49 protein-coding genes and 1 pseudogene (2 of these 50 only partly in view) are annotated in these 57671 nt (G+C 69.6%); 17 read left to right on the forward strand and 33 right to left on the reverse strand.

Translation table 11 applies throughout. From position 1 onward, the window contains the following. The 3 genes from serB to larE form a co-directional block, all read right to left on the reverse strand. On the reverse strand, nucleotides 1–31 hold the 5' end (the start) of the coding sequence (serB, locus tag ABNG04_RS16065) for a phosphoserine phosphatase SerB (protein WP_371163380.1). Its footprint begins 620 nt before the window's first position; the window shows 31 of its 651 coding nt (coding positions 1–31); it begins with the start codon at nucleotides 29–31; the stop codon falls past the left edge of the window. A gap of 46 nt (nucleotides 32–77) precedes the next feature. Continuing rightward, complete coding sequence (locus tag ABNG04_RS16070; RefSeq protein ID WP_371163381.1) at nucleotides 78–281, reverse strand: hypothetical protein; 204 nt, start codon at nucleotides 279–281, stop codon at nucleotides 78–80. 128 nt (nucleotides 282–409) lie between these two features. Beyond that, on the reverse strand, nucleotides 410–1375 hold the full coding sequence (larE, locus tag ABNG04_RS16075; protein WP_371163382.1) for an ATP-dependent sacrificial sulfur transferase LarE: 966 nt from the start codon (nucleotides 1373–1375) through the stop codon (nucleotides 410–412). A gap of 131 nt (nucleotides 1376–1506) precedes the next feature. On the opposite strand from larE, the gene ABNG04_RS16080 reads away from it, so the two are divergent. After that, complete coding sequence (locus tag ABNG04_RS16080; RefSeq protein ID WP_371163383.1) at nucleotides 1507–3519, forward strand: MutS-related protein; 2013 nt, start codon at nucleotides 1507–1509, stop codon at nucleotides 3517–3519. A 32-nt stretch (nucleotides 3520–3551) separates the two neighbouring features. On the opposite strand, the pseudogene ABNG04_RS16085 reads toward ABNG04_RS16080, so the two are convergent. The 5 genes and pseudogenes from ABNG04_RS16085 to tatC (ABNG04_RS16105) form a co-directional block, all read right to left on the reverse strand. Then, nucleotides 3552–3965: pseudogene (locus tag ABNG04_RS16085) on the reverse strand (PIN domain-containing protein). Continuing rightward, a complete protein-coding gene (locus ABNG04_RS16090; protein ID WP_371163384.1) occupies nucleotides 3965–4207 on the reverse strand; it encodes an antitoxin VapB family protein in 243 nt (80 codons plus the stop codon). Before ABNG04_RS16090 ends, ABNG04_RS16085 begins: the two are co-directional and overlap by 1 nt. Before the next feature lie 333 nt (nucleotides 4208–4540). After that, nucleotides 4541–5794 carry a twin-arginine translocation signal domain-containing protein gene (locus ABNG04_RS16095; protein ID WP_371163385.1) on the reverse strand — a complete coding sequence of 418 codons (1254 nt, stop codon included), beginning with the start codon at nucleotides 5792–5794 and terminating at the stop codon, nucleotides 4541–4543. A 71-nt stretch (nucleotides 5795–5865) separates the two neighbouring features. Further along, entirely contained in the window at nucleotides 5866–8817 is a 2952-nt protein-coding gene (gene uvrA, locus ABNG04_RS16100) for an excinuclease ABC subunit UvrA (protein ID WP_371163386.1), read from the reverse strand. Between the two features lie 95 nt (nucleotides 8818–8912). Then, nucleotides 8913–11114 (reverse strand): twin-arginine translocase subunit TatC, encoded by a 2202-nt coding sequence (gene tatC, locus ABNG04_RS16105; RefSeq protein ID WP_371163387.1) that lies wholly within the window; start codon nucleotides 11112–11114, stop codon nucleotides 8913–8915. Between the two features lie 157 nt (nucleotides 11115–11271). Between tatC (ABNG04_RS16105) and tatC (ABNG04_RS16110) the strand changes: the two genes are divergently transcribed. Next, complete coding sequence (gene tatC / locus ABNG04_RS16110; RefSeq protein WP_371163388.1) at nucleotides 11272–12501, forward strand: twin-arginine translocase subunit TatC; 1230 nt, start codon at nucleotides 11272–11274, stop codon at nucleotides 12499–12501. 200 nt (nucleotides 12502–12701) lie between these two features. After that, nucleotides 12702–13610 (forward strand): GRP family sugar transporter, encoded by a 909-nt coding sequence (locus ABNG04_RS16115; protein ID WP_371163389.1) that lies wholly within the window; start codon nucleotides 12702–12704, stop codon nucleotides 13608–13610. 88 nt (nucleotides 13611–13698) lie between these two features. Here the strand turns inward: ABNG04_RS16115 and argF are convergent, their stop codons facing one another. The 14 genes from argF to ABNG04_RS16185 all read right to left on the reverse strand — a co-directional run bounded on the left by argF (nucleotide 13699) and on the right by ABNG04_RS16185 (nucleotide 29427). After that, on the reverse strand, nucleotides 13699–14598 hold the full coding sequence (gene argF, locus ABNG04_RS16120) for an ornithine carbamoyltransferase (protein ID WP_371163390.1): 900 nt from the start codon (nucleotides 14596–14598) through the stop codon (nucleotides 13699–13701). 54 nt (nucleotides 14599–14652) lie between these two features. Further along, nucleotides 14653–15834, reverse strand: coding sequence for a [LysW]-lysine hydrolase (locus ABNG04_RS16125; protein ID WP_371163391.1), 1182 nt, complete (start codon nucleotides 15832–15834; stop codon nucleotides 14653–14655). Further along, complete coding sequence (locus ABNG04_RS16130; protein WP_371163392.1) at nucleotides 15834–16961, reverse strand: aspartate aminotransferase family protein; 1128 nt, start codon at nucleotides 16959–16961, stop codon at nucleotides 15834–15836. The genes ABNG04_RS16125 and ABNG04_RS16130 overlap by 1 nt, the downstream gene beginning before the upstream one ends. Beyond that, nucleotides 16958–17893 (reverse strand): acetylglutamate/acetylaminoadipate kinase, encoded by a 936-nt coding sequence (locus tag ABNG04_RS16135; RefSeq protein ID WP_371163393.1) that lies wholly within the window; start codon nucleotides 17891–17893, stop codon nucleotides 16958–16960. Before ABNG04_RS16135 ends, ABNG04_RS16130 begins: the two co-directional genes overlap by 4 nt. Further along, a complete protein-coding gene (gene argC / locus ABNG04_RS16140) occupies nucleotides 17890–18960 on the reverse strand; it encodes an N-acetyl-gamma-glutamyl-phosphate reductase (protein ID WP_371163394.1) in 1071 nt (356 codons plus the stop codon). The genes ABNG04_RS16135 and argC overlap by 4 nt, the downstream gene beginning before the upstream one ends. Then, entirely contained in the window at nucleotides 18957–19877 is a 921-nt protein-coding gene (lysX, locus tag ABNG04_RS16145) for a lysine biosynthesis protein LysX (protein WP_371163395.1), read from the reverse strand. Before lysX ends, argC begins: the two co-directional genes overlap by 4 nt. A gap of 100 nt (nucleotides 19878–19977) precedes the next feature. Continuing rightward, nucleotides 19978–20166: a lysine biosynthesis protein LysW gene (gene lysW / locus ABNG04_RS16150; protein ID WP_006114043.1), complete on the reverse strand. Its 189-nt coding sequence runs from the start codon at nucleotides 20164–20166 to the stop codon at nucleotides 19978–19980. A 293-nt stretch (nucleotides 20167–20459) separates the two neighbouring features. Next, entirely contained in the window at nucleotides 20460–21947 is a 1488-nt protein-coding gene (gene argH / locus ABNG04_RS16155; RefSeq protein ID WP_371163396.1) for an argininosuccinate lyase, read from the reverse strand. Further along, nucleotides 21948–23189 carry an argininosuccinate synthase gene (locus ABNG04_RS16160; protein ID WP_371163397.1) on the reverse strand — a complete coding sequence of 414 codons (1242 nt, stop codon included), beginning with the start codon at nucleotides 23187–23189 and terminating at the stop codon, nucleotides 21948–21950. 354 nt (nucleotides 23190–23543) lie between these two features. Further along, nucleotides 23544–24881 (reverse strand): glutamate-1-semialdehyde 2,1-aminomutase, encoded by a 1338-nt coding sequence (gene hemL / locus ABNG04_RS16165; RefSeq protein ID WP_371163398.1) that lies wholly within the window; start codon nucleotides 24879–24881, stop codon nucleotides 23544–23546. Nucleotides 24882–24991: 110 nt separating this feature from the next. Next, a complete protein-coding gene (locus ABNG04_RS16170) occupies nucleotides 24992–26671 on the reverse strand; it encodes an ammonium transporter (RefSeq protein ID WP_371163399.1) in 1680 nt (559 codons plus the stop codon). A gap of 496 nt (nucleotides 26672–27167) precedes the next feature. Further along, on the reverse strand, nucleotides 27168–28199 hold the full coding sequence (radA, locus tag ABNG04_RS16175; RefSeq protein WP_343778401.1) for a DNA repair and recombination protein RadA: 1032 nt from the start codon (nucleotides 28197–28199) through the stop codon (nucleotides 27168–27170). A 183-nt stretch (nucleotides 28200–28382) separates the two neighbouring features. After that, the gene (gene trpY / locus ABNG04_RS16180) at nucleotides 28383–28883 is read right to left on the reverse strand and encodes a TrpY family transcription regulator (protein ID WP_371163400.1); all 501 of its coding nucleotides are present in this window, start codon (nucleotides 28881–28883) and stop codon (nucleotides 28383–28385) included. Between the two features lie 64 nt (nucleotides 28884–28947). Further along, nucleotides 28948–29427, reverse strand: coding sequence for a histidine kinase (locus ABNG04_RS16185; protein WP_371163401.1), 480 nt, complete (start codon nucleotides 29425–29427; stop codon nucleotides 28948–28950). 172 nt (nucleotides 29428–29599) lie between these two features. On the opposite strand from ABNG04_RS16185, the gene ABNG04_RS16190 reads away from it, so the two are divergent. Next, nucleotides 29600–31816, forward strand: coding sequence for an ATP-dependent DNA helicase (locus ABNG04_RS16190; RefSeq protein ID WP_371163402.1), 2217 nt, complete (start codon nucleotides 29600–29602; stop codon nucleotides 31814–31816). Nucleotides 31817–31846: 30 nt separating this feature from the next. On the opposite strand, the gene ABNG04_RS16195 is transcribed toward ABNG04_RS16190, so the two are convergent. Further along, nucleotides 31847–32206: a DUF7473 family protein gene (locus tag ABNG04_RS16195; RefSeq protein WP_371163403.1), complete on the reverse strand. Its 360-nt coding sequence runs from the start codon at nucleotides 32204–32206 to the stop codon at nucleotides 31847–31849. A gap of 78 nt (nucleotides 32207–32284) precedes the next feature. After that, nucleotides 32285–32845 carry a TATA-box-binding protein gene (locus ABNG04_RS16200; RefSeq protein WP_371163404.1) on the reverse strand — a complete coding sequence of 187 codons (561 nt, stop codon included), beginning with the start codon at nucleotides 32843–32845 and terminating at the stop codon, nucleotides 32285–32287. Between the two features lie 84 nt (nucleotides 32846–32929). On the opposite strand from ABNG04_RS16200, the gene ABNG04_RS16205 reads away from it, so the two are divergent. From ABNG04_RS16205 to rpiA, 3 genes are all read left to right on the forward strand, one after another. Next, nucleotides 32930–34060, forward strand: coding sequence for a class I SAM-dependent methyltransferase (locus tag ABNG04_RS16205; RefSeq protein WP_371163405.1), 1131 nt, complete (start codon nucleotides 32930–32932; stop codon nucleotides 34058–34060). Nucleotides 34061–34165: 105 nt separating this feature from the next. Continuing rightward, a complete protein-coding gene (locus ABNG04_RS16210; protein ID WP_371163406.1) occupies nucleotides 34166–35290 on the forward strand; it encodes an ORC1-type DNA replication protein in 1125 nt (374 codons plus the stop codon). Between the two features lie 43 nt (nucleotides 35291–35333). Further along, nucleotides 35334–36068 carry a ribose-5-phosphate isomerase RpiA gene (rpiA, locus tag ABNG04_RS16215; protein ID WP_371163407.1) on the forward strand — a complete coding sequence of 245 codons (735 nt, stop codon included), beginning with the start codon at nucleotides 35334–35336 and terminating at the stop codon, nucleotides 36066–36068. An 83-nt stretch (nucleotides 36069–36151) separates the two neighbouring features. Here rpiA and ABNG04_RS16220 read toward each other — a convergent pair whose 3' ends face one another. Continuing rightward, nucleotides 36152–36319: a DUF1931 family protein gene (locus ABNG04_RS16220; RefSeq protein ID WP_004047560.1), complete on the reverse strand. Its 168-nt coding sequence runs from the start codon at nucleotides 36317–36319 to the stop codon at nucleotides 36152–36154. A 303-nt stretch (nucleotides 36320–36622) separates the two neighbouring features. Between ABNG04_RS16220 and larB the strand changes: the two genes are divergently transcribed. The 3 genes from larB (at nucleotide 36623) to ABNG04_RS16235 (ending at nucleotide 38049) form a co-directional block, all read left to right on the forward strand. Continuing rightward, nucleotides 36623–37390, forward strand: coding sequence for a nickel pincer cofactor biosynthesis protein LarB (larB, locus tag ABNG04_RS16225; protein WP_371163408.1), 768 nt, complete (start codon nucleotides 36623–36625; stop codon nucleotides 37388–37390). A 133-nt stretch (nucleotides 37391–37523) separates the two neighbouring features. Next, entirely contained in the window at nucleotides 37524–37676 is a 153-nt protein-coding gene (locus ABNG04_RS16230; protein ID WP_297885050.1) for a DUF7563 family protein, read from the forward strand. A gap of 106 nt (nucleotides 37677–37782) precedes the next feature. Beyond that, nucleotides 37783–38049 carry a GIY-YIG nuclease family protein gene (locus ABNG04_RS16235; RefSeq protein ID WP_371163409.1) on the forward strand — a complete coding sequence of 89 codons (267 nt, stop codon included), beginning with the start codon at nucleotides 37783–37785 and terminating at the stop codon, nucleotides 38047–38049. A gap of 18 nt (nucleotides 38050–38067) precedes the next feature. Here the strand turns inward: ABNG04_RS16235 and hisG are convergent, their stop codons facing one another. Next, entirely contained in the window at nucleotides 38068–38958 is an 891-nt protein-coding gene (gene hisG / locus ABNG04_RS16240; RefSeq protein WP_371163410.1) for an ATP phosphoribosyltransferase, read from the reverse strand. Between the two features lie 558 nt (nucleotides 38959–39516). Between hisG and uvrB the strand changes: the two genes are divergently transcribed. From uvrB to ABNG04_RS16265, 5 genes are all read left to right on the forward strand, one after another. Further along, nucleotides 39517–41571, forward strand: coding sequence for an excinuclease ABC subunit UvrB (gene uvrB / locus ABNG04_RS16245; RefSeq protein ID WP_371163411.1), 2055 nt, complete (start codon nucleotides 39517–39519; stop codon nucleotides 41569–41571). 94 nt (nucleotides 41572–41665) lie between these two features. Beyond that, entirely contained in the window at nucleotides 41666–42196 is a 531-nt protein-coding gene (locus tag ABNG04_RS16250) for a hypothetical protein (RefSeq protein ID WP_371163412.1), read from the forward strand. Between the two features lie 76 nt (nucleotides 42197–42272). Next, a complete protein-coding gene (locus tag ABNG04_RS16255; protein ID WP_371163413.1) occupies nucleotides 42273–42863 on the forward strand; it encodes a hypothetical protein in 591 nt (196 codons plus the stop codon). Between the two features lie 415 nt (nucleotides 42864–43278). Continuing rightward, nucleotides 43279–44307 carry a ribonucleotide-diphosphate reductase subunit beta gene (locus tag ABNG04_RS16260; RefSeq protein WP_371163414.1) on the forward strand — a complete coding sequence of 343 codons (1029 nt, stop codon included), beginning with the start codon at nucleotides 43279–43281 and terminating at the stop codon, nucleotides 44305–44307. A gap of 2 nt (nucleotides 44308–44309) precedes the next feature. Then, nucleotides 44310–45998 carry a ribonucleoside-diphosphate reductase subunit alpha gene (locus ABNG04_RS16265; RefSeq protein WP_371163415.1) on the forward strand — a complete coding sequence of 563 codons (1689 nt, stop codon included), beginning with the start codon at nucleotides 44310–44312 and terminating at the stop codon, nucleotides 45996–45998. A 176-nt stretch (nucleotides 45999–46174) separates the two neighbouring features. Here the strand turns inward: ABNG04_RS16265 and ABNG04_RS16270 are convergent, their stop codons facing one another. Further along, nucleotides 46175–47404, reverse strand: a complete 1230-nt coding sequence (locus ABNG04_RS16270) for an SPFH domain-containing protein (RefSeq protein WP_371163416.1) — start codon at nucleotides 47402–47404, stop codon at nucleotides 46175–46177. A 159-nt stretch (nucleotides 47405–47563) separates the two neighbouring features. On the opposite strand from ABNG04_RS16270, the gene ABNG04_RS16275 reads away from it, so the two are divergent. Continuing rightward, nucleotides 47564–48868 (forward strand): O-acetylhomoserine aminocarboxypropyltransferase/cysteine synthase family protein, encoded by a 1305-nt coding sequence (locus ABNG04_RS16275; RefSeq protein ID WP_371163417.1) that lies wholly within the window; start codon nucleotides 47564–47566, stop codon nucleotides 48866–48868. Between the two features lie 54 nt (nucleotides 48869–48922). Here ABNG04_RS16275 and ABNG04_RS16280 read toward each other — a convergent pair whose 3' ends face one another. From ABNG04_RS16280 to ABNG04_RS16305, 6 genes are all read right to left on the reverse strand, one after another. Then, a complete protein-coding gene (locus tag ABNG04_RS16280; RefSeq protein WP_371163418.1) occupies nucleotides 48923–50068 on the reverse strand; it encodes an aminopeptidase in 1146 nt (381 codons plus the stop codon). Between the two features lie 419 nt (nucleotides 50069–50487). Then, the gene (locus tag ABNG04_RS16285) at nucleotides 50488–50964 is read right to left on the reverse strand and encodes a hypothetical protein (RefSeq protein ID WP_371163419.1); all 477 of its coding nucleotides are present in this window, start codon (nucleotides 50962–50964) and stop codon (nucleotides 50488–50490) included. 114 nt (nucleotides 50965–51078) lie between these two features. Continuing rightward, complete coding sequence (pepF, locus tag ABNG04_RS16290; protein ID WP_371163420.1) at nucleotides 51079–52878, reverse strand: oligoendopeptidase F; 1800 nt, start codon at nucleotides 52876–52878, stop codon at nucleotides 51079–51081. 84 nt (nucleotides 52879–52962) lie between these two features. Further along, on the reverse strand, nucleotides 52963–53475 hold the full coding sequence (gene rimI, locus ABNG04_RS16295) for a ribosomal protein S18-alanine N-acetyltransferase (RefSeq protein WP_371163421.1): 513 nt from the start codon (nucleotides 53473–53475) through the stop codon (nucleotides 52963–52965). A 46-nt stretch (nucleotides 53476–53521) separates the two neighbouring features. Further along, entirely contained in the window at nucleotides 53522–55231 is a 1710-nt protein-coding gene (locus ABNG04_RS16300; protein ID WP_371163422.1) for a PAS domain-containing protein, read from the reverse strand. A gap of 154 nt (nucleotides 55232–55385) precedes the next feature. Further along, nucleotides 55386–56192: a TrmB family transcriptional regulator gene (locus tag ABNG04_RS16305; RefSeq protein ID WP_371163423.1), complete on the reverse strand. Its 807-nt coding sequence runs from the start codon at nucleotides 56190–56192 to the stop codon at nucleotides 55386–55388. A 282-nt stretch (nucleotides 56193–56474) separates the two neighbouring features. On the opposite strand from ABNG04_RS16305, the gene ABNG04_RS16310 reads away from it, so the two are divergent. Continuing rightward, nucleotides 56475–57671: the 5' portion of a COG1361 S-layer family protein gene (locus tag ABNG04_RS16310; RefSeq protein ID WP_371163424.1), read on the forward strand. Its footprint extends 606 nt past the window's final position; 1197 of the gene's 1803 nt are visible here — the first part of the coding sequence; it begins with the start codon at nucleotides 56475–56477; its stop codon lies beyond the right edge, outside the window.

The following is a 57671-nucleotide window of genomic DNA, read 5'->3' on the forward strand; positions in this document are numbered from 1 at the left end:
TCCCGTCGAAGTCGAACGCGATGAGACTCATGGGACTCGTTCGTCGCGGCGGGGCCTTGAAGCGCGCGGTCGGCGGCTCACTCGCCGTCGGCGTCGGCGAGGAACTGGACGTCCCCGGCGATGACCGCGCTCGCGATGACCCCGACGCCGACCACGGTCGCCACTCCGAGGGTCGTCAGCGTCACCGACATGACGGAGTTCCCGACGGCGACGCCGACGAAGGCCCCGACGGCTCCGCCGACGCCGCCGGCGATCACCGCCAGCGTCTGCGCCTCGCGCATAGGTGTCGATTGAATAACACGGTTTATAAGCGTTCCCGCCAGGTTCTCTCCGGTGATAACGCGGCGAGCGACCGTCGGCGCCCCGGCGTTGAGCGGGCGAGTGCCGCGGCAGTCACGCGGGCCGCGACTCAGCGCGGGTACTGTTGGCCGATGTCGACCCCGTCGTCCGGCGACCGGCTCTCCCCGGCGTCGTCGATCACTTCGTCGTCGCCATCCGTGTCGTCGCCGTCCGCGCTCTCCTCGCTGTCGCCTCCCGGGCTCACGCTGCCGGTCCGGTACCCCGCCATGTCAAGCGTGACGTACTCGAAGCCGAGGTCCGAGAGGTGCTCGTGGACGGCGTCGGCGAAGGCGGGGTCGAGCGCGCGCTCCAGTTCGTCGGGCGCGATCTCGACGCGGGCGAGGCCGTCGTGGTCGCGCACGCGGAACCCCTCGAACCCCCACTCGCGGAGGACCCGCTCGGCCTTCTCGACGCGGGTCAGGCGCTCCTCGGTGACCTCCAGCCCGGTCGGGATCCGCGAGGAGAGACACGCCATCGACGGCTTGTCGGCCACGGAGAGGTCGTACGACTCGGCGATCGCGCGGACCTCCTCCTTCGTTATTCCGGCGTCGAGCAGCGGAGAGAAGACGTCGAGCTCCTCGACCGCGCGGAGCCCGGGTCGGTGCCCCTCACCCGGGTCGTCGGCGTTCGTCCCGTCGCAGACAGTACCGATCCCCAGCTCCTTGGCCGTCTCGTACATCCGGCCGAGCCGCATCGTGCGGCAGTGGTAACACCGGTCGCCGTCGTTGGCGACGAAGTTCGGGTCGTCGAGCTCGGAGAACGTCACCGTCTCGTGTCGGATCCCGATCTCCTCGGCGACCCGCCTCGCGTCGTCGAGCTCCGCCGCCGGCAGCGTCTCGCTGCGGGCGGTACACGCCACGGCGTCGCCGCCGAGCGCGTCCGCCGCCAGCGCCGCCACCACCGCGGAGTCGACGCCGCCCGAGAACGCGATCACGACCCCGTCGCGCTCGCCGAGCGCCTCGCGGGCGCTCGCCGCCTTTGCCGCCGTCTCGGGGGCGAGCGACCCGTCCCCGACGGCACGCGCGTCCTGACTCATGGCAGGCGTTCGCGGCGGGCGCGAAAAAGGGCGTCGCACCCGACACGCGTCCCCTCGCCCGGAGACGCGCGCCGCCGGACCGCGGGAGCGACCCGCACGCTTTAGACCGTCGCCGCGATACCGGCGAGTAGATGGAGCTGGAGGCGATCCCCGGCGTCGGTGCCAAGACGGCCGCGGCGCTGCGCGAGCTCGACGACCCGGCCGCGACCGTCGAATCCGGCGACGTGGCCGCAATCGCCCGCGCGCCGGGCGTCAACGAGGCCCGCGCGGCCCGCATCGCCCGCGGGGCGATCCGCCGCCGCCACGGCGACGACGGGCGCGTGCTCGCCACCGACCGCGCCCGCGAGCTGTACCGCGAGGCGATCGACCTGCTGCGCGAGCGCACCGTCACGGATTACGCGGCAAAGCGCCTGGAGACGTTCTACCCCAGCGCGTCCGCCTCGCGGATCGAGGAGGCGCAGTCGTTCGCCGCCGCGGCGACGGCGCGCGACCCCGATCCGGCGGTCCGCGAGGCGCTCGCTGACTGCGCGCCACTCGCTGACCCCCCGACGGTCCGCGTCCGCGACCGCTGCCTCGCCACCGCCGACGCGGAGACGCTCGCGCGCGCCGAGGCCGCGGTTCCCGAGCTCTCCGTCGAGACCGTCGAGGACGCGCGCGATGTCTCCGAGCTGGGCCGTTCGTACGCCTCGGTGATCGTCTTAGACGAATCGTTCGCCGGGCTCGACGTGGAGGGCGACGTGAGCGTGCGGCCGGACGCCCTCGAAAGCCCGGCCGGGACCGTCCCCGAGCGGCTGCTGGCCTTCTTCGCCGAGAACCGCGAGCGATTAGAGGCGGCCGCGGCGGTCCACGAGGCGGCCGCGGCGGCCGGCGAGCCGGTCTCCGAGGGCGGCCCGCCCGTCGACCTCGACCGGCTGCGCGACGCGCTCTCGCGGCTCGACGACGATGGCACGATCGCGGGCGACGCGGAGTTGGACCGGCTGACCGCCGCCGTCGACGACCTCGACGCCGCGGTGTCGACGGCCGCGTCCGTCGCCGACGACCGGCTCCGCGAGGCGATCCGCGAGCGCGACGTCACCATCGAGGGGACCGACTTCCTCTCCCTCGTCGAGCAGGGCGCGCGCGTGGACTCGCTGCTGGACCGCGAGCTCGCCGACGAGTACGACGCGGCGGTCGACGCCGCGCGCGAGCACCTCGCCGACGCGCTCCGCTTGGAGCCCGAGGAGGCGGAGCTCGCCGAGCGCGTCTTCGGCGGCGACCCCTCCTTCCCGGTCGACCACGACGAGAGCGCCGTCTCGCGGCTCCGGACCGAACTTTCCGCGGCCCGCGACCGCCGCGCGGCGACGCTGAAGGCCGACCTCGCGAGCGACCTCGGCGACCTCCGCGAGCCGGTCGAAGCGTTGGTCCGCGACGCCTTGGAGCTCGACGTCGAGCTCGCGATCGCGCGGTTCGCGCGCGACTTCGACTGTACGCTGCCCGAGGTCGTCGGCCCGGGAGAAGCGGCGTCGTCGGGGTTCCGCATCGAGGGGGGCCGCTCGCCGCTGCTCGACGTCGACTTCGCGGCCGTCGAGCCCGTCGACTACGGCGTCTCGGGCGCGACGCTGCTTTCCGGGGTGAACTCCGGCGGAAAGACCTCGACGCTCGACTTGGTCGCCTTGGTCGTCGTCCTCGCGCAGATGGGGCTGCCCGTGCCGGCTGAGTCGGCGACCGTCGAGCGGTTTGAGGAGATTCACTACTACGCGAAGTCGCAGGGCACCCTCGACGCGGGCGCGTTCGAGGCGACGCTTCGCGACTTCGGCGACCTCGTCGACGGCGCGGACGGGCGGCTCGTCCTCGTCGACGAACTCGAGTCGATCACCGAGCCCGGCGCCTCCGCGAAGATCATCGCGGGGATCCTGGAGGCGCTCGACGAGCAGGACACGACCGCCGTCTTCGTCTCTCACCTCGCGCGCGAGATCCGCGACGCCGCCGACTTCGCGGTCGCGGTCGACGGCATCGAGGCCGAGGGGCTCGTCGACGGCGAACTCCGGGTGAACCGCTCGCCGAAGAAGGGCCACCTCGCGCGGTCGACGCCGGAGCTCATCGTCGAGAAGCTCGCCGACGACCGCGGCGGCGAGTTCTACGGCGACCTGTTGGAGAAGTTCTGAGGGGCGGCGACGGTTCGGACCGCGCCGGCGGCCTACTCGTCGTCGATCGTCCGGTAGTTCTCGACCTCGACCACTCGCCGCGTCTCGGCGTGCGTGAGGTCGCCGTCGGCGGACACCACGGGCGCGTCGAGTTCGCGTCCGACGGCGGCGACCGTCGCGTCCACCCCGTCGAGAAACGGTCCTTCGGAACCGACCGCTTCGGTGACGTACCCCGCCTCCTCGGACACCACTTCGTCGACCGCGTACACCTCGGTCCACGCGAGCGCGTCGATCGCTTCCTCGACGGACGCACCGGGGAGGTTCCCCACGCCGACCAGCGTCTCCGCGTACGCCGGGGCCGGAACGATCTACACCTCCCGGTCGCCGCCTTCTGTCTCGTAAAAGCGCTTGGCGGCCGGGTCCCCGTCCAGATAGTCGACGAGAAAGTTCGCGTCGAGGACCTTCACTAGTCCTCGCCGAGCCGACGCATCCGGTCTTTTCGCTCCGACTTGGCCCGCCGTCGTTCCTCGCGAATCCGGTCGGCCTGCTCGTCCGACAGCAGCCCGAACCCCTCGTCGAAGTCGCCCTCGCTCCGCTCCGAGAGCAGTCGCTCGAGCACGTCGTTGTAACTCTCACCGCCGCTTCGATATCGGTCGAGGAGCCGTTTCACCCGACCGCTCACCCGGATTTGCTCGTCTGCCGTCGCCATCTTGTGTCAACGTTCGCGTCGACGCGTCTTGCGGGTTGGGCACGCGCCTCTCGCGTCTCCTGATCGACCGCACCGACAACCGTGACTACCTCAGTCGTCCGCTATCGTCGGTACGTTCATAATTTCTCGTCAAATCCCGAATTCGTGCCAACCGCGCCCCCGTTCGATATCCTCCTCTCGGTGGCACAGGTCGGCGTCGGTGTTCAGTTGCCCCGCCCGATCTCAACCCGCGACCGGACTCGCCGCGCCGCGGTCGGTCTCGCGGCCGCGACGTTGGCTCTCATCGCCCTGTTCGGCTTCGACGTTCTCGCGGCGGTCGCCCCTCGACACGCCTCAGAGCCAGACGAGCCGCCACTCGCCGTCGTCGGGCGCGACGAGCCACTCGAGTTCGAACTCGTCGCCGCCCTCGCCCGCGACCGTCACCGAGACGATCGCGTTCTCCGCGGCGATGGTCTCGATCGCCTCGTCGTCCGCCGCCCCGCTGAAGAAGTCGGAGCTGCTCCGGACGCGCTCGGCGTCCACGTCCCGCGCGACGACCGCCGCCTCGATGAGCCGCTGGCGCCGCGCCCCGTCGAAGAGGCCGGGCACGTCCGCCGCCACCTCGCTCAGCGGCGAGGCGCGGTGCGCGAGCGCCGCCACGTCCTCGGCGAACGCCGTCGCGCTCTCGGCCTCGCCCGCCCGCCGGTAGTACTCCCTGACGACCGCCACTGGTCCCTCCGGCGCGCCGGGCCACACGACCCGCCACTCGCCGTCGTCGTCGGTGGCGACGAGCCAGCGGAACTCGGTCTCGTCGCCGTCGGTGTCGACGACCGTCGCCGACACGACCGCGTTCTCCGCCGCGAGCGACTCGATCTCCTCGTCGCTTAGCGCGGCCGAGAGGAACCCGGATATCGAGCGGATTTCGTCCGCGGACAGGTCCTCGGCGACGACTGCGGTCTCCGAGAGATCCTGTCTGACGGCGGCGTCGAACGTCATCGGCACGTCTTCGGCGACCCGTGAGAGCGGAGACGCGGGGTGTGCGATCGCGATCACGTCGTCCGCGAACGCCTCGCTGTCCTCGCTCGCGCTCGCCCGTCGGTAGTACTCTTCGACGGCCGCCACCGGTCCCTCCGGCGCGCCGGGCCACACGACCCGCCACTCGCCGTCGTCGTCGGTGGCGACGAGCCAGTGGAACTCGGTCTCGTCGCCGTCGCTCCCGACGACCGTCGCCGACACGACCGCGTTCTCCGCCGCGAGCGACTCGATCTCCTCGTCGCTTAGCGCGGCCGAGAGGAACCCGGAGATGGAGCGGATCTGCTCCGCCGAGAGGTCCTCGGCGACGACCGCGGTCTCGGAGAGCTCCTGTCTGACGGTCTCGTCGAACGCCATCGGCACGTCCTCGGCGACTTGCGAAAGGGGGGACGCGGGGTGCGCGAGCGTCGGGACCGCCTCCGCGAACGCCTCGCTGTCTTCGCTCGCGCTCGCTCGTCGGTAGTACGCCCCGACGGCCGCCGCGGGGCCGTCGTTGTCGTCGGCGATGGAGGGGCGTCCAGCCGCGAGCGCGAGGACCGTTACACCGCTTGCGGAGAGGAACGACCGTCGTTCCATGGGAATTCATCCGAAAGTGTCAATAAAAAATATTTCCCCAATTTCGGCCCGAGACCGCCCGCAGAGCGGCCTCAGTCGTCGTCGGCGACCGCGGGCTTCCGGCGGTCGTCGCGGGGGCCCTCGAGGTCGACGTCTGGGAGCATGTCGCGGAGGTAGCGCCCGGTATGGGAGGCCTCCTCGCGGGCGATCTCTTCGGGCGTCCCGCTGGCGACCAGCTCGCCGCCGCCGTCGCCACCCTCGGGGCCGAGGTCGATCACGTGGTCGGCGTTCTTCACGAGGTCGAGCTCGTGCTCGATGACGACCACGGTGTTGCCGGCGTCGACGAGGCGGTGGAGCACGTCGATCAGCTTGCGCTCGTCCTCCTTGTGAAGCCCCGTCGTCGGCTCGTCTAAGAGATAGAGCGTGTCGCCGGTCGCGCGCTTCCCGAGCTCCTCGGCGAGCTTGACGCGCTGCGCCTCGCCGCCCGAGAGGGTGGTGGAGGGCTGGCCGAGCTCCATGTAGCCGAGCCCGACGTCCTTCAACAGCTTCAGGCGGCGCTCAAGTCCGCGGTGGCTCTCGAAGAACTCGTGGGCCTCCGCGACGCTCATGTCGAGCACGTCGGCGATCGTCTTCCCCTTGTACTCCACGTCGAGCGTCTCGTCGTTGTAGCGCGCGCCGCCGCACTCCTCGCAGGGGACGTACACGTCAGAGAGGAAGTTCATCTCGATCTTGACGGTCCCCTGCCCGCCGCACTCCTCGCAGCGGCCGCCCTTCACGTTGAACGAGAAGCGCCCCTTCTCGTAGCCGCGGCGCTTCGAGAGCTTGGTCTCCGCGAACAGCTCGCGGACGTGGTCGAACACGTCCGTGTACGTCGCGGGGTTCGAGCGCGGGGTCCGCCCGATCGGAGACTGGTCGATGAGCCGCACCGTCTCGACCCCGTCGAGCCCTTTAATCGCGTCGTGCTCGCCGGGGTCGACCGAGGTGTTGTCGTTCATCTCGCGGGCGAGCCCCTTGTAGAGGATGTCGTTGACGAGCGTCGACTTGCCGGAGCCAGAGACGCCCGTCACCGTCGTCAGCGTGCCGAGCGGGATCGGCACGTCGAGGTCCTTCAGGTTGTGCTGGCGAGCGCCCGTCACCACGAGCTCCCCCTCGGTGTCGCGACGCTCGTCGGGCACCGGGATCGCCTTCCGGCCGGCGAGGTAGTCGGCGGTCACTGACTCCTCGGCGTCGACCACGTCGTCGAAGTCGCCCTGCGCGACGATCTGGCCGCCGCGCTTACCCGGCCCGGGCCCCATGTCGATGATCTCGTCGGCCCGCCGCATCGTCTCCTCGTCGTGCTCGACGACGAGCAGGGTGTTACCGAGGTCGCGCAGGCCCTCCAGCGTGTTGAGCAGGCGGTCGTTGTCGCGCTGGTGGAGGCCGATGGAGGGCTCGTCTAACACGTACAGCACGCCGACCAGCCCGGAGCCGACCTGCGTGGCGAGCCGGATGCGCTGGCTCTCGCCGCCGGAGAGGGTCGACGCCTCCCGGTCGAGCGTGAGGTACTCCAGTCCGACCTCCTCCATGAAGCCGAGCCGCGCGCGGATCTCCTTCAGGATCTCCTCGGCGATGGTCGTCTCGCGCTCGTTCAGCTCGTCTTCCATCCCCTCGAAGTGCTCGCGAGCGTCGCCGATCGACAGCTCGTTCACCTCGGTGATCGACGTGCCGGCGACGAGGACGTGCCGCGACTGCTCCTTGAGGCGTGTCCCATCGCACTCGGGGCAGGTGGTGACGGCCATGTACTCCTCGATGTGGTCGCGGGCGCGCTCGGAGTCGGTCTCGACGTGGCGGCGCTCCAGGTTCGGGATCACGCCCTCGAACCGCTCCGTCTTCTCGCGCGTGCCGTTCTTCGTGGTCCACTCGAAGTGGACCATCCGGTCGGTGCCGTAGAGGAACTGTCGCCGGATCTCCTCGTCTAACTCCTCGAAGGGGGTGTCGAGGTCGACGCCGAAGTGGTCGGCGACGTTGTCGAGCTGGCGGGAGTAGTAGGTGCGGTCGTAGCTCCACGGCTCGAACACGTGCTTCAGGGGTTTCGAGGGGTCCTCGACGACGAGGTCCTCGTCGACCTCCTTCGTCGAACCGATCCCCTCGCACTCGGGGCAGGCGCCGTACGGGCTGTTGAACGAGAACGAGCGCGTCTCGATCGCGGAGAACTGGACGTCGGAGTTGGGGTTGCCGAGCTCCTCGGAGAACTCTAAGACGAGGCGGTCGTCGCCGTCGGCGTCCGCCGCGAGCGACCCCGTCGAGCGCGCGTTCGACGCGAACGGAACGTCTTCGGGCGGGTTGGGGACGATCAGCTTGAGGACGCCGTCCGCCTCGTCGAGAGCGGTCTCGACGGAGTCCGTGATCCGCGAGCGCGCGTCCGGCGAGACGCGGACCCGGTCGACGATCACGTCGATCGTGTGGTCGTAGTTCTCGTCGAGGTCGGGGTCGTCGAGGGTGAGATCGACCGGCTCGCCGTCGACCTCGACGCGGCTGTACCCGTCGCTCACCAGCTCTTCGAACAGGTCCTCGAAGGCGCCCTTCTGGTCGCGGACGACGGGGGCCGCCACCTTCGCGCGGGTCCCCTCCGGCAGGTCGAGGACCTGGTTCACCATGTCCTGGGCGGACTGCTCGCCGACCTCCTCGCCCGTGACGGGGTCGTACTGCGTGCCGATCCGGGCGTACAGCAGCCGGAGGTAGTCGTGGAGCTCGGTGACGGTCCCCACCGTCGACCGGGGGTTGTTCGCGGCGTTCTTCTGGTCGATTGAGATGGCCGGCGAGAGCCCCTCGACGGACTCCACCTGCGGTTTGTCCATCTGTCCGAGGAAGTTGCGGGCGTACGCCGACAGCGACTCGATGTAGCGCCGCTGCCCCTCAGCGTAGACGGTGTCGAACGCCAGCGACGACTTCCCCGACCCGGAGAGTCCGGTGACGACGGTGAACTCCTCCCGCGGGATCCGGACGTCGAGGTCCGCGAGGTTGTGTTCCTCGGCACCGCGGACCTCGATGTAGTCCTTACTCATTTCACTCTGCCGTTGCGGGCGCGCGCGGGAATAGTCGTCGGTCGCGGGGACCGCGAGGGGTCGTTCCCGGCGTCAGTCGCGTCGAACGCGGAGGCTCACTCCCCGACGAACTCCGCGGGCGGCGAGAGGTCCCGCCGGCCCCCGAAGGTGACGAGGAAGAGGACGCCGACCCCCACGCCGTACGCTAACATCAGCGGCACCGTCGCGAGGAACATCGTGATCACGTCCGCCGGGGTAAACACGGCCGCGACGAGCATGATCCCGATCGTCACTTCCCGCCAGCGGGCCCGGAACACGCGGTACGGGACGCCTGCGTTGTTCAACAGGACCATGGCGATGGGGATGTCCGCGAGGAAGCCGATCCCGATCGTCGTGTAGATGACGAGCCAGAGGAAGTCGCTCACCTGATAGGTGATGATCATGTCGGCGAGGCGCGCGTCGGTGACGAGCCAGCCGATGAGGCCGGGCGCGATGTACGCGTAGCCGAGCGCGAAGCCGCCGATCATGCCGGCGCCGAGCGCGCCCGCCCACAGGTACACTTGGTAGATCCGGCCGGCGACGAAGCCGCGCTCGCGGAGCGCGGGCCACGCGTAGTAGAGCGCGACGGGGAACGCGGCGAAGATCCCGAGCATCACCGAGAACTTCACCATGAAGATCAGCGCCTCGACCGGGTGGAGCGTGATGATGTTGATCCCGCCCTCGATCTCCGCGGGCACGCGCCGTTCGAGGTCGCCGCGGACGGTGCCGAGGCCGCCGAGGTACAGCCACGTGAACGCGGCCGCCATCACGGCGCCGAAGACGGCGACGATCCGGAACGACCGCGAGCGCAGCGAGTCGAAGATGAACTTGAGGTCCTTATAGTAGCCGCCGATATCGTCTTCGGCCTCTTCCTCGTCGCCGTCGGTGAGTTCGGCGAGGAACGTCGACCCCGCCCGTGACCCCCGGTTCTGGACGTTTTCGACGAGCCCGCCGTCACCGGCGTCGTCGTCGCTCTCACCGTCGCCGTCCCCGTCACCGTCGCTCTCTGCTGTCACCTCGTCGAAGCGGTCGAGGATCGCCTGCGCCTTCTCCGGGTCGTCGTCGTCCATCGCGTCCTGCGCCAGCGCGAGCGACTCGTCCTCCTCCATCTCGGCGAACGCGTCCGCGGGGGCCGCCCGCACGCCCGCCGCGTCGAGCTCGCCCACGTCGATGGCGGTCGGGTCGCCGTACTGGTAGCCCGCGCTCGTGGTGTCGAGGTCGGTATAGACCGCCCACAGCGTCGCGACGGCGGCGAACGCGAGCGCCCACGCGGCGGCGTAGACGCCGAGCGCGGTCGTCGGGTCGACGCCGAGCCCGGCGCCCGGTTCGAGGAAGCGCCGGGTGCTCCCCACGAGCCGGAGGAGGTCGTTGACCGCAGTCCGGCCGCCGTACTCGTAGAAGGCGTACACGAGCCCGCCGCCGAGGACGACCGCGCCCCCGACGACGTTCCAGTGGTTGCGGACCGCGCCGAGCACGTCGATCCGGTCGGAGCTCCGCTTGGCCGTGACGACGAGCTTCGCGAGGTAGAGGCTGAAGCCGTACAGCGCCACCAGCGGGAACGCCCACAGCAGCTGGGTGAACGGGTCCGGCGGCGAGAAGACGGCCCCGAAGACGAAGATGGTGACGACCGCGTAGCGCCACTTGTCGCGGAACGTCTCGTACGGGACGATCTCGGCGTACGAGAGCCCGGTGATGATCATCGGCATCTGTCCGGCGAGGCCGAACGACAGCGAGAGGAAGACGATGAACTCCGTCCACATCACGATCCCGTACGTCGGCTGGATGTCGGCCTCGAGGCCGAACTCGGCGAGGAAGCCGAACATCAGCGGGAAGAAGGCGAACACGCCGTAGGAGACGCCCGCCGCGAAGAGGCCGGCCGCGAGCAGCCCGAGGAGCGCGATCTTCCAGCGCGCAATCGGCGACTGCGGCCACATCCCCCGCCGCCGCAGCTCGTCGCGGGTGACGTAGATCAGCGGCGGGATCGCGGTGATCGCGCCCACGATCAGCCCGATCTTCGCCTGGAGGAGGATCACCTCGAACGGCGTCGTCGCGATGATGTCCGCCTCCTCCGCGACCGCCGCGCTCATGTTGGACTCGGTCACCTCCCGGAGCCGGTCCCAGATGTACGTTCGGAGCGCCCAGAACGTCGCGAGGAAGCCGATGAGGAAGACGACGAACACCTTCTGGAGGTCCTTCTGTACCGACCGAAGGAACGCCTTCGCCGTCTCCCGGCCCTCCGCGATCGACTGTTGGGTGTCTTCGTCGAGGGCGCTCGCCATACGGGAGGGGAAGGTCGTCGTCGTTATCAACCTTTTCGACCGCGGGCGCTCCCGCGCGCCGCGGTCAGCGGCCGGGCCGCCGAGCGAGGTCGAACGGAGCCGCGCGCCGGCGCTATCCGAAAAGGTTGATAACCGCCCGGTTGCGTACAGCAACTGAATGGACGACTCGGACCGGTCGCGCGACGACGACTCGGTAGCCGCCGACGGGTCGGTCGACGAGGCCGACACCGACGGTGCCGTCGACGAGGGGTCCGAGACCGCCGCGTCCGCCGACGGAGCCCCCGAACCGGCCGATTCGGGCCCGGACGCAGACGAGCCGGACGCGGGAGCGGACCCGGATCCGGACCCCGACGAGGGGCTCGAACCGGACGAGGTTGTGGCCGCCGAGGACGCCGCGCGCGCCGAGGCCGTCGGTGACGACGGCGACGGTGAGGAGTCGGAAGGCGACGCGGAAGCGGAAGACGACGCGGACGGCGAGGACGCGGAAGACGACGCGGACGGCGAGGACGCGGAAGACGACGCGGACGGGGAGGAGGTGGAGGACGACGAGGAAGCGGACGACGCCACCGAGAGCCTCGGCGACGGCGGCACGCCGGCCACCGCCGCGGAGGCGCCGCCCGCAGACGCCGCGACGGCGGTCGAGGACGAACCCTTCGAGGGCATCGAGGGACCGGAGACGGACGAGGAGATGCCGCTGGCCGCGCACATCGAAGAGATGATGCGCCGGCTTGCGGTCGTCTTCCTCATCGGCGGGCTCGCCACCCTCGTCGTCGTCACCGAGTCGACGGAGCTCATCAACTACTTCTGGAGCTACCACATCCCTGCGCCGCTGGAGAACCGACCGCGGCTGTACGGCCCCCTCGAACTCCCGCTCACCCAGCTGAAGGTGGCCGGGCTCGCGGGCGTCGTGGTCGGGCTCCCAGCGTTCGTCTACGAGTCGTACCGGTTCATGCGCCCGGGGCTCTATCAGACCGAGCGGCGCTACTACCTCGCGGCGGTCCCGACCAGCCTGATCCTTGGCGGGATCGGGATCGCGTTCGCGCACTTCCTCGTACTGCCCGCGATCTTCTCGTATTTCACCACCTACACCTCCGACGCCGCGACGATCGCTTTCGGGCTCGCGGAGACGTTCAACCTGATCGTCATCATGCTGGCGTTCATGGCGATCGTCTTCCAGATCCCCCTTTTCATCATGCTCGCGATCATGATGAACCTCGTTACGCGGCGGTGGCTGGAGTCGAAGCGGCTGATCTTCTGGGGGTCGTTCCTCGGGATCGCCTTCCTGTTCAGCCCCGACCCGACGGGGATGGCACCGATCATCGTGACGCTCACGATGATCGCCCTCTTCGAGGGAACGCTCGCGATACTGCGCTGGACCGGAAACTAGGCGCTCCTCCGCGTTCGAACGTTGTCTCAATCGTCGTTTCCCATGTTATGTGGTATCATATGTCGTCAATATTTTATTTTCCTGCGAACGGTTTCTAACGACACCATGATCAGAAGTGAAGTAAAATCGTATCTGTTTGATCGAGAATTTAGTCGCTCACGAGATAGAATACGCAAGCGAGGCGAGAAAATATTCTGATAGTGACATTCGAACTCGCTTCCCTGGTCGGATTCGGCCTCGCGGTACTCGCCGCCGTCCTCCTGGCCGTTCAGAACCTCCTGATTCGGGTGGCCACCGACGGCGGTGACGTCGGTGACGCCGTCGTCGTCATGATGGGCGTCAACCTCCTGTTCGTCGTTCCGGTGGCCGTCGTCCGCCACCATCCGGCGTACGGCCTGTCGCCGGTCGCCGTCGGGGCGTTCGCCGCGGCGGGGATCACCGGCCTCGTCCTCGGGCGCCTCTGTCTGTTCGCCGGGATCGAGGCGATCGGCGCGAGCCGAACGACGCCGATACTCTCGGCCTCGACGCTGGTCGCCGCCGTCTTGGCCGTGCTGCTGTTCAGCGAATCGCTCACGCCGCCCCATGTCCTCGGGATCGCGCTCATCGTCGCGGGGATCGCCGTTATCTCGTGGGCGACCGCCGCCGACTCCCGGTCGACCGCCTCGCCGCGGAGCGTCGGCGTGTCGCTGCTGTTCCCGGTCGCCGCCGCGGCGTTCACCGGTGTCGAACCGATCCTCGTCCGGATCGGCCTCGACGCCGGAACGCCGATCCTCGCCGGGCTCGCGGTGATGATGACCACGGCGTTCGCCGGTTACACTGGGTACCGTTGCCTCCGCGGAATCCCTTTTCCCACGCTCGTCAGGAACCCGCACGCGCGGTGGTATGCCGGTGCGGGGGTAGCGAGCACGGTCGGCCTGATCGCGTACTTCGGCGCCATCGCGTCCGCCCCGGTGGTGATCGTGGTCCCGATCACGCACACCGCACCGCTGATCGTTATCGCCCTGTCGGCCGTACTCCTACCCAGTCGCCTCGAGCCAGTCACGTGGCCGCTGGTTGCCGCCGCGTTCGTCGTGGTAGTAGGTGCGTCGCTCGTCACGCTCTCCGGGTAAGCGTCAGTGCCGATTTTCGGGCGTCCGTGACCGCGCCGCGACCGATCTCTCGGTCGCGGTCGGAGCCCGGCCGACCGCCGTCTTCGTCTCACTCCCCGCCGAGCAGTTCGACGAGCAGCGCGTTCTGCGCGTGCATCCGGTTCTCCGCTTGGTCCCAGACGAGGGCCCGGTCGGATTCGAGCACGTCGTCCGTGATCTCCTCGCCGCGGTGCGCGGGGAGACAGTGCATCACCTTCGCGTCGGTGCCGGCGAGGAGGTCCGCGTTCACCTGGAACCCGTCGAAGGCGGCAAACTTCTCGTCGCGCTTGTCTTCTTGACCCATCGAGATCCACACGTCGGTGTAGACGACGTCGGCGCCCTTGATCGCGGTCGCCGGGTTCGTCGTCGGCGCCACGTCCGCGCCGAACTCGGTGGCGCGGTCGAACACGTCGGGATCCATCCCGTAGTCGGCGGGCGTGGCCACGTCCACGTCGACGCCAGCCATCGCCGCGCCGACGACGAACGACTGCCCGACGTTGTTGCCGTCGCCGACCCACGCGACCGTGGCGTCCTCCCCGACCGTCTCGCGGATCGTGAGGAGGTCGGCGAGCGTCTGGCAGGGGTGCGCCTCGTCGGTGAGCCCGTTGATCACGGGGCAGTCGGCGTACTCGGCGAGCGTCTCCACGTCTGCGTGGTCGAACAGCCGCGCCATCACGCCGTCGACGTACCGACCGAGGACGCGCGCCGTGTCCTTCAGCGGCTCGCCGTGGCCGAGCTGGATGTCGTCGGGGCCGAGGAACATCGCGTGGCCGCCCAGCCGCGTCATGCCCGTCTCGAACGAGACCCGGGTGCGCGTCGAGGGCTTCTCGAAGATCATCCCCAGCGTCGCATCCCCGAGTCGGGGGTCGGTCTCGCCCGCCTTCATCGCGGCGGCGCGGTCGAGCAGGGCGTCCAGTTCGGCGGGCGTCACGTCGTCGATATCGAGGAAGTCGTCGGTGGCGAGTGGCATCGTTGGAGTGGTGTGGTGTCGTTCGAGAACGGGTCGCGTCGGGGTCGCGGGCGGTTACAGTCGCTCGCGGCAGACGTCGGTCAGCACGCGCACGGCGCGGTCGAGGTCCGGGAGGGGGAGCCGTTCGTCGGGCGCGTGGTCGAGGTCGGAGTTCCCGGGCCCGTAGGTGACCATCGGGCAGTCCCACGCGGCCGCGAAGAGGTTCATGTCGCTCGTCCCGGTCTTCCGGAGCAGGCGCACGTCGCCGCCCGTCGACCGGATCGCGACGCGGAACGCCCGCGCGAGGTCGGTCCGGGGGCTCTCCATTACGGGCGGCATCGGCTCGCCCCAGTGGACGGTGCCGGTCGACAGCTCCGCCTCCGCGAGCTCGTGGATCTCGTCGACCGGCCGCGACGGCGGGATCCGGAGCTGGACGTCCATCGTCGTCTCCACGGCGAGGCCGTCGTCGCTCAGGCCGCCGTCGACCGAGATGGGTTTGGTCGTCACCTGGTCGAACACGGCGGTCTCCGCGTCGTCCGGCGTGAACGCCGCCTCGACGCCGTGCCACCAGTCGATCGCGTGCTGGATCGCGTTCGGCTCCGGCCGCGAGGAGTGGCCCGACTCGCTGGTGTTCACGTACGTCCCCTCCAGCAGGCCGCGGTAACCGAGGGTGATCCCCTGCCAGCCCGACGGTTCGCCGTTGATCACCGCGTCGGGTGCGTCGCGGTCATCGATGAGAGCGCGCGCGCCGCCGGAGTCGACCTCCTCGCGGACGACGCCCGCGAAGGAGACGCCGGTCTTCACCGCCGCGACCGCCATCGAGACGAGCGGCCCGGTCGCGTCGACCGCCCCGCGGCCCCACAACACCGGATCGCCGGGCTCGCCGACGCGGACGTCCGAAGGCTCCGACAGCTCACCCTCGGGCGGCGCGGGCCGCACCTCGACCGGGATGTCGCCGGGAACGGTGTCGACGTGCGAGGTGAGGAGCACGGCGTCGTTCGCCGGCGCGCGGACGTTGCCGACCTCGTCGATCCACGCCTCCCGGCCGTTCGCCTCGAAGAAGTCGACGAGGCGCTCGGCCGCCCGCTCTTCGTCGCGCGACGGCGAGGGGATCGAGACCATGTCGTACAGCAGCTTCCGGGCGGGCGTGTCGCAGGCCGCGGGGTAGCCGCCGCCGGCAACGACGTCGGTGCCGCCGGTCGCCGAGTCGTCGGCCGCCTCGCCCCGCTCCGGATCCTGCCCCTTGCCGGCCGCCATCAGCCGACCACCTCGGCGATCGCGTCGACGACGGCGTCGGCGTGCTCGCGCTCGATCGTCAGCGGCGGCAGCAGGCGCAGGACCGTCCGTCCCGCCGGGAGCGCGAGGATCTGGTGGTCGATGGCGAGGTCGCGCAGCAGCCGGTTCGACCCGCGGCGCACCTCGATCCCGACCATCAGCCCGTCGCCGCGCACGTCGCGCACGTCGTCGCCGAGACGGTCGCGGAGCTCGCCGCGGAGGTAGTTTCCGACCGCCTCGGCGTGGGCGGGGAGGGCCTCGCGCTCGATCACGTTGAGCGTGGCCCCCGCCGCCGCCGACACCACGGGCCCGCCGGAGAACGTCGAACCGTGGTCGCCGCCGTCCTCGGCGATCCAGTCGCGACACAGCGTCGCGCCGATCGGGAGCCCGCTGCCGAGCCCCTTCGCGGTCGTGAGGATGTCGGGAACCACGTGGTGCCGGTCGGCGGCCCACATGTCGCCGGTGCGGCCGAGCCCGGTCTGGATCTCGTCCAAGATCATTGCCGCCCCAGAGGTGGCGGTCGCGACGCGCACCGCCTGGAGGTACTCGGTCGAGACCGGGTTGATCCCGCCCTCGCCCTGGAGGGGCTCTAAGATGACGGCGGCGGTGTCCTCGTCGACCGCCTCGCGCATCGCCTCGGCGTCGCCGTACTCGACGAACTCGACGCCGCCGGCGAGCGGGCCGAACCCGTCCTTGTACTTGTCCTTCCAGGTCGTCGCGAGCGTCCCCATCGTCCGGCCGTGGAACCCCTGCGTGGTCGCGATTATCTTCTCGCGGCCCGTCGCGTGCCGGGCGAACTTCAGCGCGGCCTCGTTCGCCTCGGTGCCGGAGTTACAGAGCCAGACGTTGTCGACGTCGACCGGCGCGACGTCGGCCAACTGCTCGTATAGCGCCGTCCGCGCCGCGTGCGGGTACGACGCCTGGACGTACATGAGCTCCTCCAGCTGGCTCGTCGCGGCGTCGACGACCTCCGGGTGGCAGTGTCCGACGGGCGTACAGGCGTAGCTCGCGCCGAAGTCGAGGTACTCTGTACCGTTCGTATCGGTGACGTACACCCCGTCGCCCGAGGCGATCTCGATCGGCTTCTCGGAGAAGACGAAGCCGCTCACGCGGTCTCACCCCCGTCGTGTTCGACTGCCCCTGGTTCGTCCGCGTCGCCGCCGAGCGCCGACCGCTCGACCGTCGTTCCTTCGCCGCCAAGCGCGGCGACGACCGGGTCGCGGACGTTGGCGTCCGCGATCACGACGCGGCCCGAACCGCCTTCGAGCGCCTCTTTCGCGGCCATCACCTTCTTGCCCATGAACCCCTCTGCGGCGTCCTCCACGGCCGCCAGCTCGGTGGGCGTCGCGGCCGCGTCGATGCGCGTCTCGGGGTCGTCCGGGTCGGCGTACACGCCCGCGACGTCGGTCAGCAGGACGAGGTCGGCGTCGAGCGCGCCCGCGACCGCCGCGGCCGCGCGGTCGGCGTCGGCGTTGACCGCCGTCACCTCGCCGTCGCCCTCGTCGCCCGCCATCGGCGGCGAGACGACCGGGGTGTAGCCGTCGGCGAGGAGCCCGGCGAGCAGGTCGGCGTTCACCGACTCGATCTTCCCCGAGTGGTCGCCGCGCCGGATCTTCCGCTTCCCGTCCTCGACGACGCGGACCGCCGACTTGCGCGGGCCGGCGAGGAGGCCGCCGTCGACCCCGGAGAGGCCGACCGCGTCGACCCCGGCCGACCGGAGCCGCGCCGTCAGCTCGGTGTTGAGCTTGCCGGCCATCGCCATTGCGAACGCCTCCATCGTCTCCGCGTCGGTGAACCGCCCGGTGACGCCCGAGGCGGACTCGACGTACTCCGGCTCGATGCCGAGCCGTTCGAGCGTCTCGTCGACGACCGTCGAGCCGCCATGGACGACGACGACGGGGCGCCCGTTGGCCGCGAGGTGCGCGACGTCGCCGACCGCGCCGGCCGGGTCGACCGCCTTCGCTCCGCCGACCTTGACGACTACCGGCGGATCGCCGGCGGGTCCGTCGTCCGCGGCCGCGTCGCCTTCTTCTCCGATCATGGCGCACCTACCGGGTGGAGCCCGTCGAATTCAAGGCCCGCCGTCTCGGGCAGTCCGAGGGCGACGTTCGCCGCGTGGACCGCCTGCCCGGCGGAGCCTTTCATCATGTTGTCGATGGCCGAGAAGACGACGACCCGGCGGTTGCCGGGGTCGAGCTCGAACCCGACCTCGCCGTGGTTCGTCCCCGCAACCGCCTTCGGCTCGGGGTAGCGGTAGACGCCGCCCCCGCCTGAGACGATCCGCTCGAACGGCTCGTCGGCGTAGGCGTCGCGGTACGCGCCCCACAGGTCCCCCTTCGAGACCGGCTCGTCGGGGAAGACGTGACAGGTCGCGCTCGCGCCGCGGACCATGTCGACCGCGTGGACGGTGAAGGAGACGTCGAGGCCGAGATACGCCTCGATCTCCGCCTCGTGGCGGTGCCCGGTCGGCGCGTACGGGCGTACGACGCCCGAGCGCTCCGGGTGCGAGGAGGCCGCGCCGCCGCCCGCGCCGCCCTCCGAGGAGCCGACCTTCACGTCGACGACGACCTCGCCGGTCTCGGGACCGAGCGCGCCGGCGTCGACGAGGGGCTTCAGCCCGAGGATCGTCGCGGTCGCGTTACAGCCGCCGCCGGCGATCAGGTCGGCGCCGGGGAGGTTCTCGCGGTTGAGCTCCGGGAGCGCGTACTCCGCGCGCTCCAAGTACTCCGGCGACTCGTGGCCGTCGTACCACTCGTCGTACGCCGCGGCCTCGGGGAGCCGGAAGTCCGCCGAGAGGTCGACGACGGTGTCGGCCGCCTCGGTGAACTCGTCGATGCGCCCCATCGAGACGCCGTGCGGCGTCGCCGCGAACAGGACGTCGACCGACTCGAGGTCCTCGGGGTCCGAGAAGCGCAGGTCGAGCCCGCGCAGGTTCGGGTGCGAGCGCCCGACTGTCATGTTGTCGGCCGACCGCGAGGTCGCCTGGACGACCTCGAAGTTCGGGTGGCCGGCGAGGAGCCGCAGCAGCTCGCCGCCGGTGAACCCGGTGCCGCCGATGACGCTCGCGGTGTGGACGTCCGCGGTCGCTCCGTCGGCCTCGGCGGTCACGCGTCCACCCCCGCGACGGCTCCGTCGGCCAGCTCGGCCGCCTTCGCCTCCAGCCAGTCGACGACCCGCGCGGGGACGTCGACGTTGGTGGCCGCGTCGAGCGCTTTGAACTCGACGGTGTGGTTCACCTCGTGGACGGTGTACTCGCCGGAGCCGCCGGTCCCGGCGCTGTCCGCTTCCGCCTCGACGCCCACCTCCATCAGGTCGACGCCGAGCATGCCGCCGCCGACCGCCTCGGAGGCGCGCTCGACCAGTTCGGTCGCGCGGTCGTCGAGCGCGAACGGCGCCGTCTCGCCGCCCTTCGCTGCGTTCGTGAGCCAGTGCTCCGAGGAGCGCGTCATCGCCGCTATCGGCTCGCCGTCGACCGCCAGCACGCGGACGTCGCGGCCGGGCTTGTCGACGAACTCCTGGACGTAGAACACCTTGTGCTCGTAGTGGCCGAGCGTCTCCTTGTGTTCGAGAATCGCCTCGGCGGCGTTCCGCGAGTCGATTTTCGCCATCAGCCGCCCCCACGAGCCGGTGACCGGCTTGAGGACGCACGGGTAGCCGAACGACTCGATCGCCTCCAGAGCGGCCTCCGTCGTGAACGCGACCTCCGTCGCCGGGGTCGGTACGTCAGCCTCGGCGAGCGCGAGCGAGTTCTTCGCCTTGTCGGCGCAGACGTCGCCCGTCTCCGGGCCGTTCACCACGGGGACGCCGTAGCTGTCGAGGAACCGCGTCGCGTACAACGACCGGCTCGTCGACAGGCAGCGGTCGACGACGAGGTCGAGGTCCTCGACGGCGGCCGTCGTGGCGTCTAAGCCGAACCGCTCCTTCCGCACGTCGATCTTCTCGATGTCGTGGCCGCGCTCGCGGAGCTCGCCGAGCAGGAGCTTCTCGTCTTTCCGGATCCGGGAGTAGAGCACTCCTACGCGCACGTCGATCCCCCTCCGTTCGGGTCGGCGCTCGCGCGCCCCCCGTCGGTGCTCACGCGCATGTCGACCACTCGCGTGTCGCGGCCGTGGCGGTCGTCGCCATCTACTCGCCCCAGTCCTCCTCAAGTTCGGGCGCCTCGTCTAAGACGACCGGGTCGAGCGAGATGACCTCCAGTTCGGTCCCCGTGACCGGACTGTCGATGATCTCGCCGACCTCGACGTCGGCCGGGATCTCGATCTCCTCGCCCGTGATCGGGTCCTCCGCGGTCAGCGTGTCGGTGTCGCTCGTCATCGTACTCCACTCTGAGCGAGCCGAACGCATAAAGGTTCCGAACTTACCAAATAAATTATACTAACTAAAGCACCGGCTATCGGTTCGAAAGCGGTCGAAAGGGCCCGAGCGAGTCGGACTGTCAGAGTTCGGTCATTCGTCCACCCCCTCGCGGAGACGGGGTCGCGACCAGCGGTCGTCGGTCGACCCCCGGCCGCGGCGGTCGTCGCAGTCGGTCCGGCTGCGGGGGGCGGTTCGGCCGCGGCGGCCGGTCCGTCGTCCGACCGAGATGCCCGCCGCGGTCGGTGCGGGAGTCACGCATACGTCGCCACCTCCGCGTCGAGCGCCTCGGCCGCCACCGCTAGCGCCTCGCGGCGCTCGTCGAGCGCCGTCGCGTCTGCGTCGATCCCCGCGGTCGCGGCCGTCAGATCTTCCGCGACCGTCGCGGGCGCGGGGCCGCCCGCGGAGTCGCGGCTCGCGACGCTCGCGGCCGGATCGAGGACGCGTTCCACTTCGTCGCGCGACACGCGTTCGAAGAGGGACTCCCCGAGCACGGCGCGTGCGGCCTCGTCAACTTTTGCGGCGGCGGTCGCGGGGTCGTCATCGTCGTCGACCGCGGGGGCGGCGCTCGCGACGATCTCGTGGGCCGTCCGGAACGGGAGTCCATTCGCGGCGAGCAGGTCGGCGACCCCGGTGGCCGTTGAGAACCCCTCGCCCGCGGTGGCCGCGAGCGCGGCCTCGTCCCACTCGGCGGTCGCGACCGCGCCCGCGGCGACCGTGGTCGCCTCCCGCACGTCGCCCGCGATCTCGAAGACGCTCGCGTGGGCGCGCTGGAGGTCGCGGTTGTACGCCCGCGGCAGCCCCTTCAGGAGACTCAGCGTGCTGGTCGCTTCCCCGATCGCGTCGCCCGCGACGCCGCGGGTCAGCTCCAGCGTGTCAGGGTTCTTTTTCTGGGGCATAATCGAGGAAGTCGAGGCGTACGCGTCTGCCAGCTCGACGACCCCGTCCTTCGAGAAGAGGATCAGGTCCTCCGCGAGCCCCGACAGCGTCGTCGCGAGCGTCGCGAGCGCCGTCGCCGCCTCCGCGAGGAAGTCGCGCGCCGAGGCGGCGTCCATCGAGTTGCGGACCGTCCCGTCGAACCCGAGCAGCTCGGCGGTCCGGTCGCGGTCGACGTCGAACGGCGTCCCGGCGAACGCGGCCGCGCCGAGCGGCGACCGGTTGACCCGGTCGTACGCGTCGATGAGCCGCTCCGCGTCGCGGGCGACCCCGCCCTCGTACGACAGCAGGTAGTGCGCGACCGTCGTCGGCTGGGCCGGCTGGAGGTGTGTGTACCCCGGCATCACCGTCTCCGCGTGCTCGTCCGCGACGTCGACGAGCGCCTCCCGGGCGGCGACGGTCGCCTCGACCGCGTCCAGCAGGTCCTCGCGCAGCCGGTACCGGATACACGTCGCCACCTCGTCGTTGCGCGAGCGGGCGGTGTGCATCCGCCCGCCGTCCGGACCGACCCGGTCGATGACGGCGGTCTCGATCGCCTCGTGGACGTCCTCGCCGTCCGGGAGCGCGCCGTGCCCGGCGGCTTCCACCTCGTCCAGCGCGGCGAGGATCTCGCCCGCGACGCCGTCGTCGACGATCCCCTGTTCCGCGAGCATCACCACGTGCGCGCGGTCGACCGCGAGGTCCGCCTCGAAGATGGCGGCGTCCGCGGCGAGGCTCGACAGGAACTCGCGGGCGGGCCCGCCGGTGAAGCGGTCGCGGCGGACCGCGGTGTCGCCGCCGGCCGCGTCGGGATCGTCGTCGGTCATCTAGTTATCGTCCGCGTCGGACCCGTCCGTCTCGCCGCTCCCGTCCGTCGCGAGCTCGGGCTTCGAGACGCCCGCCTTCACGTCGTTGGCGAGGCGCTCCTGGAGCCCGTGGTACTTCGCGACGCCCGTCGCGTCCGCTTGGGCGATGCCGGCGACGTCCTCGGTGTTGAACGAGGCCATCTCCTCGGAGTAGACCGCGTACTCGGAGTCGCGTGCGACGACGCGGCAGTCGCCGCCGGAGACCTTCACCGTCGCCGTGCCGGTCACCACGTCCTGCGTCTCGTCGACGAAGGCGTTGAGCGCGTCGACGACGGGCGCGAACACGAGCCCCTCGTACGCCTTCTCGGACCACTCCTGCTCGATCCCCTGCTTGAACGAGCGCTCGTTCTTCGTGAGGACGAGGTCCTCGAGCGCCTGGTGGGCGGTCAGGAGGACCGTCGCGGCCGGGTGCTCGTAGTTCTCGCGCACCTTCAGCCCGAGCATGCGGTCCTCCATCACGTCCGTGCGGCCGACGCCGTAGCCGCCGGCGTACTCGTTGAGGTGCTGGATGAGCGGCACGGGGTCCATCGCCTCGCCGTCGACGGCGACGGGGATCCCCTCCTCGAACGTCACCTCGATGGTGGTCTCGCCCTCCGGCTCCGCGGTCCACTCGTAGATGTCCTCCGGCGGCTCGTAGTCCGGGTTCTCCAGCTTCCCGCCCTCGACCGCGCGGGACCAGATGTTCTCGTCGATGGACCAGACGCCGCCGTCGCCGGCCTCGACGGGCAGGTCATTCTCGGCGGCGTAGTCGATCTCCCACTCGCGGGTGAGGCCGAGCTCGCGCACGGGAGCGATCACCTCGAGGTCGGAGCCGCGCCAGACGGCCTCGAAGCGGAGCTGGTCGTTCCCCTTGCCCGTACAGCCGTGGGCGATGGCGTCACAGCCCTGCTCCTCGGCGACTTCCAGAATGGACTCGGCGATGACCGGGCGCGCAAGCGCGGTCCCGAGCGGGTAGCCCTGGTAGCTGGCGTTTGCCTTCACCGCGTCGAAACAGAGATCCGCAAACTCGTCTTTCGCGTCGACGACGTGGATGTCGAGCCCCAGCGCCTCGGCGGTCTCCTCCGCCTCGTCGAACTCTTCGGTCGGCTGGCCGACGTCGACGTTCACGCCGATGACCTCGTCGTAGCCGTACTCCTCTTTCAGCAGCGGTACGCAGACGGTGGTGTCGAGTCCCCCGCTGAACGCGAGTGCAACGCTCGTCATTACCAGAGTACACCCGATCTACGCCCTTAAATTTAGCGGTTTCAACATTGTAAGAAAAAGACGGAGCGACCGCTCGCGGAGACGAGAGTCGAGACTCTGCGGAACGGAATGGCGCGAACGCGACGAGGGATGAAGATTACTGGCCCGGAAGGGCCCGTCGTCGCGCCGCGCCGGAAGCCGGTCGCGGCGGTCGGACGTCTCGTCGCGGTCGCAGGGCTCGTCGGCCTCGGACGAGGGCGCGGCGAGCCACTGCGGTCATCACCCATACATACCGATCTGCGGTATAAAACTGTTCCGCACCGGTCGGCGCGCGCAAGGTTTGCCGGCCGGCCCGGACGAGGCGGTTCGCCCGGCTTACAGCGCTTCGCGGTACGCTTCGAGCGTCTGCTCGACGTCCGCCTCCGTGTGCGCGTAGGAGGTGAATTGGCACTCGTACTGGTTCGCCGTGAGGAACACGCCGCGGTCCTTCATCTCCTGCCAGAACACGCGCTCCCAGCGGTCGGTCGCGGCCGCGGCCACGTCGGCCCCTGTCTTGGGGCACGAGTCGTACCGGGCGCAGTCCGGGTCCTGCCGACAGCCGCCCGCGCAGCAGGCGTCGACGTCGTCGGGCGCTTCGCGGGTGAACACCGTCTTGAACATCGAGTCGGTGCCGACGACCGTGTACTCCGGCGCGCGTTCGGCGCAGATCTCGGCGATCCCCTCCCGGAGCTGTCGGCCGAGGCGGTTGACGTGCTCGTACACGTCGTTCTCCGCGGCGTACTCCAGCCCGGCCTTCCCGGCGGCCATCGTCACCGGGTGCCCGGAGAAGGTACCAGACTGGAACACCTCGCCCGCGGGCGTGAACCCCTCGATGATCTCGGCTTTCCCGCCGATCGCGCCGACTGGGAACCCGCCGCCGATGATCTTTCCGAACGTCGTCACGTCGGGCGTGACGCCGAACTTCGACTGCGCGCAGCCCAGGCCGCCCACCCGGAACCCGGTGATCACCTCGTCGAAGATCAGCAGCGAGCCGTAGTCGTCACAGAGGTCCCGCAGCGTCTCGTGGTAGCCGTCGATCGGCATCACGATCCCCATGTTGGCCAAGATCGGCTCGACGAGGACGGCAGCGATGTCGTCACCGTGCTCCGCGAACACCTCCTTCGCGGCCTGCGGGTCGTTGAACGGGATCGGGAGGGTGTGCTCGGCGAACGCCTCTGGGATCCCCGCCGTCGACGGGTGCGCGTCGCCCGGCGACCCCTCCACGAGCGTCGACTCCTGTGCGCCGTGGTAGCCGCCCTGCATCACGACGATCTTGTCGCGGTCGGTGTGGCCGCGGGCCAGCCGCACCGCCGAGACGGTCGCCTCCGTGCCGGAGTTGACGAACCGGATCGACTCGACGCTCGGGACGTGTCGCGCCACGAACTCGGCGTGTTCGACCTCGACCTCCGTCGGCGCGCCGTACATCGGCCCCTCCGCGACGTGCGACTGGACCGCGGCCTCGACCGGGTCCGGGAGGTCGTGGCCGTACAGCAGCGGGCCGTACCCCATCACCCAGTCGACGTAGCGGTTCCCGTCGGTATCGATCACGTGGCCGCCGTCGCCGCGCTCGATGAAGAACGGGTGCGGCATCGTCGCCCGGACCGAGGAGTTGACGCCGCCCGGCATCACCGACAGCGCGCGGTCGTACAGCCCGCGCGAGCGCTCGTGGTTCATACCGAACGTTGGGTCGGCGGGCTGAAAGTAGTTGCCGAACCGCCGTCACGTCCGCCCGAAAAAGGTCCGCCCGTCGATCCGCCTCCGGTCCCGATCCGCCGGGAGCGTCGCTACACCGCCTCCGGTCCGGTCGCGCCCGTGCGGACCTGTAGCGCGTCCTCCACTGGCAGGACGAATACCTTGCCGTCGCCGGGCTCGCCGGTCTCGGCGGCGTCGGCGACCGCCTCCGCGACCTCGTCGGCCGGGATGTCGGCGACGACCACGTCGACTTTCACCTTCTGGTGGAGGTCGACGGTGAACTCCTCGCCGCGCCACTGGCCCTTCTTCGCGGGCTGGCTGCCGCGGCCGGAGACGTTCGTCACGGTGAGCGAGGGCGCGTTGATCTCCGCGAGTGCCTGCTTGATCGCTCCGAGCTTGTCGGGCCGGACGACTGCCGTGACCATCTTGATGTCCGCGCCGTCCTCCTCGCCGCCGTCGGCGCGCGGTGACCCGTCGTTCGCGTCCGTCTCCGTCACGCGACCGCCGTCAGTGGTGACGGAGGGCTTGCCGAACTCGGGGTACGTCTCGACGCCGTGCTCGCTGACGTCGAGCCCGTCGCGTTCGTGTTCGGGGGTGACGCGGGCCTGACCGGCGGCCTTGAACGCCCCAAAGATGATCCCCGTCGCGACCACGGTCCACGCCGCGATGACGACCACGCCGATCACCTGCGAGATGAGCAGGTCGGCGGAGAACCCGTTGATGCTGACGAACGGCAGCGCGAGGACGCCGATGACGCCGGCCGATCCGTGGACCGGGAACACCGCGCAGACGTCGTCGATCTTCATCGTGTCGGAGACGAACTCGAAGACGATCGGGAGCTGGAGGCCGCAGACCAGCCCGACCGCGATGGCGCCCCACCACGTGGCGAGGTTCGCGATGCCGGTCACGCCGACGAGCCCCGCGAGGAGCCCGTTCGCGACGTACAGCGTGTCGACCTTTTTCGAGAGCGCCACCGACGCCAGCGCCGCGCCGACGCCGCCCGCGGCCATGCCGAGCGTCGTGGTAAGTGAGACGCGGCCGACCGACGCGTAGCCGTCTAAGACGAGTTCGCCGCCGTCGACAGCGAACACCGTCGCGGTCGTGCCGACGTTGAAGCCGTACCAGCCGAACGCCAGGATCAGCGTGCCGAGCACCGCGAACGTCATCGAGTGACCGGGGATGACGTTCGAGGAGCCGTCCTCGGCGTAGCGGTCCATCCGCGGACCAAGCACGTACGCCGCCGTGAGTCCCGCGATGCCGCCCATGCCGTGGACGATCATCCCGCCCGCGAAGTCGGTAAATCCGAGACCGCTCCCGCCGAGGAAGCCGCCGCCCCAAGTGATCCCCGCGACGACCGGGTAGATGACCGCGGAGATGGCCATCGTGTACGCCACGTACGTGCGGAGCTTCGCCCGTCCGGCGACCGCGCCGGAGACGATCGTCGCCGCCGTCATCGCGAAGACGGCACCGAATAGCCAGCTGTTGACCCAGCCGCCGTCACCGAGCGCTGACGCCGCCGAGAAGCCGCCGCCGCCGGCGAGCCCCTCGACGCCGAAGCCGACCAGGAAGTAGAACAGCACGCCGACGCTCCACGTCAGCAGGTTCTTCGTGAGCTGGTTCGCCACGTTCTTGGCGCGTACTTGGCCCGCTTCCAGCATCGCGAAGCCGGCATGCATGAAGAAGATGAGGAAGCAGACCACCGCGACCCACATCAGATTGATACCCTCGGCGAGGACGCTCGGATCGATCGAGGCGAGAACGCCACCCATCACAGTCCATCCACCTCTACTGAACGCTCGTCCGATTCAAACCGCATTTCGACCGTGTTCATGTGCTGAATCACATCCCAATTTCCGGGAACGACCATACATAAACGTTCGAGTTGAGTTTCAAAAGAAATCTGATTAATGATACGGCGACTGTCCAATATAAGGACGTGGCTATGGAATATAAGGTCGTTTCATCGGGTATTCCGCGGCAATCGTTGCGCTCGAAGACAACGATTGTTGTGTAATATATCTGTCTATTCGGCCGCGATCCGCCGCTCCCGCCTGCTCTGGGACGGTGCGCGGCGGACTCTGGCGAGTATTGCCGGTCCGTTGTCACGCGAATCTGTCCCGTACGCCGCGTTAATCGGGAATTCCGGGCTCTAATGGCCTCTCAACGAAAATTGACGTTCGTCAACCTACTCTCTAACTCCTCGACGGGTCCGATCGATCGGCCGCCGATCTCCCCAGCCGGCGATCGGTCGCCCCCGAGCGAACGCGCTTATTCGGGCTTCAGCCCCTCATTCTGGACGCGCATCACGGCCTCGCCGTCGGCGAGGTTTGGCGCGTCGACGAGGCGGACGATCCGCTTGTCGCCCTTCGACTTCCGGAGATACATCCGGAACGTGGAGGCGTGGCCGAGGATGTTGCCGCCGATCGCCTGCGTCGGATCACCGAAGTACGAGTCGGGGTTCGACGCGACCTGGTTGGTGACGAGGATGGCGGTGTTGAACAGGTCGCCGATCCGCATCAGGTCGTGGAGGTGTTTGTTGAGCTTCTGCTGACGGTCGGCGAGCTCGCCCCGACCGACGTACTCGGCGCGGAAGTGGGCCGTGAGCGAGTCGACGCAGACGATCCGGATCGGCCACTCGCTCTCCTCGTGTTCGCCGGCGAGCTCCTTCGCCTTCTCGGCGAGCAGGATCTGGTGGTTGGAGTTGAACGCCTTCGCGACGTGGATCTGGTCCAAGAACGCCTCGACGAGCTCCTCCATCGCCTCCTCGTCGCTCGGCGTCCCCTCGATCTCGCGGCGCTCCATCTCGTCCGCGAGGATCTCGTCGTCGAGCCCGCGGACCATGTCGTCGATCCGCTCCGGGCGGAAGGTGTCCTCGGAGTCGACGAAGATACAGCCGCCGTCGAGGCCGCCGTGTTCCGGCGGGAGCTGGACGTTGACGGCCATCTGGTGGGTGACCTGCGACTTCCCGGAGCCGAACTCGCCGTACACCTCGGTGATCGACTGCGTCTCGATACCGCCGCCGAGCAGCTCGTCGACCTCGTCGATCTGCCAGGAGAGCTTCCCGATCTCCTCGCGTCGCTCGAGCACGGTCGCGCCCGTCTCGAAGCCGCCGACGTCTGCGGCGTCGCGGGCGGCGTTGATGATGTCCGCGGCGGACGACTCGCCGATGTCGGCCGTGTTCGACATCTCGCCGGGGCTCGCGACCGCGATCGACTGGTAGCTCTCGAATCCGTTGTCCACGAGCTTGTCCGCGGTCGCCGGGCCGACGCCGGGGAGGTCCTCGAGTTCGTCTTCAGGCATGTACACGATGCTTTGTCGGCATCCAGTATAAAGACTGGTTTACACCCGAGTAAAAGTGAAAACGGTGCCGAGTCCCCGCACGGTCGTGGCTCGGTCCCTCTCAAAAGCGTTCGGCGGATCGCCCCGCTTGGCCGCGCGGTGAAACTGGTCGACGAGTCGGAATCGGTCCCGGCCGTCCGGACCTCAGAAGCCGACGCGGCGGACGTACTCCAACTCGCGGATCTCCACGAGCAGGTCGCCCGACAGCTCGGCGTCGGTGATCACGTACAGCTTCGGGTCGTCCGTGAACTCGGGATCCTCGCTCAACACCTGGCGGATCGAGACGCCGCGGTCGGCCAGGATCGCCGTCACCTCGGCGACGATCCCCGCCTCGTCGGCGGCCGCGACCTCGATGGTGAGCACGGCGAGGTCCAAGACCGGCGCGAGGTCCATCAGACTCGGGATCGACGAGATGTTGGTGAAGATGCGCTTCAGCTCCGGGTCGGCGAGGATCGCGTCGGTCGTCGAGTCCACGACGCGCCGGTCGACGTCGAGCTCGCGCGCGATGCCGGTGTACGGGATCTCGATCCCGCCGGAGACGACGCGCCCCTCCTCGTTGACCGAGAAGCCGCGCTCCAGGAACAGGCGGATCACGGCCTGCTGGCTGGGCGACCCCTCGAACTTCTCGAGGATCTCGTCGAACATTCGTTACTACAGGAGGTGACGGCGCGTCGGTATAAATCAGGGTGCGTCGCGGTCGCGCCGCCGCTCAGTCCGCGAGCCCGGCGTACGCGCCGCCGAGGACGACCCCGTACGCGAGGTGCCCGGCCGCGCTCAGCGCGCCGACGTTCGGCAGCGGCGGGTTCGCCGGGGAGCCGACCGCGGACAGCCAGATCGGCATCACGATCACGGCCAGCGCGACCCAGACCGCCAGCCCGTACGCCGCGCCCACGCCGAGCGACTTCGCCGCGCCCTCGCCGGCCGAGGGCCGCAGCCCGACCAGCGCGGCGAACCCGACGCCGAGGACCGCACCGTGCGCCATGTGGATCACCCAGCCGGCAAACGGGGCCGCCGGCGGCGCGAGCCCGTACATCGACGGGATCACGACCTCCAAGAGCGGAGCGGGGATGACGTACGTCATCACGAGCCCGAAGACGACGCTCCCGACGAGCCCGCTGCCCACGCCCGCCCGCCAGTCTCCGGTTCCGGTCGATACCCCTGCCGCCGTCGTCGTCGTTTCGGTCGACATACAGGTTCAACGGTACCCCGTCATCCGGTAATATATGCCGGGATAGTGTGGCAGCGACGCACACGACCCGAGCGTACTTACGGCTCATCCGCCCGCGGAGCCGGAACCTCCGCCGGACCACTTCCGCTCCGCCACCCGACCCCTTTTGACCGGTGGCGCCGAACCCCACCCCGTGTCAGAGCCGCCGCACCTGCGGTTCTTCCCGTACGAGGAGCCGTACCCGAACCAGCGCGAGGCGATGGACAGGGTCGCCAACGCGCTAGACCGGGGGCAGGACGTGCTGTTCGAGGGCGCGCCGGGGACAGGGAAGACGCTCTCCGCGCTCGTGCCCGCGCTGGAGCACGCGCGCGAGCATGACCGCACCGTGGTCATCACGACCAACGTCCACCAGCAGATGCGGCAGTTCGTCGAGGACGCCCGCGCGATCACCCGCGAGGAGCCGATCCGCGCGGTCGTTTTCAAGGGGAAGTCGTCGATGTGCCACATCGACGTCGACTACCAAGAGTGTCAGACCCTCCGGGACACCACCCGCGAGATGGTCGAGACCGAGAGCGAGGTCCGCGAGCTGGAGTCGCGCCAGCGCGAGCTGCTGGCGGAGAGCCGCGAGGGCGACGCGAGCGCCGCCGAGGCCCGCGAGGCGGTCATGGAGGAGCTCGACGAGCTAGAGGCGGAGATAGACGAGTACGAGGCCGCCAACGTCTGCGAGCACTACCACAACAACCTCACGCGCGACACCGACGACTTCTTCGCGTGGCTCTTCGAGGACGTGCGGACCCCGGAAGACGTGTACGAGTACGCCGACGAGCGCGAGCTGTGCGGCTACGAGCTGCTGAAGGAGGGGATGGAGGGCGTCGATCTGGTCGTCTGTAACTACCACCACCTGCTCGACCCGAACATCCGCGAGCAGTTCTTCCGGTGGATCGACCGCGACCCGAGCGAGATCGTCACCGTGTTCGACGAGGCGCACAACATCGAGGACGCCGCCCGCGACCACGCCACCCGGACGCTGACCGAGAACACGCTCGATGCCGCCTTGGACGAGCTGGCCGATAGCGACGACTCGCGCGCGGAGCCCGCAGGGAACGTCCTCCGCGCCTTCCGCGACGCCCTCGCCGAGACGTACGAGGACGCGCTCGGCTTCGGCGGCCCCGAGTCCGTGACGGAGAACTGGGAGGACGTCTCGGTCGCCAACGACGACCGCCGCGACGACCTCACGCTCGCGTTCCTCCGCAACTACGAGGGGAAGGGGATCGACACGGAGACCGAGCTCGCCGTCCAGCTCGGACAGGCGATAGACGAGGAGTACGAGCGCCGCTACCGCGACGGCGAGGCGACCACCCGATCGGAGTCGCAGACGCTCGCGGCCGCCCGGTTTGTCGCGACGTGGATGGACGAGGGCGCGGAGTTCGGCCAGTACCCGGTGGTCTCCGTCCGGCGCGACGCCGGCACCGACGAGGTGTACGGCCGGGCGGAGCTGTACACCTGTATCCCCCGGAGCGTCACCAGCGAGCTGTTCGATGAGGTGGCCGCCTCGGTCCTGATGAGCGCGACGCTGCGCCCGTTCGACGTGACCGAGGACGTGCTGGGGCTCGAAGACGTCGCGTCGATGGCCTACGGGATGGGCTACCCCGAGGCGAACCGCCGGACGTTCGCCGCCGACGTGCCGCCACTGTTCGCCTCGGACCGCAACGACCCGGCGACGCAGGAGGCGGTGGCGTCGCTGCTCCGCGACGCGATCCGCTTCACCCCGGGCAACACGCTCGCGTTCTTCCCGTCGTACGCGGAGGCCGAGCGCTACCACGACCGGCTCGCGGGAGCGGGCGGAGGCGGGAGCGTCGGCGGCGACAGCGCGGGAACGACCGCCGACCTCGGGCCGATCTACCGCGACGGACCGGGCCAAGACGAGGAGCGCCTCCGGAGCGAGTTCGTCGAGAGCGACGGCGCGGCGCTTTTCACCTCGCTGTGGGGGACGCTCGGCGAGGGCGTGAGCTTCGACGGCGACGACGCCCGGACGGTCGTCGTCGTGGGCGTCCCGTACCCGCACCTCTCGGACCGCACCGAGGCGGTCCAGGACGCCTACGACCGGGCGTTCGCCGACCGCGACCGCGCCCGCGACCCGGGGTGGACGTACGCAGTCGAGATCCCGACGATCCGCAAGACGCGACAAGCGCTCGGCCGCGTGATCCGCGGCCCCGACGACTTCGGGGTCCGGATCCTCGCCGACCGGCGCTACACGACCGCCGACATGGGGAAGTACTCGGTCCGCTCCGCGCTTCCGCCCGAGGAGCGCGAGGAGCTGCTTGATGTCGACCCCGCGAAGCTGAAGTTCGCGATGCTCAACTTCTACCAGGACCACGACGCGTACGACGGGCCGCCGCCGTCGCCGTGACGCGGGCGCGACGCCGCCGCTCCCGGTCGCCTACCCCGGCATCGACGCGAGCAGGATCGAGACCAGGATTAAGACCCCGGCGAGCAGCGTCGTGACCACCGCGTGGATCAGCGTCATCGCGGCGACGGCCCGCCGCGGCCGCTCGTAGCTCCACCAGAACATCGTGCCGTCGACGAGGAGGGCCGCGAGGAGAATGAGCCCCGCGGGGAGTTCGAACGTGTTCCCGACAACGCTGATCACCGCGGGCAGCGGGCCGACGTAGAGGGCGCGCCGCGGGTCGACGTCGCCGAGCACGTTCCGGGCCGCGACGTGGGCGGTCAGGGAGAGGAACAGCGCCAACAGGACGGTCGTCCCGAGCACGGTGACCGGCGTCACCGTCTGTAAGAGCATGCTCGCCCTACGGGCCGGGGGGTAAAAGTGACCGCGGAACGCGCCGACACGCGGCCGGGACGCCCGGTCGCCACCGCGTCAGTCTAACAGTCCGAGCCCGCCGAGCTCCTCGACGATCACGTCGACGGCGGCCGCCGCGTCCTCGGGGCTGGTGCCGCCGGTGACGACGACCTTGCCGCTGCCGAACAGGAGCGCGACGACGTCCGGCTCGTCGAGCCGGTAGACGAGCCCGGGAAACTGCTCCGGCTCGTACTCGATGTGCTCCAAGCCGAGCCCGATCGCGATGGCGTTCAGGTTCAGGCTCTCGCCGAGGTCGGCCGACGTGACGATGTTCTGGACCGTGACCTCGGGGTCTTCGATCGGGATCTGGAGCGCGCGGAGCTCCGTGAACACGATGTCGAGGCTCTCGTGGACCGCCTCGATCGAGTTCGCGCCGGTACAGACGATCTTCCCCGACCGGAAGATCAGCGCGGCCGACTTCGGGTCCGTGGTCCGGTAGACGAGCCCGGGGAACTGCTCGGGGTCGTAGTCGGCCCCCTCGAGGTCCATCGCGACGCTCTGGAGATCGAGCTCCTGTCCGATCCCCGTCGAGGCGACGACGTTCTCTACGGTGATCGTCTCCTTCGGGTCGGCCCTCATTACATACGCTCTCGCCCGAACGAGTTAAAAAGGTGGCTGGTCGGAACCGCCACGCTATTCCCCGCGCCGCGCGGAGCCGTCGGCGTGTACTGGCTCGAACTCGCCGGCGAGACCGACGCCTTCGCCGCCCGGGAGGCGGCGACCGCCGCGACCGGTGTCGACCTCCTCGCGCCGGGGATCGCGCGCACCGGCGGGATCGAGCGCGCGCACGCCCGTCGGCTCGCCTACACCCGCGCCGCCCACAAGGCGGTCGCGCGGACCGAGGCCGATGTCGACGCCGCGGTCGCCGCACTCCGGGCGGCGTCGCTCGACCGCGCCGGGAGCGTCGCGGTCCGCGCCCGCGACGTCCGGGCGACGGCGGGCGTCTCGACGGAAGCGGCCGAGCGCGCGCTCGGGAGCGTCCTCGTCGACCGCGGGTTCGACGTCGACCTCGACGACCCCGACCACGTCCTCCGCGCGCTGTTCGCGACCGGCCCGCGCGCGGACCACGACGCAGTGGCTGGCGCGAACGGCGGCGACGCGGACTGTTGCGCGCTGGGTTGGGTCGCCGTCGAGGCCGCCCGCGACTTCGCCCCGAACCCGACCGACCGCCCCTTCTTCCAGCCGGGGAGCATGGCCCCGGCGGACGCCCGCGCGTACGCCAACCTCGCGGGCGCCGCCCCGGGCCGGACCCTGCTCGACCCGATGTGCGGCACCGGCGGCCTGCCGCTGGAGGCCGGCCTCGTCGGCGCCGACGCCGTCGCGTGCGACGCGCAGGCGAAGATGGTCTGCGGCGCGCGGCGGAACTTCCGGGAGTACCTGGACGGCGGCGGGACCGACGACTCGGGGCGGCCTGACGCCGACGGTTCCTCCCCCGACTGGCACGTCGCGCGCGGCGACGCGACCGCCCTCCCGCTCTCGGACGACGCCGTCGACGGGGTCGCATTCGACGCCCCCTACGGCCGGCAGTCGAAGATCGCGCGCCACGAGCTGGCCAACCTCGTCGGGGGCGCGCTCGCGGAGGCGGCCCGGGTCGCGCCGCGCGCGGTGCTCGTCGCCGACCGCGACTGGCGCGGCCCCGCCCGCGACGCCGGCTGGACCGTCGACGCGGCGTTCGAGCGCCGGGTTCACCGGTCGCTGACGCGCCACGTGCTGGTGTTGCGCCGCGGGGGTGACGGGGAGCGCGGCACGGACGCGGCGGCGAGTGCGGCCGGGAGCTCGCCGGACCGAGAGTGAACGACCGATCGGCGGAATCGGTCCGACTGGGCGCTGGCGCGACAAGTTTCAGTTTCGCCCCGCCGCCGGGCAACGGTTAAGTGGGCGGCCTCTCGTGGTACTCGCATGACCGGGGACGCCGGGGACATGCTCTCGTGGGACGAGTCCGTGTTCCGCGACGAGTCGGTGTTCGAGATCGACCACGTCCCCGAGACGTTCCGCCACCGGGAGAGCCAGCTGGAGAACCTGAAGTACGCGCTCCGCCCCGCGGTCCGCGGCTCCCGGCCCCTCAACACGATGGTCCGCGGCCCGCCGGGGACCGGGAAGACCACCGCGGTCCAGAAGCTGTTCGGCGAGCTCGGCGCCCGGACCGAGGTGCGGACGGTGCGCGTCAACTGCCAGGTCGATTCCACGCGCTACGCGGTGTTCTCCCGGCTGTTCGAGGGGATCTTCGAGTACGAGCCCCCGTCGTCGGGCATCTCGTTCAAAAAGCTGTTCGGCCAGATCACCGACCGCCTCGTCGAGGAGGACGAGGTGCTCGTCGTCGCCTTAGACGACGTGAACTACCTCTTCTACGAGAACGAGGCGTCCGACACGCTGTACTCGCTCCTCCGCGCCCACGAGGCGCACTCCGGCGCGAAGATCGGCGTCATCGTCGTCTCCTCGGACCTCGGGCTCGACGTGATCGACGACCTCGACACCCGGGTCCAGTCCGTCTTCCGGCCCGAGGAGGTGTACTTCCCCGTCTACGATGCGACCGAGATCTACGACATCCTCGCCGAGCGCGCCAAGCGCGGCTTCCACGAGGGGGTCATCGGCGACGCCGAGCTGGAGCGCGTCGCCGACCTCACGGCCGACAGCGGCGACCTCCGGGTCGGGATCGACCTCCTGCGCCGCGCCGGGCTCAACGCTGAGATGCGCGCCTCGAAGACGGTCTCGGAGGAGGACATCAAGGACGCGTACGACAAGTCGAAGCACGTCCATCTCTCGCGGTCGCTGCGCGGCCTCTCGGAGTCCGAGCGCGACCTCGTCCGCGTCCTCGCCGCCAACGACGGCGAGCGCGCAGGCGAGGTGTACGACGCGTTCAACGACGAGACCGACCTCGGCTACACCCGCTACTCGGAGATCATCAACAAGCTCGACCAGCTCGGCGTGATCGACGCGGAGTACGCCGACGTCGACGGCCGCGGCCGCTCGCGCGAGCTCTCGCTGGCGTACGACGCCGAGGCCGTCCTCGACCGGCTGGAGTGACGCGGCCGACGCCTTTTCAATCGCCGCGCGCGCAGTCGCTCGCATGAAGACGAGCGGCGGGAGCGACGCGGCGAAGCGCCGAGCGGGGGAGTCGGCCGCCGAGGCGGTCACCGACGGCGACGTGGTCGGGCTCGGAACCGGCTCGACCGCGGCGCACGCGATCCGGCGGATCGGCGACCGAGTCGACTCGGGCCTCGACGTGCGCGGCGTCCCGACCTCCTTCGCGAGCCGCGAGCTCGCGGTCGACGCCAGCGTCCCCTGCCTCGACCTTCCGGAGGCGGTCGGTCCCGACGGTCCGGGGATCGACCTCGCCATCGACGGCGCCGACCAGGTGGCGACCGGTGGCGAAGAGGACGACGCGCTCGACCCCGGCGGCGCGCTGATAAAGGGCGGCGGCGCGGCCCACGCCCGCGAGAAGCTGGTCGACGCCGCGGCGGACCGCTTCCTCGTCGTCGCCGACCCCTCGAAGGAGTCGCCGCGACTCGACCGGTCGGTCCCGGTCGAAGCGCTGCCCGCGGGTCGGACCGCCGTCGCCGAAGCGGTCCGCGAGGCGGGCGGCGAGCCGACCCTGCGACGCGCAGAGCGCAAGGACGGCCCCGTGGTGACCGACAACGGGAACGTCGTGCTCGACTGCGCGTTCGGCGAGATCGCCGATCCGACCGCGCTGTCGACGACGCTGTCGGCGGTCCCGGGGGTCGTCGAACACGGCCTGTTCGTCGGGATCGTCGACGAGATCCACGTCGGCACCGAGTCGGGCGTCCGGGTCGAGGAGCGCTGACCGCGCCGCCGCTCGACGCCGACCGACAGCGCCGCCGCTCGGCGGTCGGCGTCCAAATAAAACGGGACGGAAGTAAGTCCGTCTTACAGGTCGCGCGGCTGGACCGTCTTCCGGTCGTTGGCCTCAGCACGGCGCGCGGCGTCTTCGAGCAGCTCGTCCACTTCGTCGTCCAGCGCGTCGTAGAAGTCCGAAGCGACGTTCTTGTCGTCCAGGGCTTCCTTGACGGCCGCTTTGACAATGAGATCTGCCATGCGATCGGCCCTACCCGGTGATGGTTAATAAGAGTTCCTGAATTCGCCCGCGAGGGACGCCGTGCCGCCCGTTCGCGGGGGGCCGCGAGTACAAGCGTTTATAAGTCTTGTGAGATTCTCGTCTCCGCCCCGTCGCGAGCCCGCCACGAAACGCGGTCCGACCCCGCCGCGAGCGCGGCCCGGACGGAGCGCGCGCCGCCGCGTGACGCCCGCGAACGCGCTCTGACTCCCGGCTCGACCTCGCCCGCGGCGCGCCCGGTTCGAACCGACACCTTCGACCGAGTCCGCCCCCGACGACGCTCCATGCGAGAGACGCTGGCGGCGCTGGCGGCGGGCGAGATCGGCATCGAGGAGGCGGAGTCGCGGCTCGCGGGCTACGCGACCACGGACGCGGGGCGCTTCGACGCCGCCCGCGAGCGCCGCCGCGGGATCCCAGAGGCGATCCTCGCGGAGGGAAAGACGCCCGCGGAGGTCGCCGCCCTGACGACGACCGCGGTCGACACCACCGGCCGGGCGCTGGTGACGCGCGCGGACGAGGCGACGGCGGCGGTGGTCGCGTCGGCCGTCGGCGACGCGGGGGCGGACGCGACGGTCGACCGCGACGACCGGGTCGGAACCGTCGTCGTCCACGCCGACGGCTTCGAGCCGCCGTCGCTCGACGCGGCGGTCGCGGTCGTGACCGCCGGCACCGGGGACGCGCCGGTCGCCGGCGAGGCCGCGGTCGTCGCCCGCGAGATCGGGGCCGCGGTCGACCGGATCGACGACGTCGGCGTCGCCAACCTGGACCGGATCTTAGACCAGATCGACCGGATCCGCGAGGCCGACGCCGTCGTGGTCGCGGCGGGCCGCGAGGGGGCGCTCCCGACGGTCGTCGCCGGCCTCGTCGACGCCCCCGTGATCGCGCTCCCGGTCTCGACCGGCTACGGCGTCGGCGGTGAGGGAGTCGCGGCGCTGGAGGGGGCGCTCCAGTCGTGCTCCGTACTGACGACCGTCAACGTCGACGCCGGCTTCGTCGCCGGCGCGCAGGCGGGGCTGATCGCCCGCGCGGTCAACGCAGCGCGCGCCGAGTGAGACGGGATCGACCGACGGAGGCCGCCGCCTGCCGGCTTCGGTTAACCGGCGCTATACCGGCAGCCGACTGGGTCGAAAAAGGGTATTAGTTCGTCCAGCCCGTATGGTAGTTGCCGACGCACGTCGGCATCACATGCCACGCTGTGACCACTGCGGGTCGCACGTTTCGGACCGCTTCGCTCGCGTCTTCGCGGACGAGCACGGCGACCTGAACGCGTGCCCAGAGTGCTCCGCGAACGCAGGCATCGCCGAGGTGTCTCGCGAGCGGACTCGAACCGGGGACTGACCGGCGAAACGCCGATCGAAGACCGAGCGCACGGAGAGCGACCGCTCCGCTCGCCGCCCGACCGGACACCCGCACGCACTTTGCGCTCGCGCTCGGACGACCTCCCGTGGCCGATCACCACGTGTACGTTATCGAGTGCGCCGACGGCACCTTCTACACCGGGTACACGACAGACGTCGAGCGGCGCGTCGCCGAGCACGACGCCGGCGAGGGCGCGAAGTACACCCGCGGCCGGACCCCCGTCACCCTGCGCCACGTCGAGTCGTTCGACTCGCAGTCGGCGGCGATGTCCCGGGAGTACGCGATCAAGTCGCTGTCGCGCCCCGAAAAAGAGCGGTTGATCGGCGAGGGCGACGCCGACGCGGGAGACTGACCGCGCCGCTTCCCTCGGTCACTCGACGAGGCGCTCGATCTCCGTGACGAGGATGCCGGTCGCGCCGACCGACCGCAGCTCCGAGATGGTCTCGAACACGTCGCGCTCGTCGACGACGGCGTGGACCGCCACCATCCCGTTACCGTTCTCGTCGGCCTCGACGTCCATCACCGTCGGCCCGCCGAGCCCGGGTATCACGTCTTTCACCGCGTCGAGCCGCTTCTTCGGCGCGTTCATCATCAGGTAGCGGCGGCCGTCCGCCGCGAGGACGGACTCGAAGGCGGTGAGCACCTGCTCGACCTTCGGGCCGCCGACGACGTCCGGGTTAGCGAACAGGCGGACCGAGGAGTCGAGCACGTCGTCGATCACCGCCAGCCGGTTCACTTTCAGCGTCGTCCCCGTCGAGGTGATGTCGACGATGGCGTCCGCCATGTCGACGTGCGGGGTCAGCTCCGTCGCGCCCGTCACCGTGACCACGTCCGCGTCGACGCCCACGCGATCGAGGTAGTCGCGGGTGACGTTCGGGAACTCGGTCGCGACCGTCCTGTCCGCCAGGTCCTCGACCGTCAACACCCCGCCGTCCTCGGGCGCGGCGAGGACGAGCTTACAGGAGCCGTAGCCCAAGTCGAGCAGGTCGACGAGGTCGCCGTCGGCCGCCTCGCCCGGGGCGTCGACGACTCCGCCCGACTCGGCCGCCTGGTCGAGGCCGGTGACGCCGAGGTCGGCCGCGCCGTCGCGGACGTACTCGGGGATGTCGGCCGCCCGCGCGAACAGCACCGTCACGTCCTCGTCGACGGTGTCGGCGTACAGCTGTCGGTCGGCGGTCTCCTCGACGTGGAGCCCGGCGCGCTCCAGCAGCGAGAGCGTCGGCTCGTGTAGGCGGCCCTTGTTGGGGACGGCGATGCGCATACGGAGAGCGTCGCGGGGGGAGGGGGAAACGTTTTCGTCCGGAGATGAAGCAGGGTGTCGACGCGAAATCGCTCGCTCGATCTAACGCTGTGGCGCGCGCCTCCGAGCGCCAGCGGGCGCTCGGAGCGCGTGCGAGGGACGCGGCGAACGCGAGCGGCGAAGCCGCGAGCCGTGAGCCGCGAGGTTGGGGAGGCGTGAGGTGCGGTCGCGGAGCGGTGTGGGGCGGGACTCGAAGGGGCAGTCGCCGGCGGCTTCGCCGCCGGCTGCCCGTGGCGCGTAGCGCCACGCTGCCGCGAGGACGAAGCACGACGAAGTAAGCACCGCAGGAGCGAACGGAGTAAGCGACGAGGAGCACAGCGAGTCGCGCGACTCCTCGCGGCTGGGGCTTCGGTGGTCGCAGTCACCGAGTTCGTCGTTCCGTATCGAGCGACTGGGGCTTCGGAGGTGTTCGTCTCGATCACCGATCCATAATCGGACGAACCGCAAGGCTCGCAGGCGCAGACGGTCACCTCGTATCGCCGCGCCGCTCAAGTGTCTCGCCGTCCAACGACGCGTATCGTGAGCGACGCCGACTCCCCCCTCTCGGAGGACCGCCCGACCGTCGACCGCCCGCTCCGCGTCGACGCCCCGTTCGAGCCCGCGGGCGACCAGCCCGAGGCGATCGAGGGGCTGGTCGAGGGGTACGAGTCGGGTGTAAAAAAGCAGACGCTGCTCGGCGTGACGGGATCCGGGAAGACGAACACCGTCTCGTGGGTCGCCGAGGAGCTCGACCAACCGACGCTCGTGCTCGCCCACAACAAGACGCTCGCGGCCCAGCTGTACGAGGAGTTCCGCGAGCTGTTCCCGGACAACGCCGTCGAGTACTTCGTCTCCTACTACGACTACTACCAGCCGGAGGCGTACGTCGAGCAGACGGACACGTTCATCGACAAGGAGATGTCGATAAACGAGGAGATCGACCGCCTGCGCCACTCCGCGACGCGCTCCCTGTTGACCCGCGACGACGTAATCGTCGTCGCGAGCGTCTCCGCCATCTACGGGCTGGGCGATCCGGGGAACTACCGCGACATGGCGCTCCGCCTGGAGGTCGGCGAGCAGGTCGGCCGCGAGGAGCTGCTCACACGGCTCGTCGACCTGAACTACGAGCGCAACGACGTGGACTTCACGCAGGGGACCTTCCGCGTCCGGGGCGACACCGTCGAGATCTACCCGATGTACGGGCGGTACGCGGTTCGGGTGGAGCTGTGGGGCGACGAGATCGACCGGATGATCAAGGTCGACCCGATGCACGGCGAGGTCGTCTCCGAGGAGCCCGCGGTGATGCTCCACCCGGCGGAGCACTACTCGATCCCGGACGACAAGCTCGAACAGGCGATCGCGGAGATCGAGGACCTGATGGAGAAGCGGGTCAGCTACTTCGAGCGGCAGGGGGACCTCGTGGCCGCCCAGCGCATCGAAGAACGGACTACCTTCGACATCGAGATGCTGCGGGAGGCGGGCTACTGCTCCGGGATCGAGAACTACTCGGTCCACATGGACGACCGCGAGTCCGGTGACGCCCCCTACACCCTGCTCGACTACTTCCCCGACGACTTCCTCACCGTCGTCGACGAGTCCCACCAGACGATCCCCCAGATCAAAGGCCAGTACGAGGGCGACAAGTCGCGGAAGGACTCGCTCGTCGAGAACGGGTTCCGGCTCCCGACCGCCTACGACAACCGCCCGCTCACCTTCGAGGAGTTCGAGGAGAAGACGGACCGGACCCTCTACGTCTCCGCGACGCCCGGCGACTACGAGCGCGAGACCTCCGACCGGATCGTCGAGCAGATCGTCCGGCCGACCCACCTCGTCGACCCGAAAGTGGAGGTGACGGGCGCGACGGGGCAGGTCGACGACCTCCTCGACCGCGTCGACGACCGGATCGAGCGCGACGAGCGCGTCCTCGTCACCACGCTCACCAAGCGGATGGCGGAGGACCTCACGGAGTACCTCGAGGAGGCGGGCGTCGACGTGGCGTACATGCACGACGAGACGGACACCCTCGAACGCCACGAGATCATCCGCGACCTCCGCCTGGGCAACATCGACGTGCTCGTCGGCATCAACCTGCTCCGCGAGGGGCTCGACATCCCGGAGGTGAGCCTCGTCGCCATCCTCGACGCCGACCAGGAGGGGTTCCTCCGCTCCACCACGACGCTCGTCCAGACGATGGGCCGGGCCGCCCGCAACGTCAACGGCGAGGTCGTCCTCTACGCCGACGAGGTGACCGACTCGATGGAGGCGGCCATCGAGGAGACCCAGCGCCGCCGCGAGATCCAGCTGGAGTACAACGCCGAGCACGGTTACGAGGCGACCACCATCGACAAGCCGGTGAGCGAGACGAACCTCCCCGGCTCGAAGACGGATACCTCGTCGGTCAGCGTCGGCGACGTGGAGAGCGCCGAGGAGGCGAAAGCGCAGATCGAGGCGCTCGAAGAGCGCATGGACGAGGCCGCGAGCAACCTCGAGTTCGAGCTGGCGGCCGACATCCGCGACCGGATCGCGGAGCTCCGCCGTGCCTTCGAGCTCGACGGCGGCGACGACGGCGTGCCCGCCCCGATGATCGACGAGTAGCGACCGCCGACAATCCACGCTGCCGCCGCTCCGATTCTCAGTCCCCGTCACCGCGACGGAGGGGTTTTTACATCGGTGCGCCACACTCCCGACCGTGTACCGCCGCGCGGTCGTCGCCGGAGCGCTCGCCGCCGCCACCCCCGGGTGCGTCGATCGCCTCCACGACGTCGCCGCCTCGACGCCCCGCGACCTCGGCGTCCGGAGCCGCTACGTCGACGGCAACCCGATGGTCGACTCGCGCAGCGTCCTCTCGCGCCCGGAGGAGCTGCTGACCCACGCGGCCTCCTTCCGCTCGGCCGCCGCGACCCGCGGCGCGCTCAAGCCCGACGCGACCGAGTCCCGGGCGTTCGTCGATCGGACGGACTTCGTCGACGACGGGGGTAAAGCGATCCTCGTGATCGCCCAGCGGCTCACCGCGCCCGAGGTCCGGCTCCGTCTCGGGGGGATCAGCCGCACCGGTGACCACTCGATTCGGATCGCCGTCGACCAGGGCGGCGTCCGCGGCGAGGTCGAGACCGACGAGTCGGTGGTGAAGACGCTCTTGTTGCGCCTCACCGACGAGCGCGGCCCGCCGGAGCGCGCGATCGTCGTCGTTGGTGGGCAGCGCGCCGGAATCACGGTGTGACGGTCGGGGCGCGCCCTCCGTTACGTCGCCGCGCAGTCCCGCGATCGTTTTGTGGCCGCGGCGCGTTCGGCCGACCATGTCACTCCGCAGTCGCCTCCTCGGATCGGCCCTCCTCGTCGTCGGCGCGGCCGCGCTCGCGGCGACGGTCTCTCTCGCGCCCGCGGTCCCGCCCGGGTCGGCGGCCGACCCGGGGTCGATCGTCGCTCCCACGCCGTACTCCCTCGTCGCCACCCCGCCCCTCCTCGCGGTCGGGTCGGTGCTCCTGATCGGCGGGGGCGCGGCGGTCGCCGGCGCGAACCTCTCGGCGCGGGCGACGCTCCTCGCGCCCGCTCTCGGTGGGATCGCGGCGTTCGCGCTCGTCGCCGGCGTCGTCGCCGCGCCCGCGGCGATCATCCCGGCGCTCGCTGAGACCGACGCGCTCACGGCCGCCGTCGCCGGGCCGCCCGGCACCGTCGCGACCGGCGCGGTCGTGGGCGCCGCCGTGGCCCCGGTGGTCCGCGCGACGACCACGGAAGACACCGCGGCGCTCCTCGCCGGCTCCGTGCTGCTGCTCACGGCGCTCGCGGCGGGGGCGTCCGACCCCCTCTCGCTCGTCACTGGCGGCGTCGGCGGCGCGGTCGCGGTCGCTCTCCTCTGGGCGGTCGACCCCGGCCGCTGGCGGCCCTAACCGACTCCTCGCTCGCCGACTCCGTCTCTTCTCGGCTCGCCGCAACTACCGCGCTCCCGATCAGTTCCCCGGCCGCTCGCTCTCCGTCTCCAGTTCGATGTCGCGGTCGGCCTCGCGAGCCCCCTCTCCTGTCGGGTGGCGTCGACGTTGTCCGAGTCTCACGTCCCGTCGCCGCCCGTCCGCGGACCGGAGGGCCGGTCCTGCCTCGTTGTGAAAGTGGAATTGTTATACTACAATCCTGTTGGTAATACTTATCCCAGTGGAGTCAGTGTGATCCGATACGGTTCACACGGCTCCACCCGCGGCACGCTGTACGACCGTCTCCCGAGCGACACGACTGCGGTCGGATTCACCGACCGATGCTAGACAGTGGCAGCGGTAATCCAACGCGATCGGTCACGTTTCAGATGGCCAAATGAGTGAAAGCGAAAACGCAACCACAAACGAGCGTACAGGCGCAGATACAGAGACGGACATCTTCTCGGAGAGAAAACAGCTGAAGCCCTACGAGTACGGCGAGTTCCTCGACTACGTCGAGGCGATCCGGAACAGCTACTGGGTACACACGGAGTTCAATTTCGACGGAGACGTCCAAGACTTCAAGGTCAACACGACTCCTGCCGAGCAGACCGTCATCAAACGGACGATGTTGGCTATCGCCCAGATCGAGGTACAGGTGAAGACGTTCTGGTCGGAGATCTACGAGGAGATGCCCAAAGCCGAGGTCGGGAATGTGGGGATGACCTTCGCGGAAAGCGAGGTGCGGCACATGGACGCATACAGTCACCTCCTCGACGTCTTAGGAATCACGGACGATTTCGAGCAGGTAACCACGGAGCCGTCGATGAAAGAGCGGATCGAGTACCTCGACGAGTATCTGGAGAAGCGCGAGAGCGACGACAAACGGGAGTACGTGATGAGCATCCTGCTGTTCAGTACGTTCGTCGAACACGTCTCGCTGTTCAGCCAGTTCCTCATCATGACGAGCTTCGACAAGCACGAAAAGAAGTTCACGGGGATAGCAAATGCCGTCGAAGCCACCAGCAAAGAGGAACAGATTCACGGCCTCTTCGGGGTTGAGCTCGTGGAGACGATCAGAGCGGAGAACCCGGACCTCTTCGATGACGACTTCGAGGAAGAGGTCCAAGAAGCCTGTCAGCAGGCCTACGAGGCGGAGATGGAGATCCTTGATTGGATATTCGAAGACGGCGAGTTGGAGTTCCTCCCTAGGGCGCACGTCGACGCGTTCCTGCGAGACCGGTTCAACCAGAGTCTCGAAAACGTCGGCGTGGAGCCGATGTTCGAGACGGACGACGACCTGCTCGCGGAGACGCGCTGGTTCGACGAGGACATCATGATGACGAAGGATAACGACTTCTTCAGCAAGCGGTCGACCACGTACAACAAACACACGCAGAGCGTCACCGCAGAGGACATGTTCTAACGATGGCACGAACAGCACTCGACGGCGTTTCGCAACGGCATACGGAACCGTTCTATTGGCTGAACGAGGACAGCAGGGAGTTCCTCAGAGAGGGATACCTGCTCGAGGGCGTCGAAGCCGAAGAGAGGGTCAGACAGATAGCGGAGCGCGCCGAGGAGATCTTAGGCGAGGAGGGTTTCGCAGACAGGTTCTACGAGTACATGAGCCGCGGCTTCTACAGCCTCGCCAGTCCGGTGTGGTCCAACTTCGGACTGGACAGGGGCCTTCCTATCAGCTGCTTCGGCAGCTACATGGAAGATAACATCGAGAGCATTCTCTACACCCAAGCCGAGGTCGGCGAGATGACCAAGCAGGGCGGCGGCACGAGCGGGTACTTCGGCGAGCTGCGCCCCCGGGGCAGTCCGATAACGGACAACGGCAAGAGCAACGGGAGTTACAGCTTTACAGAGCTGTTCGACACGATCATCAACGTCATCAGCCAAGGGGAAACCCGGCGGGGGCAGTTTGCCGGCTACATCGACGTCGAACACGACGACTTGGAGGAATGGCTCAACATCAAAACCGAGGGCGACCCGGTACAGGACATCTACTACGGCGTCATCATCGGTGACGACTGGTTCCAGGCGATGATCGACGGCGACGAAGAGAAGCGAGCGACCTGGGCGGATATCATCGAGGCGCGGATCAATATCGGCGTCCCGTACATCATCTTTCGCGGGAACATGAACGAGGGGAAGCCACAGGTCTACAAGGACAAAGACTACCAGATAAACGCCTCCAACCTGTGTACCGAGATAGCGCTGCCGGCCACGGCGGACGAGAGCTTCGTCTGCTGTCTCTCGAGTATGAACGCGCTCCACTACGACGAGTGGAAGGACACCGACGCGGTGGAGACGCTGACGCGGTTCCTCGACGCGGTGATGGAGGAGTTCATCCAGCGCACGGAGGGCGTCCGGTTCATGGAGCGGGCCGTGCGGTTCGCGAAGCGACACAGAGCGATAGGGATCGGCGTCCTCGGGTGGCACAGCTACCTCCAGAGCAACATGATCCCCTTCGACAGCATGGAGGCGATGGAGAAGAACGAGGAGATATTCCGGACGATCAGAGAGCGGAGCTACGAGGCGAGCGAAGCGCTTGCCGATGAGTTCGGGGAGCCGGAGGTCCTCGAAGGTTACGGCAGGCGGAACGCGACGACGATGAGCGTGGCGCCGACGAAATCGAGCAGCGTCATTCTGGGCCAGGTCAGTCCGAGCATCGAGCCGCTCAAATCGAACTACTTCGTGCGAGACGGTGCGAAGCTCAAGTCGACGCAGAAGAACAGATTCCTTCAGGCGATACTGGCGGAGCGGGGCAAAGACACGCGCGAAGTCTGGGACAGCATCGCCAACAAAGACGGGAGCGTCCAACACCTCGAGTGCCTGACGGACCACGAGAAGGAGGTGTTCAAGACCTTCGCCGAGATTCCACAGATGGCGATCATCAACCAGGCGGCACAGAGGCAGAAACACATCGACCAAGCACAGAGCGTGAACGTCTCGATCGACCCGAGCGAAGTGAGCGTCAGAGAGATCAATCAGCTCTACATCGAAGCTTGGAAGAAAGGGGTCAAGAGCCTCTACTACCAGCACAGCGTGAACGCTGCACAGAAATTCAGTCGGGATATTCTCGAGTGTCGGGCCTGTGAGAGCTGATCGCTACTCGTAGTCGGCCCGCCTCCCGTCTCAGTCGCTCCGTCTCCGACTCCGGATCGAATCCCGGCCCGCCTCGTGGCTGACTTCCTTCGACCCGCGAACGTCGGCGATCGAGCGGTGTCGGCGGCGCGGTCGCGGCGGCTTTTTTGCCGACGTGGTACGGGCGTGAGCCGAGTTCACGTCCCCGGCCGCTCGCTCTCGGTTTCCAGTTCGATGTCGCGGTCGGCCTCCCGGGTCGCCGCCTCCTGCTTGGCGAGGTCGACGTCGCGGGCCGCGTCGCCGTCCCGCGTCTCGTCGGTGCGAAGGTCGTCGTCCGCCACCGTGTCGAGCTGTTCGAGGGCGCTCTCGATGTCCTCCAGCCCGAGGAGCTTCTCCGTCTCCTCGTCGAACTCCTTGCCTTCCAACCCTTCCATCTGCTGGACATCGGAGCCGGAGAGGGCCTTGCCGTAGCGGCCGACGAGACTGGTGAGCTCCTGCGGCAGGACGAAGGTCGTGGACTCGCCCTTGCCGATCTCTTCTAAGGTCTCCATGCCGCGCTCGATGATGGCCCGTTCGCCCATCGACTCGGCGGAGCGCGCGCGGAGGACCGTCGAGATGGCGTCCCCCTGCGCTTCGAGGATCTGCGACTGCTTCTCCCCCTGTGCGCGGATGATGTTGGACTGCTTGTCACCCTCGGCCTGCTCGACCGCGGAGCGGCGTTCCCCCTGCGCTTCGAGGATCATGGCGCGGCGGCGACGTTCCGCGCCGGTCTGCTGCTCCATCGCGCGCTGGACCTCTTGGGAGGGGCTCACCTCGCGGACCTCGACGGCCTCGACGCGGATCCCCCACTCGTCGGTCGGCTCGTCGAGCTCCTCGTTGATCCGGTCGTTGATCAGCTCCCGCTGCGAGAGCGTGTCGTCGAGCTCCATGTCGCCGATGACGGCGCGGAGGGTGGTCTGCGCGAGATTCGAGACGGCGTTCTTGTACTCGTCGACCTCGAGGAACGCCTTCTTCGCGTCCATCACCTTGATGTAGACGACTGCGTCGGCGGTTACGGGCGAGTTGTCGCGCGTGATCGCCGACTGGCTCGGCACGTCGATCGTCTGGGTCCGCATGTCGAACGCGTACGTCCGCGAGACGAACGGCGGGATGAGGTGGACGCCCGGTTCGAGCAGCTGGCGGTACTCGCCGAAGACGGTGAGCGCCTCCTTGTCGTACGCGTCGACGATCTCGACGGCGCTGACGACCGTGACGGCCGCCAACAGCACCGCGAGCGCCGCGACGCCGAAGGCGAGGCTCTCCCCGAGGAGGGCGACGCCGACGAGGAGGGCGACGCCGAGCGCGAGGTACTGCCAGACCCCGTCCGGGATCTCCGCCAGCACCTCTTCCAGCTCGGCGGGATCGCCGCGCGGACCTTGTGTTCCCATACGTGGAGTTACGGCCCGACGCTGTTAACGGTTGGCACGAGCGCACCGCCGGACCGCCTCACATCTGCGGATCCGCCGCCGAGGCAGTCGTCTCGGAGATACCGGAAACGTCCGCGTGGGCCGGCCGGCTTTAACTACGCGGCGGGGGAACATGGATCCATGCCAGCAGACGAGGAGGCCGACGCTCCCCGATTCAGCACGCGAAGCGTACACGCCGGGGCGGACCCGGACCCGACCACCGGCGCCCGCGCGACGCCGATCTACCAGACGACCGCGTACCAGTTCGACGACGCCGACCACGCCGCCGACCTGTTCGGCCTCGAAGAGGCCGGCAACGTCTACTCCCGGCTGATGAACCCGACGAACGCCGCGCTCGAAGAGCGGATCGCCTCGCTCGAAGGCGGCGTCGGCGCGGTCGCGACCGCCTCGGGGATGGCCGCGCTCGACGTGACGACGTTCCTCCTCGCCTCGGCGGGCGACAACATCGTCACTTCGTCGGCGCTGTACGGCGGCACCTACACCTACCTCACCCACTCCGTCGAGCGCCGCGGCGTTTCGACCCGGTTCGTCGACCCGCTCGACTACGAGGGGTACGCCGAGGCTATCGACGAGGACACCGCCTACGTCCACCTCGAGACGATCGGGAACCCCGCGCTGGTCACGCCCGACATCCAGCGCATCGCGGACATCGCCCACGACCACGGCGTCCCGCTGTTCGTCGACAACACGTTCGCGACGCCGTACCTCTGCCGCCCACTCGAACACGGCGCCGACCTCGTCTGGGAGTCGACGACGAAGTGGCTCACCGGTAACGGCACCACCGTCGGCGGCGTCGTGGTCGACGGCGGTTCGTTCCCGTGGGCCGAGCACGCGGAGAAGTTCCCCGAGATCGCCCAGGACAACCCCGCGTACCACGGGATCAACTTCGCGGAGCGGTTCGGCGAGGCGGCGTTCACCTTCGCCGCGATCACCCGCGGCCTGCGCGACCTGGGGGACCAGCAGTCGCCGTTCGACGCGTGGAACACGCTCCAGCAGACGGAGTCGCTGCCGCTGCGGATGGACCGCCACTGCGAGAACGCGGGGGTCGTCGCCGAGTACCTCGACGACCACGACGAGGTCGCGTGGGTGAACTACCCCGGCCTGGAGAGCCACGAGACCCACGAGGATGCCAGCGAGTACCTGGACGGCGGCTACGGCGGCATGCTCACCTTCGGGCTGGAGGCCGGCTACGAGGCGGCGCGCGCGACGGTCGAAGAGGCGGACCTCGCCTCGCTCGTCGCGAACGTTGGCGACTCGAAGACGCTCGTCATCCACCCGGCGTCGACGACCCACCAGCAGCTGACCGAGGAGGAACAGGAGGCCGCGGGCGTCACCGCCGACATGGTACGCCTCTCCGTCGGGATCGAGGACCCCGCGGACATCGTCGCGGACCTCGAAGCCGCCATCGAGGCGGCGACCGAATAGCCGCGGTACGCCCTTCGCCGCCCGGCCCTCGCCGCGTCTCTGTCCCTGACGAGGTCAGTCCTCTGCCTCGAAGCCGTCTTCCCACCTGAACGTCCCGTTCCGCTGGACGACCTCGCCGTCGACCGCCAGTCGCGAGTCGGCGCTCACGTCGGTGATCATGTCGACGTGGACCGCGCTGTCGTTGCCGGACTCGCCCTCGGGTAGGCAGGCGTCGTAGGCGCGGCCGACCGCGAGGTGGACGGTGTCGCCCATCTTCTCGTCGAAGAGGATCGAGTCGGTGAACCGGTCGATGCCGCGGTTCATCCCGATCCCGAGCTCGCCCAGCCGCCGCGCGCCGTCGTCGGTGTCGAGGATGTCCGCGAGGCGGTCCTCGCCCGACTCCGCCGCGAAGCCGACGACCTCGCCGCCCTCGAACGTGAGGTGGACGTTCCGCACGCGCGTCGCGTCGATGGTCATCGGCACGTCGAAGAACACCTCGCCGGCGGTGTCGTACGGCGCGGTGAACACCTCGCCGCTCGGCAGGTTGTGTGAGTCGTACGCGACGGAGGCCGCGGAGTTGACCGCGGTGCGACCGTCGATCGACATCGTCACGTCGGTGTCGGGCGCGCCGTCGCGCTCGGTGACGATCCGGACCTCTTCTCCGTCGTCGAGGACGTCTTTCATCCGCGCCATCTCGTCGGCGAGCGACTCCCAGTCGTGGAGGACGGCGTCGTAGACGAACTCTTGATACTCCTCGTAGGCCATCCCCGCCTGCTGGGCGAGGCTCCGCGTCGGATGGACCGTCGACACCCAGTCGGTGTCCATCCGGGCCTCGCGGACGCCCTGCCGCGCCTTCGCGTACGCCTGCCGCGTCGGGCGGTCGACGTCCGCGGTCGCGGTGGTGTTGCGCCCGCCCCCGATCCGGAGGTAGGAATCGGCCGCCTCGAACACCGCGCGGTCGACGGCGGGGTCCGCGTCGAAGTCGTCCGCGTCGACCTCGCCGTCGACGCCGGCCTCGACGCCTTTCAGGTAGGCGCGCGAGAGCTCGCTCGACCCGTACAGCGTCGTCACGTTCGCGCCTCGCTCGCCGAGCGCTTCGGCGACCGCGACGCCCAGCTCGTGGGCGTCTTCCGCGACGCTGACGACGACGTCGTCGCCGGCCTCGACCCGCGCGCTCCAGTCGACGAGCACCTCGGCGTGCTTGCGTACGCGTTCGTCCATTACGCGGTGTGTGGGAGGGGAGCGGTAAATCGGTGCCGGGACGCTGATCCATGGGATGCGGTCGACGACGTATCGGGAGTGGGAACTCTCGGATCCCCAATTGATTTTTTATAAATGGCTACTCACTGATCCACAGCGAACACCGCCAAAGCCCCAGTCGCGAGGACGGCGCACCCTCGCCGCGCTCCTCGGTCGCTCACTTCGTTCGCTCTCTGCGGTGCTCGCGTCGCCTGCGCCGTCCTCGCGACTGCCCCTTTGAGTCCCGCCCCGCACAGCACCGCAGCCTCACACCTCCCCAACCTCGTCGGTGGTCCGGAGCGAAGCGGAGGACCACCGACTCCCTCGCGCGTGCTGGCTTCGCGGCCGCCGAGGGCGGCCGCTCGCAGGCACGCGCCACTGGGGCTTAATTAAATTGCTCGTCACTCGGATCCCCGGTGAACGGTCGCGAAGATACCGACCGCGAGCAGCGCGACGCCGACGAGTCCGCTTCCGAGTTTCGCCAGCCCGAAGAGCGGGGCTCGGTCCAGTCGTTCGCTCGAATACCCGCCGAGGACTCGGTACGAATCCCCGTCGACGCGCAGATCACTGACGCCGGTGAGGCGGTCCGCACAGTTCGCGTCGCCGAGCGCCCACTCCCCCGAGACCGACGTGCGTTCGACGAGGAGGTCGAGGGAGCCGGCGACGACCCGATACCCCCGGATCGAGACGTTGCGGCCATCGGCGAGGGCGACGGCGACGTCGGTACACCGCGCGGGGAGGGCGGTCGCGTTCACGGTCGCGTGCTGTTCGAGCCCCCGTCCCGCGCGGAACGTCCCTTCCCAACTGAGGACGCTCGGGTCCGCGAGCAGGACGAGGAGGAGGAGGGCACCCGGGAGAGCGAGGAGTCTGCGGTCCATCTCGGCGGGCGCCTTCGGCCGAGCGAGGCATAGGTTTTGGGCCGCTCGGTCGCGCCGACCGTCCGGCCTCGCGGCGCGAGCGCGGGCGCCGCCTCGACCGTCTGCGCGGCGCCGTTACGCTAAGTCGAGCAGCGCCGCGATCTCGTCGAGATACTCGTCGTACACGCCGACGGCGGACTCGATCGGGTCGGGCGAGGCCATGTCGATGCCCGCGAGTTCGACGACGTCGAGCGGGTACTCCGAGCCGCCCGCCTTCAGCATCTCGCGGTAGTCGGCCGCGGCCTCGTCGCCCTCGTCGAGGACGCGCTCGACGATGGCGGCCGCGGCGGAGATGCCGGTCGCGTACTGGTAGACGTAGAAGTCGTAGTAGAAGTGCGGAATCCGCTGCCACTCGCGCTCGATGCCGCCCGTGAGCTCGGCGGGCGCGTAGTAGTCGCCCTTCAGGTCGCCGTAGATCTCGTCGAACGCGTCGGGGGTGAGCGCGTCGCCGGCCTCAACGCGCTCGTGGATCTCTTGTTCGAACGTCGCGAACATCGTCTGCCGGAAGAGGGTCGAGCGGAAGCGTTCGAGGTACTCGTCGAGGACGTGGGTGCGGAGCTCGTCGTCTTCGACGGTGTCGAGCAGGTGGTGGGTGAGCAGGGTCTCGTTGACCGTCGAGGCGATCTCCGCGACGAAAATCTCGTAGCTCGCGTCGTGCCACGGCTGCGCGTCGCCCGCCAGCTCCGAGTGCATCGAGTGGCCGAGCTCGTGGGCCAGCGTGTACATCGAGGCGATGTCGTCCTGGTAGTTCATCATGATGTACGGCTGGGTGTCGTACGTGCCAGAGGAGAACGCGCCCGAGCGCTTCCCGCGGTTCTCGTACACGTCGACCCAGCGCGAGTCGAGCCCCTCGGCCAGCCGCTCCTGGTACTCCTCCCCCAGCGGCGCGACCGCCTCGATCACCCACTCGCGGGCCTGCTCGTACTCCACGTCGGGGCCTTGGTCGCCCGTCAGCGACATGTAGAGGTCGTGGCTCTGTAGCTGGTCGACGCCCAGCGCCTCGGCCTTCAGGTCGGCGTGGCGGTGGAGCACGTCGAGGTTGTCGTCGACGGTGTCGACGAGCGTGTCGTACACCGCGACGGGGACGTTCGAACCGTCGAGCGCGGCGGCGCGCGCGGAGTCGTAGTCGCGGATCTCGGCGCTCGTGACATGCTCGCGGACGGCCTTCTCCAGCGACGTGCCGACCGTGTTGCGCACGTCGGCCCACTCGTCGTAGAACGTCTCGTGGACGCGCTCGCGGAACGCGCGGTCCGGGTTGGTCTGGAGCTTCGTGAAGTTCGCCTGCGTGATCTCGACCTCCTCGCCGTCGGGGTCCTCGACGACGCCGTAGGTCATGTCGGCGTTCGTCAGCATCGAGTAGATCTCGCTCGGCGCGTCGGTGACCTCCGAGAGGTCCGCGAGCACCTCCTCGACCTCGCTCGACCGCGTATGCGGCTTCTTCCGCAGCACGTCGTCGAGGTAGTGCTCGTACGTCGCGAGGGCAGGCTCGTCGTCGAGGAACGCCTCGACGTCGGCGTCGGTCAGCGACTGGATCTCCGGTTCGAGGTAAGAGACTGCGCTCGACGCCTCGGAGCCGAGCGACGACGCCTTCGCGGACATCGCCTGGTACTCCTGGTTCCGGGTGTCCTCGGCGCTGCGGAGCCGGGCGTACGTCGTCACCTGCTGGAGCTCGCGGAAGATCTCCTCGCGCAGTTCGAGCAGTTCGAGCAGCGTCGCGGCGTCCTCGACGGCGCGCCCCTCGTAGGCGCGCAGCTCGTCGATCCGCTCGGCGACCGCCTCGTAGGCGGCCTCCCACGCCTCGTCGTCGGCGTAGATGCCGTCGAGATCCCACTTGTACTCGGTGTCAATCTCAGATCGCTCGGGAACCGAACTCATACCGTTTCGGTCGGCCTCCCCGACACTAAGCCTTGGCAAACCCCGCGCCGCGAGCCGATAGGCGTGCGGTGCGTTACCTCGTGTCTAATTGTCGCCGTCGCTCGACTCCGTTCTGCCGCCCGCCCCGTCCCCGTCGGCCCACGCCTCGAGGTCGACGACGAGCACGAGCGCGTCCTCGCCGTCGCGGTAGTAGCCGCCGACCCGCCGGACGGGTTCGAACCCCTCGTCGGCGTACAGCGAGCGGGCAGGGTCGTTCCCCTCGCGCACCTCTAGTCGGACGACGGCCACGCCGGTCGCGCGGAGCCGGACCAGCGCCGACCGCAGGAGGGCCCGTCCGATCCCCTCGCCGCGGGCGTCGGGGTGGACGGCGAGATCCTTCACGTGGCCGATGTCGCGGCCGTGGTTCGGCGTCCGGTCGGCGACGACGAAGCCGGCGACGGCGCCGTCGCGCTCCGCCACGAGGAACGCCGGCTCGTCGAGGAGCCGCTCGAAGGCGTCGTGCGGCCACGGGTCCGAGAAGCAGGCGCGCTCGATCCGGACCACCGACAGGAGGTCGGTGCGGTCGGCCCGCCGGATGGTGACGTCGGCGACGCTCACGCGTCGAGTTGGCGGTCGCGGGGAATAAACGCGGTGGCTCCCGGGCTCAGTCGATCCACGGCTCGTCCGGGTCGGCGTCCGCCGGGTCGGGGGCGGAAACCTCGAAACACGCGCCCTCAGGGGGTCGCAGCCGTCGCCCGTCCGGGAGTCCGATGTGGCCGTCGGCGTCGTCGCGGAGATCGACCGTCCACCCGTGCGACTCGACGACCTCGCGGACGATGTCGAGCCCGTATCCGGTCCCGTCCGTCCGGGTGGTGAACCCCGACTTGAACACCGACTCCCGGTCGTCGGGGTCGACGCCGGTCCCGTCGTCGGCCACGAGGAACCCGCCGTCCGTGGCCGTCACGAGGACCGTGAGCGGGTCGTCGCCGGACGTTTCGTCCGGCGGATCGCCCGATTCCTCGGACGCGGCGTCGCCGTCGCCCGCTTCGGCCTCGTCGCCTTCGGGCCCGTCCGTCTCGGCGTCCGGCTTCGCGTGCTCGGTCGCGTTTCGGAACAGGTTCTCGAGGGCCTGCCGCATCCGCCCCCGGTCGCCGTACACCTGCGCGTCGCCGGCGACGACCAGCTCCGCGTCGGCGTCGCCCTCGGCGGCGGTCTCCCAGGCGTCGCGGGCGACGCTCGCGAGCGCGAACTCGGTGGGCTCGTCCATTCCGGTCCCCTGCCGCGCGAGCGTAAGCAGCTCCGAGACGAGCTGGTCGATCCGGTCGACGGCGCGCTCGCCTCGTTCGAGCGGGTCCGTCTCGTCGCGCAGCCGCGCCATCTCCATCGACCCGCGGATCACCGACAGCGGGTTCCGGAGGTCGTGCGAGACGATGCTCGCGAAGCGGTCGAGCCGCTCGTTGCGGTCGGTGAGCCGCCGCTCGCGGGCCTTCCGCGCGCTGACGTCACGGGAGTTGATGAGCAGCTCGCCGACCGGGCTGTCGGCCGGCAGCGATCGCGTCCGCGACTCCAGCCAGACCCAGTCGTCGTCGGCGGTGCGGTAGCGGTACTCCAGCGTGGGCGCCGCCTCGGGCTCGTTGAGCGTGCGGTAGAACCGCTCCGTCACGCGCTCGCGGTCGTCCGGGTGGACGTACCCGAGCGGGGAACGGCCGACGGTCGATCCCTGCTCGTAGCCGAGCACCTCCGCGATGGAGGGGCTCTCGTAGACGATGAGGCCGTCGTCGTCGACGACGGTGACGAGGTCGCTGCCGTACTCGAGGAAGGCGCGGTAGCGCTCCGGGAAGGTCCGGTCGACGTCGACGCGGCGGACCGTCACGATCCGCCCGCCGAACTCCGGGGCGAACTCCTCGTCGACGACCGACTCGACCCACGCGTACCCGCCGCTCGCGCGGCGGATGCGGTGGGTGACCGTCCGGGTCGTCGCGACCGCCGACAGCGTGTCGGCCACCGGCTCGCGGTCGCTCGGGTGGACACGGTCGAGGAAGTCGCTCCCGACGAGCGCGTCGCGCTCGACGCCGACGACGTCCGGTACCGACGGCCCGGCGAACAGCACCTCCCCGTCCACGGCGACGGCGAGCAGGAACCGGTCCGCTTCGATCGCCCGCGAGCGCTCGTCCCCGGGCGACGAGTCGCCGCCCTCCGGGGGCCTTCCGCCGGCCGTCGGCGCGCTCGTCGGCGCTTCGGTCTCGGCGCGCCCCGTCGACCGCTCCGCGTCGTCGGTCGCCGCGTCGGCCGCGCGCCGGTCGTCGGTCTCGGGGGTATCGCCCGCGTCGGCGCCGCGGTCCGGCGACGACGTGTCGGATGGACGGAGAGTCACTATCAGTTCTATCGGTCGTACGCACGGGGACGAATAAAAGCGCGCGCCCTCGAAATCAAAAATGATAACTGGAATCGGCAGGCAGCACGGGTTCGTCGCGCTTCCCGACCCACAAGACACGCTCGTGCCCCGCGAGAGGCCGACTCTCTCGACCTCACACCTCGTCGACGATTCTCCCGTCGGCCCACGCGGCCTCGAAGCCGTCGTTCACGCGCGCCGCGAATCCCCGGTCGCGCAGGTCGAGCATGCCGAACAGCCGGTCGGGCGAGAGCGGGTCGGCGACCTCCAGACACACCTCCTCGCCGTCGATGAGGTAGAAGTTGCCGTACGCGTCCTCGGTGATGCGCAGTTCGAAGGGCCCCTGCGCGATCGTCAGCGTCGCGCGGTCCTCGTCGACGGCGGCGCGCGCGTCGTCGAACACGCTCGGCGAGATGAGCACGGAGACGTCGACGCCGCTCCGGATCGCCGCGAGGAGCCGGTCGAGCAGCTCCGGGCCCTCGCGGTCGACGTCGAACTGCGCGGAGACGTCGGTGGCGACGACGACGATCGACTCCTCGGCGGCGTCGATCCGCTCGAAGAGGAGTTCGAGGGAGTCGTCGGCGCCGACCGCGGCGGTCCAGAACTCGTCGTCCGCCGTCTCGGCGTCGGCCAGCCGGTCGATCAGCTCCCCCTTGCCGGACTCGTACGTCTCGATCCGGCGGTTGAGTTCGCGCCGCTTCGCCTCGACCAGCCGGTCGACGGCGACGGCGGACTCGACGGGCGCGTACCGCTTCGGCTCGCGGTCGGTCTGGACCCGGACCAGCCCCCGCGACTCCAGCCCGCCGAGCGCGTCGTAGATGCGCCCTTTCGGCACGCCGCTCTCCTCGGCGACGGCCGCGGCGGTCCCGGTACCCAACGCGAGCAACGCACGGTACGCTCGGTCTTCGTAGCTCGACAGCCCGAGGTCGCGGAGCGACTCCATGTGCGCTCTCCGACGCGCCCCCACAAAGCCTCGGCGCTTGACGCCGGCGAGGTACATAAAAAAGCGATCGCGAAACGATAGATCGTTTCGAATAGCTGGCCACCGCTCGCTCGATAGTTCGCCGGTAACTGGCTTCACGGTCGATAGAATCCGATGCGTATCGTTTCTCTCTCGTTTCGACCGCCGGGTTGCGTTCGCGATTCTCATCCGGAAACAGATACGTTGTTGTCGCGGATTCCCGAAGGGTATTACGTCGCAGTCTCGTACCGTGACGTAACCAACATGAGTCGAATCCGGACGGTCGCCGTCCTGCTTCTCGTCGTGTCCCTCGTCGCGACCGGAGCGGTCGTCGCACAGGAGGCAAACGACACGGTGCGTGGCGACCCCGACATCGAGGCGTTCGCGCCGGAGACTGCGTTCATCCCCGGCGAGGAGTCAACCCTTCAGGTGAACCTGAACAACCGCGGCGACATCGACGCACAGGGGGCCGACAACCTCGAGAGCGAGGTGGTGACCGCCCACGAGACGACGGCGCGGATCCTCACCGGCGACGCGGCGAACCGGGAGGTCCCCTTCGACGTACGGACCGGCGAGCAGACGGTCGGCGACGTCGCCCGCGGCGTCACCGGGCCGATCGAGTTCACCGTCGTCCCCGACGAGGGCGCCGAGCCCGGCGTCTATCGCGTCCCGATCCAACTGGAGTACCGGAACGTCGAGAGCGCGGAAGTCGACGAGGGATCAACCGTCCGCGACGAGGAGATCGTGACGGAGACCGTGTACGTCTCCGTCGAGATCACCGATCGCGCGCAGTTCGCGGTGGTCGACGTCGACGGCGTCGTCCAGGCCGGCGACAACGGGCTCGTCGACGTGACGCTGCGGAACGTGCGCAACGAGACCGCGCGCGAGGCCTCCGTCGCCGCGAACCCGATCGATCCGGACCTGACCTTCGCAACCGACGCGGGCACCACCGAGACGTACGTCGGCGCGTGGGCCCCCGGCGAGAACCGCACGTTCACCTACCGGCTCGGCGCCGCGACCGAGGCCACCGCGCGCTCGTCGACGCTGGAGTTCGAGGTCGACTACCGCGACGCCGAGCGCGCCGACGCGGCCGCGCGGACGGTCCGCACGGGCGTGACGCCGCTCTCGCGGCAGGCGTTCACCGCGACGGGCGTGAACAGCACCCTGCGCGTCGGCGAGGACGGCAGCTTCACCGTCGAGGTGCGCAACCGCGGTCCCCGCGACATCGAGGACGCGGTCGTCGTGTTCAGCAACGAGGCCCCCGCCCCCGACGGCGTCGGGCAGGACACGGTCCAGACGGACCAGAACATCGTCCCGAGGTCGACGCGGGACACGGTCGGCGACCTCGCGGTCGGCGAGACGGCGACCGCGACGTTCGACGCCGGACTCCGCACGGACGCGAACCCCGGCGAGCGGACGGTCAACGTGGCGGTCCGCTACCGCGGGATCCCCACCGACGAG

Source organism: Halorubrum miltondacostae, from assembly GCF_041379815.1.
Lineage (GTDB): Archaea > Halobacteriota > Halobacteria > Halobacteriales > Haloferacaceae > Halorubrum > Halorubrum miltondacostae.

Bases quoted from the DNA above. Each gene is read 5' to 3' on its own strand.
- ABNG04_RS16080 (WP_371163383.1), top strand. From the start codon at position 1,507: ATGGAGCTGGAGGCGATCCCCGGCGTCGGTGCCAAGACGGCCGCGGCG.
- ABNG04_RS16285 (WP_371163419.1), bottom strand. From the start codon at position 50,964: ATGGACCGCAGACTCCTCGCTCTCCCGGGTGCCCTCCTCCTCCTCGTC.
- ABNG04_RS16260 (WP_371163414.1), top strand. From the start codon at position 43,279: ATGAGTGAAAGCGAAAACGCAACCACAAACGAGCGTACAGGCGCAGAT.
- ABNG04_RS16230 (WP_297885050.1), top strand. From the start codon at position 37,524: ATGCCACGCTGTGACCACTGCGGGTCGCACGTTTCGGACCGCTTCGCT.
- ABNG04_RS16220 (WP_004047560.1), bottom strand. From the start codon at position 36,319: ATGGCAGATCTCATTGTCAAAGCGGCCGTCAAGGAAGCCCTGGACGAC.
- trpY (WP_371163400.1), bottom strand. From the start codon at position 28,883: ATGTTCGACGAGATCCTCGAGAAGTTCGAGGGGTCGCCCAGCCAGCAG.
- lysW (WP_006114043.1), bottom strand. From the start codon at position 20,166: ATGACGAGCGACACCGACACGCTGACCGCGGAGGACCCGATCACGGGC.
- ABNG04_RS16070 (WP_371163381.1), bottom strand. From the start codon at position 281: ATGCGCGAGGCGCAGACGCTGGCGGTGATCGCCGGCGGCGTCGGCGGA.
- ABNG04_RS16200 (WP_371163404.1), bottom strand. From the start codon at position 32,845: ATGAGGGCCGACCCGAAGGAGACGATCACCGTAGAGAACGTCGTCGCC.
- ABNG04_RS16210 (WP_371163406.1), top strand. From the start codon at position 34,166: ATGACCGGGGACGCCGGGGACATGCTCTCGTGGGACGAGTCCGTGTTC.
- ABNG04_RS16270 (WP_371163416.1), bottom strand. From the start codon at position 47,404: ATGGGAACACAAGGTCCGCGCGGCGATCCCGCCGAGCTGGAAGAGGTG.
- radA (WP_343778401.1), bottom strand. From the start codon at position 28,199: ATGCCTGAAGACGAACTCGAGGACCTCCCCGGCGTCGGCCCGGCGACC.
- ABNG04_RS16125 (WP_371163391.1), bottom strand. From the start codon at position 15,834: ATGGCGGCCGGCAAGGGGCAGGATCCGGAGCGGGGCGAGGCGGCCGAC.
- ABNG04_RS16135 (WP_371163393.1), bottom strand. From the start codon at position 17,893: ATGATCGGAGAAGAAGGCGACGCGGCCGCGGACGACGGACCCGCCGGC.
- ABNG04_RS16095 (WP_371163385.1), bottom strand. From the start codon at position 5,794: ATGGAACGACGGTCGTTCCTCTCCGCAAGCGGTGTAACGGTCCTCGCG.
- argH (WP_371163396.1), bottom strand. From the start codon at position 21,947: ATGACCGACGACGATCCCGACGCGGCCGGCGGCGACACCGCGGTCCGC.
- ABNG04_RS16195 (WP_371163403.1), bottom strand. From the start codon at position 32,206: ATGCTCTTACAGACGGTGACGCCGGTCACCGTGCTCGGGACGACCGTC.
- tatC (WP_371163387.1), bottom strand. From the start codon at position 11,114: ATGGCGAGCGCCCTCGACGAAGACACCCAACAGTCGATCGCGGAGGGC.
- ABNG04_RS16160 (WP_371163397.1), bottom strand. From the start codon at position 23,189: ATGACGAGCGTTGCACTCGCGTTCAGCGGGGGACTCGACACCACCGTC.
- pepF (WP_371163420.1), bottom strand. From the start codon at position 52,878: ATGAGTTCGGTTCCCGAGCGATCTGAGATTGACACCGAGTACAAGTGG.
- hemL (WP_371163398.1), bottom strand. From the start codon at position 24,881: ATGAACCACGAGCGCTCGCGCGGGCTGTACGACCGCGCGCTGTCGGTG.
- ABNG04_RS16185 (WP_371163401.1), bottom strand. From the start codon at position 29,427: ATGTCGACCGAAACGACGACGACGGCGGCAGGGGTATCGACCGGAACC.
- ABNG04_RS16305 (WP_371163423.1), bottom strand. From the start codon at position 56,192: ATGGAGTCGCTCCGCGACCTCGGGCTGTCGAGCTACGAAGACCGAGCG.
- larB (WP_371163408.1), top strand. From the start codon at position 36,623: ATGCGAGAGACGCTGGCGGCGCTGGCGGCGGGCGAGATCGGCATCGAG.
- ABNG04_RS16275 (WP_371163417.1), top strand. From the start codon at position 47,564: ATGCCAGCAGACGAGGAGGCCGACGCTCCCCGATTCAGCACGCGAAGC.
- ABNG04_RS16265 (WP_371163415.1), top strand. From the start codon at position 44,310: ATGGCACGAACAGCACTCGACGGCGTTTCGCAACGGCATACGGAACCG.
- hisG (WP_371163410.1), bottom strand. From the start codon at position 38,958: ATGCGCATCGCCGTCCCCAACAAGGGCCGCCTACACGAGCCGACGCTC.
- uvrA (WP_371163386.1), bottom strand. From the start codon at position 8,817: ATGAGTAAGGACTACATCGAGGTCCGCGGTGCCGAGGAACACAACCTC.
- ABNG04_RS16280 (WP_371163418.1), bottom strand. From the start codon at position 50,068: ATGGACGAACGCGTACGCAAGCACGCCGAGGTGCTCGTCGACTGGAGC.
- rpiA (WP_371163407.1), top strand. From the start codon at position 35,334: ATGAAGACGAGCGGCGGGAGCGACGCGGCGAAGCGCCGAGCGGGGGAG.
- tatC (WP_371163388.1), top strand. From the start codon at position 11,272: ATGGACGACTCGGACCGGTCGCGCGACGACGACTCGGTAGCCGCCGAC.
- ABNG04_RS16255 (WP_371163413.1), top strand. From the start codon at position 42,273: ATGTCACTCCGCAGTCGCCTCCTCGGATCGGCCCTCCTCGTCGTCGGC.
- ABNG04_RS16090 (WP_371163384.1), bottom strand. From the start codon at position 4,207: ATGGCGACGGCAGACGAGCAAATCCGGGTGAGCGGTCGGGTGAAACGG.
- larE (WP_371163382.1), bottom strand. From the start codon at position 1,375: ATGAGTCAGGACGCGCGTGCCGTCGGGGACGGGTCGCTCGCCCCCGAG.
- argF (WP_371163390.1), bottom strand. From the start codon at position 14,598: ATGCCACTCGCCACCGACGACTTCCTCGATATCGACGACGTGACGCCC.